This is a genomic window from Pleomorphomonas sp. PLEO, assembly GCF_041320595.1.
Taxonomy (GTDB): Bacteria; Pseudomonadota; Alphaproteobacteria; order Rhizobiales; family Pleomorphomonadaceae; genus Pleomorphomonas.
This window is the reverse complement of sequence record NZ_CP166625.1, coordinates 2,880,501-2,936,780: the sequence shown is the minus strand read 5'-3', so window position 1 is coordinate 2,936,780 and position 56,280 is coordinate 2,880,501. Positions and strand designations below refer to the sequence as shown.

Annotated in this window: 52 protein-coding genes, 1 tRNA gene and 1 pseudogene (2 of these 54 running past the window's edge); 10 read left to right on the top strand and 44 right to left on the bottom strand. The window is 62.6% G+C overall.

The window, feature by feature from the left end:
- The 6 genes from AB6N07_RS13640 to AB6N07_RS13615 all read right to left on the bottom strand — a co-directional run.
- Positions 1-498 carry the 5' end (the start) of an NAD(P)/FAD-dependent oxidoreductase gene (locus tag AB6N07_RS13640; protein ID WP_370673635.1) on the bottom strand. The gene continues 807 nt to the left of window position 1, outside the view, so only the first 498 of its 1,305 coding nucleotides appear in the window; the start codon lies at positions 496-498; the stop codon falls past the left edge of the window.
- The gene (locus AB6N07_RS13635) at positions 491-1,984 is read right to left on the bottom strand and encodes an NAD(P)/FAD-dependent oxidoreductase (protein ID WP_370673634.1); all 1,494 of its coding nucleotides are present in this window, start codon (positions 1,982-1,984) and stop codon (positions 491-493) included. Before AB6N07_RS13635 ends, AB6N07_RS13640 begins: the two co-directional genes overlap by 8 nt.
- A 275-nt stretch (positions 1,985-2,259) precedes the next feature.
- Positions 2,260-4,032 carry a PTS glucose transporter subunit IIBC gene (gene ptsG, locus AB6N07_RS13630; protein WP_370673633.1) on the bottom strand — a complete coding sequence of 591 codons (1,773 nt, stop codon included), beginning with the start codon at positions 4,030-4,032 and terminating at the stop codon, positions 2,260-2,262.
- A gap of 19 nt (positions 4,033-4,051) precedes the next feature.
- Positions 4,052-6,658 carry a phosphoenolpyruvate--protein phosphotransferase gene (gene ptsP, locus AB6N07_RS13625; RefSeq protein WP_370673632.1) on the bottom strand — a complete coding sequence of 869 codons (2,607 nt, stop codon included), beginning with the start codon at positions 6,656-6,658 and terminating at the stop codon, positions 4,052-4,054.
- Positions 6,659-6,767: 109 nt separating this feature from the next.
- Positions 6,768-7,787, bottom strand: coding sequence for a LacI family DNA-binding transcriptional regulator (locus tag AB6N07_RS13620; RefSeq protein ID WP_370673631.1), 1,020 nt, complete (start codon positions 7,785-7,787; stop codon positions 6,768-6,770).
- 447 nt (positions 7,788-8,234) lie between these two features.
- Complete coding sequence (locus AB6N07_RS13615) at positions 8,235-8,906, bottom strand: L,D-transpeptidase (RefSeq protein ID WP_370673630.1); 672 nt, start codon at positions 8,904-8,906, stop codon at positions 8,235-8,237.
- A 107-nt stretch (positions 8,907-9,013) separates the two neighbouring features.
- On the opposite strand from AB6N07_RS13615, the gene AB6N07_RS13610 reads away from it, so the two are divergent.
- The gene (locus AB6N07_RS13610; RefSeq protein ID WP_370673629.1) at positions 9,014-9,922 is read left to right on the top strand and encodes a LysR substrate-binding domain-containing protein; all 909 of its coding nucleotides are present in this window, start codon (positions 9,014-9,016) and stop codon (positions 9,920-9,922) included.
- Positions 9,923-10,124: 202 nt separating this feature from the next.
- Here AB6N07_RS13610 and AB6N07_RS13605 read toward each other — a convergent pair.
- The 7 genes from AB6N07_RS13605 to AB6N07_RS13575 form a co-directional block, all read right to left on the bottom strand.
- Positions 10,125-10,202 (bottom strand) — tRNA-Pro (locus AB6N07_RS13605).
- 102 nt (positions 10,203-10,304) lie between these two features.
- Positions 10,305-10,958 carry a MerR family transcriptional regulator gene (locus tag AB6N07_RS13600; RefSeq protein WP_370673628.1) on the bottom strand — a complete coding sequence of 218 codons (654 nt, stop codon included), beginning with the start codon at positions 10,956-10,958 and terminating at the stop codon, positions 10,305-10,307.
- Between the two features lie 181 nt (positions 10,959-11,139).
- Positions 11,140-11,460, bottom strand: a complete 321-nt coding sequence (locus AB6N07_RS13595; RefSeq protein WP_370678237.1) for an integration host factor subunit alpha — start codon at positions 11,458-11,460, stop codon at positions 11,140-11,142.
- Between the two features lie 150 nt (positions 11,461-11,610).
- Complete coding sequence (locus AB6N07_RS13590; protein ID WP_370673627.1) at positions 11,611-12,582, bottom strand: beta-ketoacyl-ACP synthase III; 972 nt, start codon at positions 12,580-12,582, stop codon at positions 11,611-11,613.
- A gap of 2 nt (positions 12,583-12,584) precedes the next feature.
- A complete protein-coding gene (gene plsX / locus AB6N07_RS13585) occupies positions 12,585-13,649 on the bottom strand; it encodes a phosphate acyltransferase PlsX (protein WP_370673626.1) in 1,065 nt (354 codons plus the stop codon).
- 118 nt (positions 13,650-13,767) lie between these two features.
- The gene (locus AB6N07_RS13580) at positions 13,768-14,310 is read right to left on the bottom strand and encodes a DUF177 domain-containing protein (protein WP_370673625.1); all 543 of its coding nucleotides are present in this window, start codon (positions 14,308-14,310) and stop codon (positions 13,768-13,770) included.
- On the bottom strand, positions 14,307-14,873 hold the full coding sequence (locus tag AB6N07_RS13575) for a ubiquinol-cytochrome C chaperone family protein (RefSeq protein WP_370673624.1): 567 nt from the start codon (positions 14,871-14,873) through the stop codon (positions 14,307-14,309). Before AB6N07_RS13575 ends, AB6N07_RS13580 begins: the two co-directional genes overlap by 4 nt.
- Before the next feature lie 275 nt (positions 14,874-15,148).
- Here AB6N07_RS13575 and AB6N07_RS13570 point away from each other — a divergent pair, with 275 nt between their 5' ends.
- The gene (locus AB6N07_RS13570; RefSeq protein WP_370673623.1) at positions 15,149-15,634 is read left to right on the top strand and encodes an outer membrane protein assembly factor BamE; all 486 of its coding nucleotides are present in this window, start codon (positions 15,149-15,151) and stop codon (positions 15,632-15,634) included.
- A gap of 56 nt (positions 15,635-15,690) precedes the next feature.
- Here the strand turns inward: AB6N07_RS13570 and rarD are convergent, their stop codons facing one another.
- The 6 genes from rarD to AB6N07_RS13540 all read right to left on the bottom strand — a co-directional run bounded on the left by rarD (position 15,691) and on the right by AB6N07_RS13540 (position 22,162).
- On the bottom strand, positions 15,691-16,608 hold the full coding sequence (gene rarD, locus AB6N07_RS13565; protein ID WP_370673622.1) for an EamA family transporter RarD: 918 nt from the start codon (positions 16,606-16,608) through the stop codon (positions 15,691-15,693).
- Positions 16,609-16,722: 114 nt separating this feature from the next.
- Positions 16,723-18,861 carry a sodium-translocating pyrophosphatase gene (locus AB6N07_RS13560; RefSeq protein WP_370673621.1) on the bottom strand — a complete coding sequence of 713 codons (2,139 nt, stop codon included), beginning with the start codon at positions 18,859-18,861 and terminating at the stop codon, positions 16,723-16,725.
- Positions 18,862-19,187: 326 nt separating this feature from the next.
- Positions 19,188-19,769, bottom strand: coding sequence for a YqaA family protein (locus tag AB6N07_RS13555; protein ID WP_370673620.1), 582 nt, complete (start codon positions 19,767-19,769; stop codon positions 19,188-19,190).
- Positions 19,770-19,938: 169 nt separating this feature from the next.
- Positions 19,939-20,934 carry a thiamine-phosphate kinase gene (gene thiL / locus AB6N07_RS13550; RefSeq protein ID WP_370673619.1) on the bottom strand — a complete coding sequence of 332 codons (996 nt, stop codon included), beginning with the start codon at positions 20,932-20,934 and terminating at the stop codon, positions 19,939-19,941.
- A gap of 1 nt (position 20,935) precedes the next feature.
- Positions 20,936-21,436: a transcription antitermination factor NusB gene (gene nusB, locus AB6N07_RS13545; RefSeq protein ID WP_370673618.1), complete on the bottom strand. Its 501-nt coding sequence runs from the start codon at positions 21,434-21,436 to the stop codon at positions 20,936-20,938.
- A gap of 216 nt (positions 21,437-21,652) precedes the next feature.
- The gene (locus tag AB6N07_RS13540; protein ID WP_370673617.1) at positions 21,653-22,162 is read right to left on the bottom strand and encodes a ClbS/DfsB family four-helix bundle protein; all 510 of its coding nucleotides are present in this window, start codon (positions 22,160-22,162) and stop codon (positions 21,653-21,655) included.
- 103 nt (positions 22,163-22,265) lie between these two features.
- On the opposite strand from AB6N07_RS13540, the gene AB6N07_RS13535 reads away from it, so the two are divergent.
- Positions 22,266-22,913: a MarC family protein gene (locus AB6N07_RS13535; RefSeq protein WP_370673616.1), complete on the top strand. Its 648-nt coding sequence runs from the start codon at positions 22,266-22,268 to the stop codon at positions 22,911-22,913.
- Positions 22,914-22,970: 57 nt separating this feature from the next.
- On the opposite strand, the gene AB6N07_RS13530 is transcribed toward AB6N07_RS13535, so the two are convergent.
- Both AB6N07_RS13530 and AB6N07_RS13525 read right to left on the bottom strand, forming a co-directional pair.
- On the bottom strand, positions 22,971-23,285 hold the full coding sequence (locus tag AB6N07_RS13530; RefSeq protein WP_370673615.1) for a hypothetical protein: 315 nt from the start codon (positions 23,283-23,285) through the stop codon (positions 22,971-22,973).
- Positions 23,286-23,418: 133 nt separating this feature from the next.
- Entirely contained in the window at positions 23,419-25,506 is a 2,088-nt protein-coding gene (locus AB6N07_RS13525) for a molybdopterin oxidoreductase family protein (protein ID WP_370673614.1), read from the bottom strand.
- On the opposite strand from AB6N07_RS13525, the gene AB6N07_RS13520 reads away from it, so the two are divergent.
- Positions 25,496-25,675, top strand: a complete 180-nt coding sequence (locus tag AB6N07_RS13520; RefSeq protein ID WP_370673613.1) for a hypothetical protein — start codon at positions 25,496-25,498, stop codon at positions 25,673-25,675. The genes AB6N07_RS13525 and AB6N07_RS13520 overlap by 11 nt on opposite strands.
- A 306-nt stretch (positions 25,676-25,981) precedes the next feature.
- Complete coding sequence (locus AB6N07_RS13515; protein WP_370673612.1) at positions 25,982-27,991, top strand: methyl-accepting chemotaxis protein; 2,010 nt, start codon at positions 25,982-25,984, stop codon at positions 27,989-27,991.
- A gap of 97 nt (positions 27,992-28,088) precedes the next feature.
- Here AB6N07_RS13515 and thrS read toward each other — a convergent pair whose 3' ends face one another.
- From thrS to AB6N07_RS13485, 6 genes are all read right to left on the bottom strand, one after another.
- Complete coding sequence (gene thrS, locus AB6N07_RS13510; protein ID WP_370673611.1) at positions 28,089-30,059, bottom strand: threonine--tRNA ligase; 1,971 nt, start codon at positions 30,057-30,059, stop codon at positions 28,089-28,091.
- A 389-nt stretch (positions 30,060-30,448) separates the two neighbouring features.
- Positions 30,449-31,123, bottom strand: a complete 675-nt coding sequence (locus tag AB6N07_RS13505; RefSeq protein WP_370678236.1) for an NADPH-dependent F420 reductase — start codon at positions 31,121-31,123, stop codon at positions 30,449-30,451.
- A complete protein-coding gene (locus AB6N07_RS13500; protein ID WP_370673610.1) occupies positions 31,120-32,061 on the bottom strand; it encodes an SDR family oxidoreductase in 942 nt (313 codons plus the stop codon). The genes AB6N07_RS13505 and AB6N07_RS13500 overlap by 4 nt, the downstream gene beginning before the upstream one ends.
- Positions 32,062-32,099: 38 nt before the next feature.
- Positions 32,100-32,735, bottom strand: a complete 636-nt coding sequence (locus tag AB6N07_RS13495) for an NADPH-dependent F420 reductase (RefSeq protein ID WP_370673609.1) — start codon at positions 32,733-32,735, stop codon at positions 32,100-32,102.
- A gap of 7 nt (positions 32,736-32,742) precedes the next feature.
- Complete coding sequence (locus AB6N07_RS13490) at positions 32,743-33,345, bottom strand: NADPH-dependent F420 reductase (protein ID WP_370673608.1); 603 nt, start codon at positions 33,343-33,345, stop codon at positions 32,743-32,745.
- A gap of 73 nt (positions 33,346-33,418) precedes the next feature.
- On the bottom strand, positions 33,419-34,153 hold the full coding sequence (locus tag AB6N07_RS13485) for an SDR family NAD(P)-dependent oxidoreductase (protein ID WP_370673607.1): 735 nt from the start codon (positions 34,151-34,153) through the stop codon (positions 33,419-33,421).
- A gap of 141 nt (positions 34,154-34,294) precedes the next feature.
- On the opposite strand from AB6N07_RS13485, the gene AB6N07_RS13480 reads away from it, so the two are divergent.
- On the top strand, positions 34,295-34,873 hold the full coding sequence (locus AB6N07_RS13480; protein WP_370673606.1) for a TetR/AcrR family transcriptional regulator: 579 nt from the start codon (positions 34,295-34,297) through the stop codon (positions 34,871-34,873).
- A gap of 88 nt (positions 34,874-34,961) precedes the next feature.
- Here AB6N07_RS13480 and AB6N07_RS13475 read toward each other — a convergent pair whose 3' ends face one another.
- Both AB6N07_RS13475 and AB6N07_RS13470 read right to left on the bottom strand, forming a co-directional pair.
- Positions 34,962-35,429, bottom strand: coding sequence for a threonine/serine exporter family protein (locus tag AB6N07_RS13475; protein ID WP_370673605.1), 468 nt, complete (start codon positions 35,427-35,429; stop codon positions 34,962-34,964).
- Positions 35,429-36,138: pseudogene (locus tag AB6N07_RS13470) on the bottom strand (threonine/serine exporter family protein). Before AB6N07_RS13470 ends, AB6N07_RS13475 begins: the two are co-directional and overlap by 1 nt.
- Positions 36,139-37,091: 953 nt before the next feature.
- Here AB6N07_RS13470 and AB6N07_RS13465 point away from each other — a divergent pair.
- Positions 37,092-38,033 carry a 1-phosphofructokinase family hexose kinase gene (locus tag AB6N07_RS13465; protein ID WP_370673604.1) on the top strand — a complete coding sequence of 314 codons (942 nt, stop codon included), beginning with the start codon at positions 37,092-37,094 and terminating at the stop codon, positions 38,031-38,033.
- A gap of 95 nt (positions 38,034-38,128) precedes the next feature.
- Here AB6N07_RS13465 and sufA read toward each other — a convergent pair whose 3' ends face one another.
- From sufA to AB6N07_RS13420, 9 genes are all read right to left on the bottom strand, one after another.
- The gene (gene sufA / locus AB6N07_RS13460; protein WP_370673603.1) at positions 38,129-38,494 is read right to left on the bottom strand and encodes a Fe-S cluster assembly scaffold SufA; all 366 of its coding nucleotides are present in this window, start codon (positions 38,492-38,494) and stop codon (positions 38,129-38,131) included.
- Between the two features lie 115 nt (positions 38,495-38,609).
- Complete coding sequence (locus AB6N07_RS13455) at positions 38,610-39,068, bottom strand: SRPBCC domain-containing protein (protein WP_370673602.1); 459 nt, start codon at positions 39,066-39,068, stop codon at positions 38,610-38,612.
- On the bottom strand, positions 39,058-39,411 hold the full coding sequence (locus tag AB6N07_RS13450) for an ArsR/SmtB family transcription factor (RefSeq protein ID WP_370673601.1): 354 nt from the start codon (positions 39,409-39,411) through the stop codon (positions 39,058-39,060). Before AB6N07_RS13450 ends, AB6N07_RS13455 begins: the two co-directional genes overlap by 11 nt.
- 138 nt (positions 39,412-39,549) lie before the next feature.
- The gene (locus AB6N07_RS13445) at positions 39,550-39,936 is read right to left on the bottom strand and encodes an SUF system Fe-S cluster assembly protein (protein WP_370673600.1); all 387 of its coding nucleotides are present in this window, start codon (positions 39,934-39,936) and stop codon (positions 39,550-39,552) included.
- Positions 39,933-41,168 carry a cysteine desulfurase gene (locus AB6N07_RS13440; RefSeq protein ID WP_370673599.1) on the bottom strand — a complete coding sequence of 412 codons (1,236 nt, stop codon included), beginning with the start codon at positions 41,166-41,168 and terminating at the stop codon, positions 39,933-39,935. Before AB6N07_RS13440 ends, AB6N07_RS13445 begins: the two co-directional genes overlap by 4 nt.
- A 45-nt stretch (positions 41,169-41,213) precedes the next feature.
- Positions 41,214-42,536: a Fe-S cluster assembly protein SufD gene (sufD, locus tag AB6N07_RS13435; RefSeq protein WP_370673598.1), complete on the bottom strand. Its 1,323-nt coding sequence runs from the start codon at positions 42,534-42,536 to the stop codon at positions 41,214-41,216.
- 11 nt (positions 42,537-42,547) lie between these two features.
- Positions 42,548-43,300 (bottom strand): Fe-S cluster assembly ATPase SufC, encoded by a 753-nt coding sequence (gene sufC, locus AB6N07_RS13430; protein WP_370673597.1) that lies wholly within the window; start codon positions 43,298-43,300, stop codon positions 42,548-42,550.
- 99 nt (positions 43,301-43,399) lie between these two features.
- The gene (gene sufB / locus AB6N07_RS13425) at positions 43,400-44,875 is read right to left on the bottom strand and encodes a Fe-S cluster assembly protein SufB (RefSeq protein ID WP_370673596.1); all 1,476 of its coding nucleotides are present in this window, start codon (positions 44,873-44,875) and stop codon (positions 43,400-43,402) included.
- Between the two features lie 82 nt (positions 44,876-44,957).
- Positions 44,958-46,133 (bottom strand): cysteine desulfurase family protein, encoded by a 1,176-nt coding sequence (locus AB6N07_RS13420; RefSeq protein WP_370673595.1) that lies wholly within the window; start codon positions 46,131-46,133, stop codon positions 44,958-44,960.
- Positions 46,134-46,433: 300 nt separating this feature from the next.
- On the opposite strand from AB6N07_RS13420, the gene AB6N07_RS13415 reads away from it, so the two are divergent.
- Positions 46,434-47,090: an alpha/beta hydrolase gene (locus AB6N07_RS13415; RefSeq protein ID WP_370673594.1), complete on the top strand. Its 657-nt coding sequence runs from the start codon at positions 46,434-46,436 to the stop codon at positions 47,088-47,090.
- 94 nt (positions 47,091-47,184) lie between these two features.
- On the opposite strand, the gene AB6N07_RS13410 is transcribed toward AB6N07_RS13415, so the two are convergent.
- From AB6N07_RS13410 to crcB, 4 genes are all read right to left on the bottom strand, one after another.
- Positions 47,185-47,631, bottom strand: coding sequence for a hypothetical protein (locus AB6N07_RS13410; protein WP_370673593.1), 447 nt, complete (start codon positions 47,629-47,631; stop codon positions 47,185-47,187).
- A 447-nt stretch (positions 47,632-48,078) separates the two neighbouring features.
- The gene (locus AB6N07_RS13405; protein ID WP_370673592.1) at positions 48,079-49,518 is read right to left on the bottom strand and encodes a diguanylate cyclase domain-containing protein; all 1,440 of its coding nucleotides are present in this window, start codon (positions 49,516-49,518) and stop codon (positions 48,079-48,081) included.
- 108 nt (positions 49,519-49,626) lie between these two features.
- On the bottom strand, positions 49,627-50,688 hold the full coding sequence (locus AB6N07_RS13400; RefSeq protein WP_370673591.1) for an RluA family pseudouridine synthase: 1,062 nt from the start codon (positions 50,686-50,688) through the stop codon (positions 49,627-49,629).
- Positions 50,685-51,068 (bottom strand): fluoride efflux transporter CrcB, encoded by a 384-nt coding sequence (crcB, locus tag AB6N07_RS13395; RefSeq protein ID WP_370673590.1) that lies wholly within the window; start codon positions 51,066-51,068, stop codon positions 50,685-50,687. Before crcB ends, AB6N07_RS13400 begins: the two co-directional genes overlap by 4 nt.
- Before the next feature lie 312 nt (positions 51,069-51,380).
- Between crcB and AB6N07_RS13390 the strand changes: the two genes are divergently transcribed.
- Together AB6N07_RS13390 and AB6N07_RS13385 are read left to right on the top strand one after the other, a co-directional pair.
- Positions 51,381-53,327 (top strand): potassium transporter Kup, encoded by a 1,947-nt coding sequence (locus tag AB6N07_RS13390; protein ID WP_370673589.1) that lies wholly within the window; start codon positions 51,381-51,383, stop codon positions 53,325-53,327.
- A gap of 240 nt (positions 53,328-53,567) precedes the next feature.
- Positions 53,568-54,167: a L,D-transpeptidase gene (locus AB6N07_RS13385; protein ID WP_370678235.1), complete on the top strand. Its 600-nt coding sequence runs from the start codon at positions 53,568-53,570 to the stop codon at positions 54,165-54,167.
- A gap of 73 nt (positions 54,168-54,240) precedes the next feature.
- Here AB6N07_RS13385 and AB6N07_RS13380 read toward each other — a convergent pair whose 3' ends face one another.
- On the bottom strand, positions 54,241-54,591 hold the full coding sequence (locus AB6N07_RS13380) for a gamma-butyrobetaine hydroxylase-like domain-containing protein (protein ID WP_370673588.1): 351 nt from the start codon (positions 54,589-54,591) through the stop codon (positions 54,241-54,243).
- Between the two features lie 86 nt (positions 54,592-54,677).
- Positions 54,678-56,280, bottom strand: partial view of a putative bifunctional diguanylate cyclase/phosphodiesterase gene (locus AB6N07_RS13375; RefSeq protein ID WP_370673587.1) — the 3' portion only. The gene runs 446 nt beyond the window's last position; the window shows 1,603 of its 2,049 coding nt (coding positions 447-2,049); its start codon lies beyond the right edge, outside the window; it ends in the stop codon at positions 54,678-54,680.

The following is a 56,280-nucleotide window of genomic DNA, read 5'->3' as shown; positions in this document are numbered from 1 at the left end:
GTCGCCAGAACCGACGATCACCACCTCTTTGCCCGGCAGGTAACCTTCCATGTTGACCATGCGCTGGGCGGCACCGGCGGTGAACACGCCGGCCGGCCGACTGCCTGGGGTGCGGATGGCGCCACGCGTCCGTTCGCGACAGCCCATGGCGTAGACCACCGACTTCGCCTTGACGACTGTCAGCCCGGCATGCGGGCTGACCGAGGTGATGACGCCGCCCGGCTCGGCAGCCAGCACCGTCGTGTCGAGCCAGACGTCGATGTCGGTCGCCTTGACCATGTCGATGTAGCGGTGGGCGTAGCCAGGTCCGGTCAGCTCCTCCTCGAAGCGACGTAGGCCAAAACCGTTGTGAATGCATTGCTGCAGGATACCGCCGAGTTCACGATCCCGCTCTAGGATCAGCACGCGCTCCGCGCCGGCTTCCCGCGCGGCGAGCGCCGCCGCCATACCGGCGGGACCGCCGCCGATGGTCACCACGTCGTAGGAAAACTCACGCATGAATGCCCTCCCCGGCTTCGAGCTGGGCGCGCGACAGGAATAGCCACGACCCCGCCGAGTCCTTTCGGACGGCGGTAACGGGGATGCCGAGCTCACGCGCGAGAATCGCCGTGACGCGCGGTCCGCAGAAGCCGCCCTGACAGCGCCCGGCGCCTGCCCTTACCCGTCGCTTGACGCCGTCGACGGTGCGGGCACCGCAGGGCGACTGGATGGCAGCGACGATCTCCGCCTCAGTGATGGTCTCGCAGCGGCATATGACACGGCCGAATAGCGGATCGCTGGCAATCAGCCGCGCCTGAGTTTCGCGATCAAGATCATGGAAGCGCGGCTTTTCCGGATTGATCGGAACGAAGCTCGCCTTCGGCCGGAGCTTCAAACCGACCTCGCCCAATATCTCGACGATGACCTCGCCAATGGCCGGCGCCGAGGTCAGCCCGGGCGACTGGATGCCGGCGGCATGGACGAGACCGCGCGTCACCGGCGACGGGCCGATCACGAAATCCTTGCCGGCAGCGGCGCGCAAGCCGGCGAATTCGGTAATCGCCGTACCGAGTGGCAGCGCCGGCACGATGCGACGGGCGCCAGCGATGATGCCGGCAAGCCCGCCCGCCGTGGTTTCCTTGTCGTCGGGATCATCGATGTCGACGGCATCGGGGCCGATGAACACGTTGCCATGCACGGTGGGTGACACCAGGATGCCTTTCGACACCTTGTCGGGCGTCGGGAACAACACCGTGTTGACCAATTGACCGACACTGCGGTCGAACAGGATATATTCGCCCCGGCGTGGCTTGATCGTGAAGCTGCCGTCGCCGGCCATGCGCGCCACGTCGCCGGCATGGAGGCCGGCGGCGTTGACGACGAAGCGAGTTGCAATGCGGCCGCGCGTGGTTTGCACCGCCACGACCCGCCCGCCCGCCACATCGAGGCCGGTCACCACGCATTCGGTGATGATGCGCACGCCGTTGCGAATGGCATTCTCGGCAAAGCCGACCGTCGCCAGGAACGGACAGACGATGGCGCCACTGGGCGCCCAGAGCGCACCGGCCACCTCGGGCGAGATGTTCGGCTCATGCGCAACCACTTGATCGGTGTTCCAGATCTCGAGGCCGGGTACACCGTTCTCGATCCCGCGCCGACGAAGATCCGCGACGGTCTCCATCTGCGCGGCGTCTTTTGCCACGACCAGCGCTCCCGTCGCCTTGCGCGGGATGCCGAGGCCTTCGGCAAGCTCGGCATAAAGCGCGGCGCCGCGCACGTTGAGGCGCGCTTTCCAGGTGCCCGGCTCGGCATCGAAGCCAGCGTGCAGGATGCCGCTGTTGGCCTTGGACGTACCGGTCGCGACATCGGGGGAGCGCTCGATCAGCACGACCGACAATTCAAATCGCGAAAGCTCTCGCGCGATCGCGCTTCCCACGACGCCGCCGCCAATAACGACGACGTCGGCGCTATCGGGAAGAGGCCCCACTCCGAAACTGCCCGCCATGCTCCGCTCCTTGCGCGCAAGACGGCAGTGGTTCGACATGCCGTCCCGTCTCGCTCGCCGCAACAAAGTTCGATTGATCTTCGTTTCGGTTCGATTTTCCTTTCGTATCATTTCAAGCGAAAGTTTCGGATCGGTACGAACGCCTATGATTTGAACCTTCGTCACCGCCCAATCAGCGGTGGCTCACCAAGAACACGCCTTCCACCAAACAAAACAACGCCGCCTTCCCCTGGGGAAAGCGGCGCTGTTTCATCAGCTTTTGAGCAGCAGAGCCGTCAGGCGGACAGGGCCTGTGCCACCTCGCCGGCGTCCTCGCCGACGATCAGATGATAGTTGGCAGAACCAAGCGTAGCGACAGCCCGCACGCCGGCCTTCTTGACCAGCGACTGGTCGAACCGCTTGGGGTCGGCCACCTCGACGCGGACGCGGGTGCCGGACACCGCCTCGACCGAGACGATGTTGGCGCGTCCACCGAGGGCATCGATCATCTGATCGGCCTTGAGGCGGGCGGCGGCCGACGGCGCACCGGCGGCTGCCTTGATGGCAATCGGAGCCGCGGCGGCAACGGGAGCGGCGCCACCGGCGGGCTGCGACTGGAGATACTCTTCCATGTCGGTCTTCATGTTTTCGGACTGGGTGCCGAAGATCACCTGCAGGCCCTGGCCAACCACCATGACACCGGCGGCCCCCATTTCCTTGAACTTCGGCTGATCCACCTTGGCGATATCGGCGACGCCGACGCGCAGACGGGTGATGCAGGCATCGAGGTTGGTGATGTTCTGAGCGCCACCGAAGGCGGTGACGAGCTTGCGGGCGGTGGCAAAGCGATCACTGCCGTCGAGCGCCTCATCTGCCGTTTCAACGGTGGCCACGCCATCGTCTTCACGGCCGGGCGTCTTGAAGTTGAACTTCAGGATGGCGAACCGGAACACGCCGTAATAGATCGCGGCATAGATAGGCCCGAGGATCAGCGTCATCCACCAGTTATGGGCGTTGGGGCCGAACACGTTGAAAAGCAGGAAGTCGATGCCACCTTGGGAGAAGGTAAAGCCCATGTGGATGTCGAGCGTGTTGGCAACGAACTGGGTGGTGGCGGCCAGCACCGCATGCACGGCATAGAGCGCCGGGGCGACGAACAGGAAGGAGAACTCGATCGGCTCGGTGATGCCGGTCAGGAACGAGGTCAGGGCGGCCGAGACCATCATGCCCATGACCTTGACGCGGTTTTCCGGCTTGGCGGTGTGGGCGATGGCAATCGCGGCGGCCGGCAGGCCCCACATCTTGAACAGGAAGGCGCCCGACAGGATACCGGCGGTGTGATCGCCTGCGAAGAAGCGGTTGATGTCGCCGTGAACGACCTTGCCGGCGGCGTCGGTGTAGGAACCGATCTCGAAGAAGAACGGCACGTTCCAGATGTGATGCAGGCCGAAGGGGATCAGCAGGCGCTCGACGAAGCCGTAGACGGTCGCGGCGAGGCGCGGGTCGTTTTCAGCCGCCCAGTGCGAGAAGATGTCGATGCCGGACTGCACGGGCTGCCAGACGAAGGACAGCACCACGCCGGCGGCAATCGCCGCAAGGCCGGTGACGATCGGCACGAAACGCTTGCCCGCGAAGAAGCCGAGATAGGACGGCAACTGAATGCGGAAGTAGCGGTTGAACAGCGACGCCGCGATGGCACCGATGATGATGCCGCCGAACACGCCGGTGTCGATGGTCGGTACCGTCTTGCCGGCCAAGACAGGCACCTGCAGGAACACGGCCATGGCGCCGAGCGTCGCGGTCATGACGAAATAGCCGACAACGGCGGCGATGGCGGCAACGCCGTCATTCTTGGCAAGGCCAAGGGCGACGCCGACGGCGAAGATGATCGGCAGATTGCCGAAGATGGCATCGCCACCCTTGGCCATCACCTGCGACACGATCTCCGGCAGGAAGGAGAAGTTGGACGCGCCGATGCCGAGCAGAAGGCCGGCGACGGGCAGCACGGCGACAGGCAGCATCAACGCCTTGCCGATCTGCTGCAGCACTCCGAATGCGGATTTGAACATGATTGGGAACCTCTGAGACTTAAGCTTCGGGCCAGGACTGGGCGAGCATTCGGCGCACCGCCTCGCCGGATTCGAGGGCGAGCGCCGCTTCGGCGACCGCCTTGCACTTGTTCATGTCGAGCGTTCGCACCATCGCCTTGATCTCGGCGATCGAGCCGGAGGTGGCCGACAATTCAGTGACGCCGAGGCCGATGAGCACCGGCGCGGCCAGCGGGAAGGAAGAGAGCGAACCGCAGACGCCAACCCAGCGGCCGTGCGCTTTCGCTCCCTCGACCGCCAGCTGGATCAGCCGCAGCACCGCCGGATGGAAGGGATCAAGCTGCTTGGCCAGGCGCGGGTTCACCCTGTCAATGGCCAACGTGTACTGCGCCAGATCATTGGTACCGACCGACAGGAAGTCGGCTTCGGCGGCCAGCGTCTTGGAGATCAGCGCCGCCGAGGGCACCTCGACCATGATGCCGACCTCAATCGGCGTCGTGCGTCCCAGCGCCTTCGTCTCCTCGTCGATCACCTTGCGCACGTCCCGAAGGTCGGCGATCGTGGCGATCATCGGCAGCAGAATCTTGCACTGGCCGTAAGGCTTCACCCTCAGGAGCGCGCGGATCTGCGTCCTGAGCAGCTCGGGCTGCCACAGGCTCATGCGCACGCCGCGCAAACCGAGGGCGGGGTTTTCCTCCTTCGGCAGGTTGGCGTAGGGCACGTCCTTATCGGCACCGGCGTCGAGGGTGCGGATAATCAGCGGCCGTCCCTTCAAGCCATCGGCGATCGCCTGATACTGGGCGTATTGCTCGTCCTCGCTCGGCGCGGTGGTGCGGTTGAGGAACAGGAATTCCGACCGCATCAGGCCGCAGCCTTCGGCGCCACCTTCCAGCGCCACGGCAACGTCGGCCGGGCCGCCGAGATTGGCGACTACCTCGATCCGTTTGCCATCGGCCGTGTAGCAGTCGTCCTGAGTGGCGGCGCGGTTGGCGGCCAGACGCTCGCGGCGGCGGATCACGGTGGCGCGGATGTCGGCGAGATCGCCCTCCGGCGGGTTGATCCGCACGCTTGCCTGGTCGGCATCGAGGATGACCGGTTGCCCGTCAGGCACGCACACCACGCCGACGCCGGCGGCGACAACGGCTGGAATTCCCTTCGACGCGGCAAGGATCGACACGTGCGCCGTCGGCCCGGCATAGGCCAGCACGATGCCCGCCACCTTAGTAAGGTCGAGATCGGCAAACTGCGACGGCAAGAGATCGGCGGCAAAGATGATGGCGTTATCAGGGAGCACCGTCGCCGAACCGGACACACCCAGCAGGATGGCCAGAACGCGGCGGCGAACGTCCTCGAGGTCGGAGGCTCGCTCGGCCAGCACCGGATTGCCAAGCTTGCGCAGCGCGGCAACCTGACGATCGATCGCCGTCTTCCAGGCATAACCGGCGCTCTTGCCGTCGCGGATCAGCGTCCAGGCGGCGTCGCGCAGATCCGGGTCCTCGACGAAGGACAGATGAGCCTTCAGGATTTCGGCCTGCTGTCCCTTGCTGGCCGCGATCTTGGCGCTGATGTCGGCAGCGGCCGTCTTGAGAGCGGCGCGCAGCTCCTTGATTTCCAGCTCGACATCGGCACCGGTCTCGGAAACCTCAAAGTCTTCGGAGGTGATCCGCACCGAAACGCCGACGGCAAGCCCCGGCGAGGCGGTGTTGCCCTCGATGGTCTTGGCCACACCTGGTCCCCAGAGCTCGGGCGCATCGGCCGTGGGCAACGCGTTGGCCACCGGCGAGGCAACGACTTCAGGCGCGGCTGCCAACGCCGGAGCGGAAGCAGCGGCCATCGTGGCCTCCGGCCCGCCCAGCAGCGCGGCGATGCGATTGGCCACCTCGGCGCCATCGGCACCCTTAGCCTCGATGGTCAGTTCATCGTTATGCACAGCGCCGAGCAGCATCAGCCCGACCGGGCTGGCAGCGCTGGCCTTGCGGTCGCCCAGGCGGATGATCACCTCGGCGGCGCCGGTCTTGGCCGCCTCGGCAATCAGCCCGGCCGGGCGGGCATGGATGCCGTTGGGATCGGCAACGCGCACCTTGACGACGGTCGCATCTCCCCCGGCCTCACCGGCCGAGGATGCTGTCGCCTCGCCCTTGGCGGCAATGCTGGCCACCGCGTCGCCGGCCGCGATCTCATGATCGACGGCGGGAACGGTGAGCGTGAAGCGTTCGCCGTTGGTCAGCACCACCGGAACCACCATGCTGCGAACCAGCTGCGAAATGATGTCCATGTCGAAGCTGATCAGCGGATCGCCGGTATTGACCCGGTCGCCTTCCGCCACGTGCGGGGTGAAGCCGTCGCCCTTGAGCGCCACGGTGTCGAGGCCGATATGCATCAGAACCTCGGCACCATCTTCAGCTCGCAACGTCACCGCATGATGAGCGCGGTGGATCGAGGTGACGACGCCGGCAAAAGGCGCTCGCAGGATCGAGTCCGTCGGATCGATAGCGAAACCGTCGCCGAGAATGCGGCCGCTGAATACCGGGTCGGGAACGTCGGCGATAGAAACAAGCCAACCGCCGATCGGAGCTTTCAGGGAAAGCCCATCTTTCGCGTCGAGCGGCTTTCCGCCGCCGGACGCGTCTTTCAAATGATCAACCACAACAAGACTCCGTCAGATCCCGGATTTTTCAATCAGGCGGCGTTAGCGCCCCGTTTCGTTTAACTCTCACGCATGCTCTCCGGCTCCAGCCGGCGAAGGATTTGGTTCGTCATCGTCGCGGCGGCGCCTGGGCGCTGTCGCGAAAGATAAGGTCAACCGCCCAGACCTCGGAGAGGTCGGCCGGATCGGCGCCGCCAACCAAAGAGGCGGCAAGCTCTGCGACGCGGAGGCCGGCGGAGCGAATCGATGAGAAGGTGGTGGTGAGCGCCGGCTCGAAGGCCTCCGGTCTCACGGTCGCAAGGCCATCGTCATGGGCGATGACCGAAACATCCCTGCCGATCGTAAGGCCAAAATCGCCGATCGCCCGGCAACAACCGGAGGCCAGGAACATCGAGGCACAGACGAAAGCGGTCGGCGGCGTCGATGAGACCAGAAGCGCGCGCGTGGCGCGATATCCATGGCCCTCGGTGGCGGGCCCGGCGGCGAATAGACCAGCTTCCGCGACCAGCCCATGGCGACCGAGCGCGGCGTGCCAGCCGACCATGCGCTGCTCGGAGGCAGAGAGGTCGGCCGGGCCGGTCACCAGCGCAATGGTCTTGTGGCCAAGGCCGGCGAGCAGATCGACGGCCCGGCGCACGCCGTCCTCATGATCAATGTCGAGGTGCGGATAAATCAGAGAGCCGGCGGTGCGGCCGCAGGTCACCGTCTGCAAACCAAGGTGCGACAGCAAGCGGATGCGGAGGTCCTCGACCTTGAGGTTGGCGAGGATCATCACGTCGACCGCCTTGGCGCGGGCCAACCGACGATAGCCGGCCTCCTCGCCGTCGAAAGTGGCGTTGACGTAGAGATCGCGGCCGCAGCGCCCCGCCCCATCGGCCAACCCAGCCAGGAATTCGCCGAATACCGGATCGGCCATTTCCGCCGAGGCGCCGGGTAGCACCACGCCGAACGCTCCGGATTCGCCGGTGGCCAACCGCTTGGCGCTGACATTGGGCGTGTAGTTGAAGCGCCGCGCCGCCTCAAGCACACGCAGGCGCGTCTCCTCGTTGACCTCGGAGAAGCCATTGAGAGCCCGGCTGACGGTCGTCTTGGACAGTCCCAGGTGCTGGGCAAGCTCTCTCAGATTCACCGATGGCCCTCCAGAACCACGGCCGGACAAAGTGTCCTGGCTGATATAGCCTTCGAACCGGTTTGAAAACGCAATCCGAACCTAATCCACCGTTTCCTGCCGCGAAAACGACCGGCCCTCGACACTTGAGTGGATTATTTCAATCGTAGAAATAAAGAAATCCGAACCGGTTTGGAAGATATGTAATAACCCGCCTGCCACAATCCACAAATCGGGAGGCGGCGCGTGACGGCATGCGCAGCGGCGCTTTGAGCGCGGGCCTGCCGTGGGTCCCCGGCTTTTCAAGCCGACGGACGGTCTAGGTGTCTAATCCCAGGCTTTGATGGCGCAGTCTTTTTTTGGGGGGTGGAAGGAGGCACTATGGGCCAAGTTCTTCTCGGGAATGCTTCATTTTTGCCCAACTTTTGCAGCGCTGCAAAATTAGGATTATAGCGTCGGCCCAACGCTCTAGGCGGTCGCGGCGCTGGTAGTCAGCACGACGACCTTCGTTCCGACTGGCACCCGCCGATATAAATCCATGATGTCCTGATTGAGCAGTCGAACGCAGCCGGAAGACACCATTGTCCCTATAGTCCAGGGCTCCACAGTTCCGTGGAGCCGATAGTAGGTATCCTGATTGTTCCGATAGAGATAAAGAGCGCGAGGTCCGAGAGGATTTCCGGCTCCACCGGGCAACCCATCTTTCAGCGGGCCGTACCGCGCCGGGTCGCGCGCAATCATATCGGGGGTGGGACGCCAGCCCGGCCACTCGGCCTTACGGGCGATGGTCGCTTCACCTTGAAAATTGAAAGCTTCCTGTTTGCCAACGCCAACCCCGTAACGTAGCGCGCGACCATTCTCCATCACGAGATATGCATATCGCGCAACCGGATCGACAACGATTGTTCCTGGCTCTTCATTGGTCTGATAGGCGACCTCTCTGCGCAGGAATTGCGGTTTGACCTGTTTCAGATCGACAGTGGGAACCGGGAAAGGCTCCGTGTCGATAGACGAATACATGGCGAGATAGGAGGGATCAGCCTGCGGCGTGAGCGCTGCAACTTTGGTCTGTTGTTGTGTGGCGCATCCGGCCAGCACCAAAGGCGATCCGATAAGAAAGTTTCGTCTGCTCAATACCATTCAACTGCAATCCTCGTGGAAGTTTGACCCCGCAAGGAAAAGCATCCTGACAGCATTAATGTCTATATGTTATGAGGTTATCCTTATCATAACCGATGGGAATGATGATGGATATCGGCCTTGCATTGCGGGCATTCGTGAGGACGGTGGAACGTGGCTCAGTGACGGCGGCCGCCAAGGACCTGGCTGTCACCCAGCCAGCGGTCACCAAACATTTGCGGAATCTGGAAAGGCATGTCGGAGCTCGGCTGATCGAGCGTTCGACCAAAGCCGTGAGCCCGACAGCTCAAGGCCAGGCTCTCTATGAGGCAAGCCGGGCGGCACTGGCGACGATAGATGCGGCGCTGGAAGGTGTGCGTCATGACATGGGCGAGGTCGAGGGATTGCTTCGGCTTCATGCTCCATCCTGCATCGGATCGAGGCATCTGCATCCCATCGTGATGGCGTTCCAGCAGCAGCATCCGGCCGTTACCGTCGATCTGATTCTGGAAAATCGCGAGGTCGATCTGATCTACGAGAATTTTGACCTTGCCATAAAATATGGACGGCCTTCGGTTCAGGATCTGATCATTCGCCGTCTCGGAGCCATCCGGCGTATTCTAGTGGCATCTCCGGATTTGCTGCAAAAAACAGGACCAATAGATACTCCGGGACGACTGTCGGAGATCGGGGTCATAACCAGTGCCGCCTTGTTGTCGCCACGCGATATATTGACGCTTCAGGGAGCGGACGGATCGGTGGAGATTCTTGTCCGGCCAGTCATCCGCACCAACTCCGCCGACGTGATTTCGGCCACCCTATTGCGGGGGCACGCAGCTGGCCCTGTGCAGCAGCTCCTGGTGAATGAAGAACTTGCTTCAGGGGCGTTGATTCGCATCCTGCCCGAATATGAAGTCAAATCAACCGAAGCGTATTTCGCATACCCCTCAGTGCGCTTCATGAGGCCCGTGGTGAGAGCCTTTACAGATTTTGCTATTCCGAAGCTCCGGGCAATTGAGGGAATTGACGCGGCATAGCCCTCCGGATCGGAAATTTCAGAATTTTTACAAAGATAGCTCGCGATTGGTGAGGTGTGCCGCAGCCTTGCAGATTCTCTTCGCTTGCTCGCTTGCATTCGGAGCACAATACACGGAAAAGGAATGTGATAGGTCGACTTCTGGAATGCATATATCCAGCGGACAGCATCTCAATAGGACCGTCCAACATTGGGGGAATGGATGGTCGGGCAGAGAGGATTTGAACCTCCGACCCCGTGTCCCCCAGACACGTGCGCTAACCAGGCTGCGCTACTGCCCGTCCAATCATCGTCCAAACGTCTCCGCCGGACGGGAGGGATTTAGCCGGTTAGTTCCGGCGCGACAAGTGCTAATTTCGCCTCTCCCCTCGCAAGACGAATTCTCAGCGCGTCTGGTCGAGGAGACGCTTGCATTCTAGGAGCTCGAACAAGGTCGACTGCAGGCGCCGAATATCCTCGCGCGACAGTCCACCCGAGCCGGACTGCGCTGGCGCATGCTCGGATGGGCCGCGGAAGCGCTCCATGAAGCGGAAACCACTCCGGCTGACACTCTCCGGCAGGATGCCGGCCGGTAACGGCTCTTCCTCAACTTCCGGCGCGCGCACTGGCGACGGCTCCACGCGCGGTTCGGTGCGCGGCGAGGAACGAATGGGCTCAGGGGCGATTTCCGCCTCGAACTCATCGGCTTCGGAGCCTGAATCAACGGTGTCGGAATCATCTTCTTCGTTGAGACCGGCATTTGGCACCACCGGAATCGGCTCACCGGGATGGCGCCAGACCTCCATCACGAAACGGGCGCCCTGCTCCTTCAAGATGCGTTGAACGCCCTTGATTGTGTAGCCTTCGCCGTAGAGGAGATACTGGATGCCCCGCAGCAACTCGACATCGTCAGGGCGATAGTAACGGCGACCGCCGCCCCGTTTCATCGGTCGGATCTGGCTGAACTTGGTCTCCCAGAAACGCAAAACGTGCTGCGGAAGATCAAGCTCCTCCGCAACCTCACTGATCGTCCTGAAAGCGTCCGTTGCCTTTTCCACGCCGCCGCTCGACCCGATGCCCTACTCGGTCCTCAAAGACCGGAATCGCAATGCCTGTCACTATAAAAGCGACAAGCGCGAGAAGCCAAGCCCGATCTCGCAGCAGCGCGAAGATCGCCGGCTAATAAACTGTATTTCAATGGGATTCGTGGGCGGACCAACGGCCCGCCGAACCGATCGGTCAGTCGTCGCTTTCAACAGATGAAGCGTCGCCACCGTTGATTTCCGTCTTCAGCACGTTGCTTGGTTTGAACACCAAAACGCGCCGGGGAAGAATCGGAACTTCCTCGCCCGTCTTCGGATTTCGCCCAATTCGCTCCGTCTTTGAACGAACCGAGAACGTACCGAACGATGAAAGCTTCACCGTCTCGCCCGTTACCAGACAATCGGCGATCTCGCGCAGCACCGATTCGACAAGCTCAGCCGACTCGCTCCTCGAAAGACCGACCTTCTGGTACACGGCCTCGCAAAGATCGGCGCGGGTTACAGTTTTGCCCCCCATGGATCGCAAGCTCCCGTTGTTCCAGTCGACCGCGGATATGGCCGGCAGTCGATATCCCAAGACACAGGCGATGAACGTAGTGCCAGATACGGATGCGGTCAATCCATTTTTCGCGCAAGTCGTTCCAAACAAACAAAAAACCGTGGCGCACTACCAACGGAGAATGACAGCTCCCCAGGTAAGGCCACCACCGACCGCTTCGAACAGCACTACGTTGCCGGGCTGGACCTTGCCCGAGCGCACGGCAAAATCAAGCGCAAGCGGAATCGTCGCCGCCGAGGTATTGGCGTGCCCTTCAACAGTGATGATCGTCTTTTCCAAGGGTATGCCGAGCTTTTTCGCAGATCCCTCGATGATGCGCCGGTTGGCCTGGTGAGGAATGAACCAATCGATGCTGGTACCGTCAAAACCGGTCGCACCAAACACCGCTTTGATAACATCTCCAACACCGCCAATGGCGAACTTGAATACTTCCTGGCCATGCATGCGGACATGACCGGGAGCACCCGTCATTGATGGACCGCCATCGGTACACAGCTTGTCGACGTGGCGGCCGTCGGCCCTGAGGCTGGCGGCAAGCAGTCCGCGATCGGCAGACGTCCCCTCGCCTTCTTCCGTCCCAAGCACAACCGCGCCGGCACCATCGCCAAACAGTACGCACGTGGTGCGGTCGTTCCAGTCCAGAATGCGTGAGAAGGTATCGGCGCCGATCACCAGTGCCTTGCGGGCAAGGCCGGTGCGCAGCAGGCTGTCGGCAACGGTGAGCGCGTAGACAAAGCCCGAGCACACGGCCTGAAGGTCGAAGGCAAAGCCATGGGTAATGCCGAGCTTGCGCTGCACTTCCACGGCCGACGAGGGGAAAGTACGGTCAGGCGTTGCAGTGGCGAGCAACACCAAGTCGATTTCATCCACGTTGACGCCAGCGGCGGCCAGCGCGTTGGCGGCAGCGGCGGCGGCGAGGTCGGAGGTCATCTCGCCATCGGCGGCGATATGGCGCTCGCGAATGCCCGTGCGCTGAACGATCCAATCATCCGAAGTGTCGACCAACTCGGTGAGATCTTGGTTGGTCAGAACCTTAGCGGGCAGATAGCTTCCCGTGCCTAGAATGACGCTTCGGATCACGCTCAGCTTCCTTTCTCGCCGGCGGCGAGGCTTATCGCCGCCTGCTCCCGGTAATAATGTGCGAGGTCGGTCTCGATCTTGCTCATCAGGCCGTTGCGCGCCATGTCATAGCCAAGGTCGAGAGCGGCCGCGAAACCGAAGGCGTCGGTGCCACCGTGGCTCTTGATGACGATGCCGTTGAGCCCGAGGAAGACGCCGCCGTTATACTTGCGCGGATCCATCTTCTCTCTGAGCCCTTGGAAAGCGCCGCGCGCCAGGAAATAACCGACTCGCGTCAGCCAGGTGCGCGCCAGCGCCGTGCGCAGATAGCTTGTCATCTGCTTGGCCGTACCCTCGGCCGTCTTGAGGGCGATGTTGCCGGCGAAGCCTTCCGTCACGATGACGTCGACCCGGCCACGACCGATGTCGTCACCCTCGACAAAGCCGTCGTACTGAAGATTGGCGAGGGCCGTTTCCTTGAGGATCTGACCGGCCGCCCTCACTTCCTCGTTGCCTTTGACGTCCTCGACACCAACGTTGAGCAGCCCGACAGAAGCGATCTCTGTGTGAAACAGCGCGCGAGCCATGGCAGCGCCCATCACGGCAAAGCCGATCAATTGCTGCGCATCGGCGCCGATCGACGCGCCAACATCGAGCACGATCGATTCCGATTTGAGGTTGGGCCAGAGCGCCGCCAGAGCCGGCCGTTCGATGTTGGCCATGGTCCGAAGACAGAACTTCGACATGGCCATCAGCGCGCCGGTATTGCCGGCGGAGACGGCGAAATGCGCTTCGCCCTTCTTCACCGCTTCGATCGCCCGCCACATCGACGATTTCCACCGGCCATGGCGCAATGCGCTCGATGGCTTTTCGTCCATCGCAACGGTGATTTCGCAATGATGAAACCGGGAGGCTGCCTTGACCCTTGGATATTGCTCCAGCACGGGCAGCACCACCGCCTCGTCGCCGAACAGTTCATAGCGAAGATCCGGGCGCCGCGTCAGCAAGAGGTCAGCGCCGGCGAGCGTCACAGACGGCCCGAAGTCGCCGCCCATGACGTCGATGGATATGATAAGAGGGTCGGCCATGAATCCTCAAAAGCGCGGCAACCGCCGTAATTGATCGGGCGGGAAGATAACCATTCCCCCCCAGGAAACAATACCAAAATGCGCGCCCTCCGCGGTGGGAGCGGCGCGACCGCGGTTGTCACGGACGCTTGTCCTTCAGAGAGGCGAGGCCGGCGAACGGCGATTCCCCTTCGTCCTCACTGCCGTCGTCCTCAATAAAGGGCGTGAACTCAACGCCCTGCTTTCGCGGATAGGGATCGAGACCAACCGCGATAAACTCTGTGGTCAGCACACCGAGATCGACGGTAGAGCCAAGGATTGGCTCCGGCGGATCCTCGGCATCGACATCGACCTCGATCTCGTCATTGACCGGTTCGATCTCGTTTTCGGGCAAAAAGCGCAGGTCAACTATCTCGCTAACGCACTCGGGTACCGGGTCAAGGGTGACAACGCAGGCCTGTTCCACCTCCGCCCGCACCTCGCCAGTTATCTTGAAGCCGTTCTTGCGGAACGGCGCTACCGTAAACTCGGCCGAAGCGCTGACAACTTTGAGAATGCCGAGCGCTTCGGCAATGGCCTCGCATTCGGACGGGCTGGCGGCGAAGGCCACCGGCGTACCGCGCGGTTGCACGCGATCCCAGGCGAAGGGACGGGAAAAGGGGATATCGGCTTTTGCGGTCATGTCTCAAGATCCGAAATTGTAGGTTCGCCGACTGAAATGGAAGGCGACATCAACAAAGGCAAGGCTCCAGCAACCACGGCATCGACAGGAGCCTCAGCAAGGCGTCGGGCAAAGTCGCGGACATGGTCGGCGAGGCAGGCGACGTGTCGCGGATCGGCCGCGCCACCATACACATTGCGGGCAAGCGTGTCGGCCAGCTCAATGGGCCGATCGGAGACGAGCGCCGCCGCCGTCGCTTCCGCGCGGCCATAGAAGGCGCCAACCACCTTCTTGAGACGGCGCTTGAGACCGCTATCGTCATAACCGATCTCGCGCATCGTCCGCTCCATGTCATCGATGAACAGCTCGCTGAGGCCGCGCGCCGTTTCTCGCCCGGCGGCCTCCTGCGACAAGCGGTGGACGGCGAGACCGACGAACAGCATCAGCATCTCAAGCCGCCCCTCGACGCTGTCGGCAACCCCAAGTTCGACGTAGAACACCGGCTGCCGCGAAACTTGCATCAACTGCTCGTAGAGCGGTGTGACACGGGCAGATGCCTTTCGCCGGATGAGGCCGAACACCATAGTTTTGCCGTTTCCTTACCCGAAGACCAGTTCCGGCACGGTGATCGACAGGAAACCGTGCCGGGTGCACGAATTGACGTTGCCTCGTGACCTAGCGCAAGGTAACCAAGTTGCCAAGCGTGGAGTCAGACCAAAGCTTGGGGTCGCATCAGCGGCTTCCGGCGCGAAGCGAAAGCCGAGGGCCTGCTGTCCATAGGCGGCCAAGGCAAAAAAATACGGGACGATCGCTTTATGGTGATTGTTCTGGGTGTGGTTGGGAGTGCCGGGAGGCTCATGTGAAGTTTAGCCGGAGTGAACGCCCGTCGGGCATGATGTTTGGTCTGAAGGGCGTGGCAATTGCGCTGCTGACCGCCGTGTCCGTATCGGCCTGTGGTCTGCCGCCGGTCCAGCACGGTTACGTGCTTTCCGAAGAAGCGCTGGCGCAGGTACCGGTCGGTTCGTCGCGTGAGCAGGCGCTTCTGGTGCTCGGTTCGCCGTCTACGACCTCTGTCATGGCCGGCGATACCGCTTTCTACTACATCTCCCAGACCATCGACGAAAACCCGATCATGGGTCGCTCGATTACTGACCAGCGCGTACTTGCCATCTATTTCGACGACAAGGGCTTGGTCAAACAGATCGCCAACTACGGCCTGAAGGACGGTAAAGTGTTCGATTTCATCGAGCGCAAGACCCGGACCGGCGGTGCCGATCTCAATCTCATTGGCCAGATCTTCAAGGGTGTCGGCAACGTCAACCCGCTGGGCGACCTTCAGAAATAAGCCATCACGAGCCATCGACCAAGGGGCGCGGCACCAACCGCGCCCCTTTTTGCATTTCAGGGCTTGCGGCCGGAGAACATGGTGGCGGTATACACCACAAGCGCCGCCCAGATGAACATGAAGGCGACGAGCTTTCCGGTCGAGAACGGCTCGTGAAACACGAAGACGGCGGTGAGAAAGATCATCGACGGCGCGATGTACTGCATGAGTCCGATGGTCGAATAGCGCAGAAGCCGCGCGCCGAAGACGAACAGGATGAGCGGTACCGCCGTAACGAGGCCCGATGCGGCCAACAGGAGCGTATCGGAGCCGGTTGTTGTTGCCCCCGTGCCGGCAAAATGTCCGCTGCCCGTGGCCGCCAGCCAGCCGATATAGACCAGAGCCAGCGGCGAAATCAGCACCACTTCCAGAAGGAATCCCTGCGTCGGTCCGATTGGCAGTGTCTTCTTGAGATAACCGTAAATGCCAAAGGAAAGTGCCAGCGCCAGCGACACCCAAGGCAAGCCGCTGTTCTCCACCGTCATCAGGCCGACCCCGAAGATGGCCAGCGCCACGGCGAACATTTGCACCCGACTGAGTCGTTCACCGAGAAAGATCGTACCGAGCGCGACGTTAACCAGCGGGTTGATGAAATAACCCAGAGCCGATTCAAGCGCCCTGCCCGAGCCGATCGCCCAGACGTAGATCGCCCAGTTCACCGAGATCAGGCTGGCCGTGAGAAAACCCATAGCGATCATGCGCGGTTGCTTGAACACCGCCAGGAAGCTGCCAAAGCCCCCCTGCGCCGCAAGGATTGCCGCCGTGATCGGCACCGACCACAGCACGCGGTGCGCCACCACTTCGTAGGGTGAGATATGGGCGACAGCCTTCATATAGAAAGGCAGGAATCCCCAGAGAAGATAGGCCGTGAAGGCAAAGGCGAAGCCCCGGTAGCGGCCGGGACCGGCCGGCACGGCGGCTTGGGCGGTCGTCATGTTCATGATTCCAGACATTGGCCGGTGACACGCAACCGCGCCACCCGAAATGCCAAAGCGGCGGCCGGTTGCCCGACCGCCGCTTCGTTCAGTCGAAGTACTGACTTGGGTCTATCAGCTGTGAGCGAGAACCGCCAGCAGCAGCAGCGCCACGATGTTGGTGATCTTGATGGCCGGGTTGACGGCCGGACCAGCGGTGTCCTTGTATGGATCGCCGACGGTATCGCCCGTCACCGAAGCCTTGTGGGCGTCGGAACCCTTGAAGTGCTTGACGCCGTCCTTGTCGACAAAGCCGTCCTCAAAGCTCTTCTTGGCGTTGTCCCAGGCGCCGCCACCCGACGTCATCGAGATGGCGACGAACAGGCCGTTGACGATCACGCCGAGCAGCGAGGCACCGAGGGCGGCAAAGGCGTTGGCCTTCGAACCCGAGGCGAGCAGTACGCCGAAGTAGACGATCAGCGGCGACAGCACCGGCAAGAGCGACGGGATGATCATTTCCTTGATCGCCGCCTTGGTCAGCATGTCGACGGCACGGCCGTAGTCCGGGCGCTCGGTGCCGGCCATGATGCCCGGCTTTTCTTTGAACTGACGACGCACTTCCTCAACCACCGAGCCGGCAGCGCGGCCGACGGCGGTCATGGCAATGCCACCGAACAGATAGGGGATGAGGCCACCGAAGATCAGGCCAGCGACGACATAGGGGTTGGACAGCGACAGGTCGATATTGCCGATGCCCTGGAAATACGGCACGCCGCTTTCGGCGAAGTGCTTGATGTCGTTCGTATAGGCGGCAAACAGCACCAGCGCGCCGAGGCCGGCCGAACCGATGGCGTAGCCCTTGGTGACGGCCTTGGTGGTGTTGCCGACGGCGTCGAGCGCATCAGTGGTGTGACGCACGTCCTTGGGCAGACCGGCCATCTCGGCGATACCGCCGGCGTTGTCGGTGACCGGGCCGAAAGCGTCGAGCGCCACGATCATGCCGGCAAGGCCGAGCATGGTGGTGACGGCGATCGCCGTGCCGAACAGGCCGCCGAGCTGGTAGGTTGAGATGATGCCAGCGACGATGACCAGCGCCGGCAGAGCCGTCGATTCGAGCGAAACGGCGAGACCCTGGATGACGTTGGTGCCATGGCCAGTGACCGACGCCTGGGCGATCGACACCACCGGGCGCTTGCCGGTGCCGGTGTAGTATTCGGTGATCCAGACGATCAGGCCGGTGACGACCAGACCGAGGATGCCGCAGACGAACAGCTTGCTGCCGGTGAGCATCATGCCGTCGACGACGCCGATCTCACCCCAGCCGATAGTCGCCCACGTGGCGATGCCGAGACCGACGACCGACAGTAGCGACGAGGCCCAAAGCCCCTTGTAGAGGGCGCCCATGATCGAATTGTTGGCGCCGAGCTTCACGAAGAAGGTGCCGATGATCGAGGTGATGATGCAGGTGCCGCAGATCAGCAGCGGATAGAGCATCGCTTTAAGCAGAAGGGCCTGATCGGCAGCAAAGAAGATCGAGGCGAGCACCATGGTGGCAACCACGGTCACCGCGTAGGTCTCGAACAGGTCGGCGGCCATGCCGGCGCAGTCGCCGACGTTGTCACCGACATTGTCGGCGATGGTGGCCGGGTTGCGCGGATCATCCTCGGGGATACCAGCCTCGACCTTGCCGACGAGGTCAGCACCGACGTCGGCGCCCTTGGTGAAGATGCCGCCGCCGAGACGGGCGAAGATGGAGATCAGCGAGGCGCCGAAGCCGAGGGCGACCAGAGAGTCGATGACGACGCGATCATTGGGCGCATGGCCCATCGGGCCGGTCAGTACCCAGAAATAGACGGAGACGCCAAGAAGCGCCAGACCGGCCACCAGCATACCGGTGACGGCACCAGCCTTGAAGGCGATGTTGAGACCGCCAGCCAGCGACTGCATAGCAGCGGCGGCGGTGCGGACGTTGGCGCGAACCGAAACGTTCATGCCGATGAATCCGGCGAGGCCCGAAAGGACGGCACCGACCACGAAGCCGATGGCGACCGGCAGGCCGAGCAGCCACGCGATCACCACCAGGATGACCACGCCGACGATGCCGATCGTGGTGTACTGGCGCTTGAGATAGGCCTTAGCACCCTCAGCGACAGCCCCTGAGATTTCTTGCATGCGGGCGCTGCCCGCGTCCGATGCCATGACGGACTTTACCGCCCACACGCCATAGGCGAGGGACAAAAGTCCGCAGATGATCGTGATGTATAGAACGTCCATGATCCCTCCGCAGTGCCGGACACTCGAGGGCCCGGCCTTGGCGCCACGAACCGAAGGCGAACGCCCCATGGGAGCCATATGGATCCCGTGCCTGTTCGCCTTGGGAGCGACCCTCTTTTCTTCCGCCGCGCAGAAGGCGCCGACAAGCGACGACGATCCCGTTCTGCGGACAGATGCGAGGGCGGGATTACCGATAAAGGCTCGATTGGTGGCGTCAAGGCCGTGAAAGCCCGCAGCGGCCGATTTTGGCGGGGTTGTCCCCCGCTCGGGCCAAAACCACTGCTAGTTAAGCCGAGCAAATGCCCGAGCAGGAGCTAAACACGCCGTCACACGACGTAGCGGGCTGCAACGAATCCGCTGATGATGACGATCAGCAGGCCCCACATCACCACGTCGAGCCGCCGCTCGATGAAGTCGCGCACCGGCTCGCCAAACAGGCGCAGCAAGAAGGCGACGAGGAAAAAGCGAATACCCCGCGTGATGACGCAGAGCCCGACGAACAGCGGGAAGTTATAAGCGGCAAAGCCCGAGGCAATGGTGACCAGCTTGAAGGGGATGGGTGTCAGCCCCTTGATCAGAATAATCCACGCGCCGTAGTGGGCGTAGGCGGCTCGGAAATCGTCGAAACTCTGGCCGTAGCCATAGACCCGGATCAGCCAGGCACCGACGCTGTCGAACAGGAACAGGCCGATGGAATAACCAAGGACGGCGCCGCATACCGATGCGATGGTGCAGATCAGCGCATAGGTGAAAGCCTTGTCGCGGCGAGCCAGTACCATCGGCACCAGCATGACGTCGGGTGGAATGGGAAAGAACGAGCTTTCCGCGAAAGACACGGCGGCAAGCCATATGCCGGCCTTGGGACTGCCGGCCAGCGACATGGTCCAGTCGTAGAGTTTGCGGAACATCGGCCCTCCGGAAAATACAAAAGTTAGAGAAACAGCGCGGCAAAAATAATCGACGATCACCCATAAACGGGGCCCGTCGAGGTCTACCGGCTCACCTCCGACGACGCAAGCCGAACTCCTGCCTCGGCGTCAGCTTTATCTGAACGCTGCAACTTTCAGGCCGAGGCCTTCAGAAATGCCGGTAAGAGCCCGAGCCGAGATCGGCGAGCGCCGGATGGTCGCCGCGAACCGAAATCCCCTCGCCGACTCGCGTTTGGCCGATCGGCGTGGCGCCAACACCGGCCGCCTCCGCGGCGGCAAGAAAGGCGCCGACCTTCGTCTCGGGAATGGATAGCGCCAGTTCATAGTCGTCGCCACCGGTCAGCGCCACGGCGAGCAGACGCGGATCGGATGCCACCGCCGCCCGCGCAGCATCGGACATCGGCACGCGGTCGGCGTCGATATCGATGGCAACCCCAGAAGCCGCCGCCATCTTGGCGAGATCGCCGACGAGACCGTCGGAAATATCCATGCCGCCGGAAGCGCAGTCGGCGACCGCCGCCGCCAGCACCCCGCGCGGGCGAGGCAGCAAATAGCGATCGAGAAGGTGATCGCGATCGGCATCAGAGAGACCGAGTCGGGCTGAAAGCGCAGGATCGAGGCGCAACGCCAGACCGAGGGCCGCGTCACCGATCGTGCCGGTGACGACAATGATCTCGCCGGCCCGTGCGCCACCGCGCCGCACCATGCCACCCTCTTCCACCTCACCCATCGCCGTCACCGACAGCGTCAGGCCGGCCGGCGAACGCACCGTATCACCGCCATAGAGCGAGATGCCGTAGGTTGCCTGATCGGCCGCAAGGCCGGCACCCAAGGCATCGATCTGATCGATAGTGAAATCCTTCGGCAAGCCGAGCGCCAGAAGGTAACCGACCGGGACCGCCCCTTTGGCGGCGAGGTCGGAGAGATTGACGCGCAACGCCTTTCGCGCCACGGCGTCCCAGGGATCGTCGGCGAAGAAATGAACGCCGCTCACCACCTCGTCCTTGGTCAGCACGAGATCGCGGCCGGGACGCGGACGATAGAAGGCGGCGTCGTCGGTCAGCCCAAGCGCACCGTCGGCCGCCAGCGGCGCGAACACGCGGGCGATCAGCTCGAATTCACCGATGCTGCTCGCCGCAGTCATCTCACGCTCCCTCTTTGGGAAACTCGTCGGGCCGGATTTCGTGGGCGATACGATCGAGCACACCGTTGACGAGGCGCGGCTCGTCTTCTTCGAAGAAGGCCCTGGCGACGTCGATATATTCGGAGATGATCACTCGGCCGGGAACGTCGCCGCGCTTTAATAGTTCGTAGGCGCCGCAGCGCAGGATGGCACGCAGCGTCGCGTCGACACGCTTCAGCGGCCAATCCTCGACCAGCGCCGTATGCACCATGGGGTCGACCGTCCGCTGATCGGCGACGACTCCGCCGACGATGTCACGGAACCAGCCGGCATCGGCCTGCCGATACTCGAAGCCATCGAGTTCCTTGCCAAGCCGGAAAGCCTCGAACTCCTGAACCACCTCCAGGAGATCCCCGCCGCCAATCTCGAGCTGGTAAAGCGCCTGCACGGCGGCAAGGCGGGCAGCGCCACGCTGGTTGGCCGGGCGCGGCTCTGATCTGGCTCCGGATCGGTCGTCGGTCATGGTCCAAATGTCTCCCAGGCGCCGGGATCGACCGGAGCAGCCTCCGGGACCTCGTCCGCGCTGAATCGTCGTTTCAAAACGCCGCCTCGCCCCCACCGGAGCGATGCGAAAGGCACCGCCAAATGGCGGCTTGTCCTGATATTGCTGTGGCGGGGCAAAGACCACGGAACGACTGGTTTGTCCAGCGGAAAACGGCGCTTCCAGCGGGGGCGCGGATCAGGGAAGTCCCTTTTCCTTCTTCCAGCGGCGAAGACGCTTACGGGCGTTGTCGAACGGCGACGAGGTGTTCAATTGGATCATGCGACCGAAGGTGTAGGCCTCGTACCAGGGCTTGCCATAGAGGTCGTCATTTTCCGTCTCGGCGATGACATCGAGGATGCGGTCCTTGTCCGCGGCGAAGCGATCGAGCAGCGCCTGATAAGACAGATCGGCGTAGTCGGCGTAGAACTTTTGCGCCAGGCGGCCGAGCTCACTCCACTTGTAGCCGGTATCGGGGAAGTCCACCGGCTCGCCGGCGATCTTGCCCGCATGCCACTTCAACACCAGCTCGCACCAGCCAACGAGATAGGCAACGAGATCGTGCACGCTCATACGCGTGCCTTTGACATGCCCCTCGAGCGTCGGATCTCCGCTGAGCGCCTCCGGCACGCTATCAAGATCGGCACGGAGCTTCAGGTAATTGACGCGGATGGCGTCTGTAAGCTCGGTCTTGTTGGCGGGTATCACAACGTCTTTCCCTCACGATTCTGCCTGCGGGCCATCCGCCCCCTTCCTGCGCAGCCGCTTTTCTGTCAGAGCAACGGGCAACTTCGGAAACGGCGGACAAACCATGCCGATCGACTATATCCTCAATGCCTTCGCGACACTTTTTGTCACCATCGATCCGGTGGGGCTGGCACCGCTCGTGCTGGCATTGACGGCGGGTGCCCGCCCCGAAATGCGCCGCGCCATGGCCGTCCGCGCCTCGGTCATCGCCTTTTTAGTGCTGATCGCCTTCGCCTTCATCGGCGCCGGCGTTCTGACCTTCCTCGGGATTTCCATGCCGGCCTTCCGCATCGCCGGTGGCCTGCTGCTGTTCTGGATCGCTTTCGAGATGGTGTTCGAGAAGCCCAAATCGGGCGGTAGCGAAAAGGGCGGGCATGCTGATGTCGCCGTCGGGCACCCGCAACCGATCGGCGAGGACATCCGCCATCTCGCGGTATTCCCCATCGCCATTCCGTTCCTCGCCGGCCCCGGTGCCATCTCGGCAACCATTCTGTTGGCGGCCGACGCGCACGGTCCGCTGCTCATGGCAACGCTGGTGCTGATCATCGCGGCGATCATCGCGCTGTCGTTTGCCATCTTCCTGGCAGCCGACCGCATCGACCGCTACCTTGGCGACACCGGCCGCAACGTATTGACGCGTCTGCTAGGCGTGCTGTTGGCTTCGCTTGCCGTGCAGTTTGTTGCCGACGGCATCAAGGCGATCGTGGCGTAAGCACACAGGCCCGCCGGACGGCGTCCGGCGAGGCAGATCCGGTCTTGCGATCTGTGCTTATTTCTTTGCGAACGCGGCGGCGATGGCGGCGCGGATTGCCGTGTCTTGCTCGGCGGTAAACTTGGAACGGGACGGCGCGTCGAAGCTATTGCCCTCGAACTGCGTCATCGCCTGATCAGAGGCTTTGCGGCAGCGCTCGATCATGGAATTCCGATCGACACCCTCGACCCGATACTGCGTGTTGACGCAATAATCGACGAATTTGCGCGCTAGCGTTTCGCGGGAGATCGTGTCGGCGCTCGCCGGCAGAGCGCCCATCACACCCACCGTCAGAGCAACGGTGGCAACTACACCGGAAATGACCCGCATCATGACCTCGTTCCGAGAGAATCGCCGGGGCGCGCCGCGTGGCCCCCAACCGGCGGTGTATTAGGGCAACGTCGCTGGCTCCCGCAACCGGCTTCCACACGACACACCGCTTTCAGCCCAGTGTCTTGCACATTGGTCACAACTTTCTGAGCCAGACCTTCGTGTCATGGAAGGCGGCGCCACCGAACGGCGCAATTTCATCCGAGCCGGTCAGCGTATTGATGCCGGCGCCACCGCTGTGCGCTCGGTTGGCCCAGATGCCCTCGGCGATCACCACACCGACCTGCAACCCTTCGAACAACTCCGCGTTGAGCTTGACGTTGCCGCGATGATTGCCGATCACCACCGCCTCGCCGTCGGCAATCCCCAGCCGTGCTGCGTCGTCGGGCCGCACCTTCAGCGTCGGCCGCCCCTCGCGCCCCGCCGATGACGGCGTCTCGCCGAAGGACGTGTTGAGGAAATTGCGTGCCGGCGCCGTAACAAGGCGGAAAGGATGCGTCTCGTCGGCCTCTTCCACCACCGGCCAGTAGTCGGGCAGCGACGGCATATCCCGCCATGGCCCCATTGGCCCGATGTTGGACGACTTGACATTGGCCCAATCCGGCTTGAAGCGGAACTTGCCGTCCGGATAGGCAAAGCCGTTCACATAATGCGCCGTATCGAAATCGGGCTGCAGATCCAGGAAGCGCTTTTCCTCAAGTTCGGCAAGCGTACCGAGCCCCGAGTGCCGCAGCATCCAGTCGACATGCTCGCGCGCCGTCATGTGAAAGCCGGGATGCTCGGCGCCGAGGCGTTTGGCCAACTCGTTGACCACATAGATGTTCTCGCGCGGCCCTTCCTGCGGCTCAACGAGCTTCGGCCCGAACAGAATGCTCTGCTGCCCTCCGGCCTTGTAGATATCGTCGTGCTCCAGGAACATGGTGGCCGGCAGCACGATATCGGCGACCTTAGCCGTATCGGTCATGAACTGCTCGTGCACGCAGACGAACAGGTCGTCGCGCAAGAAACCGCGCCGTACCTTCTCCTGCTCCGGCGTTACCGTCATCGGGTTGCAGTTCTGGATGATCATCGCCTTTACCGGCGGTCCACCCTTTAGCGCTTCCGCCTCGCCAACCAGAACCGGACCGACACGAGAATGATCAAGGTGACGGACGCTTTGGTCCTCCACATCCTCGCCCTCGATCATCGTCTTGTCGAGGCGGTAGATGGCGCCGTTGTTGTGAAAGGCCCCTGCCCCTTCGCGCGGCCAGAGACCTAGCACGGTAGCGATCGATTGCGCCGCATGCATGGAAACGACGCCGTTGCGCGACCGTGTGAAGCCATAGCCAAGGCGGAAATACGTGCGCGGCGTCGTGCCAACCAGCTTGCCGAAGGCCTCGATCTCGGTGACCGACAGGCCGGTAATCGCCGCCGCCCATTCCGGTGTCCTGGATTGCAGGTGCGCTTCGAGGTCGGCTGGCACGTCGGCGTATTTTTCCATGTAGGCACGGTCGGCATAGCCGTCGCGGAAAGCGATATGCATGACGGCGCAGGCGAGCGCCGCGTCGGAGCCCGGCCTCAGCACCAGCCCCAAGTCGGCCTGCCGCACCGTCTCGGTCTCGTAGACATCGACGGCGACAATCTTGGCCCCTCGACTCTTTCTCGCACGAATGGCGTGGGTCATCACATTGACCTGCGTCGTCACCGCGTTGGTGCCCCAGATGACAACGCAATCGGACACGGCCATCTCGCGCGGATCCGGGCCGGCAAGAAGGCCGGTGCCGGCGATCCAGCCCGTCCAGGCCGGCGTCACGCAAATGGTGTCGTGGCTGCGCGAATATTTCTTGACGTGCCGGAGGCGCTCCAGGCTGTCGCGCTGCACCAAGCCCATGGTGCCGGCATATTTATAAGGCCAGACGCTTTCGGCGCCGAATTGGTGTTCGGCCGCGACAAAGGCATCGGCGACACGATCCAGCGCTTCCTCCCAGGAAATCTCCTGGAACCGTCCCTCCCCCTTGGCGCCGACATTGAGGAGCGGCTTCATCAGGCGATCGGGATGATAGAGCCGCTCGGCATAACGGCCGACCTTGGCGCAAATGACACCGGCCGTATAGCTGTTGTCCTGCGAGCCGCGCAGCCGGCCGACACGGCCGTCCGGCTTCAGCTCGACGTCGAGCGCGCATGTCGATGGGCAGTCGTGCGGACAGGCGGAATGGGCAAGGCCGGGGCGAAGCGTGACGTTCATGGCGAAGCGATCCGGTGGAAAACGGATCGACACGTTACAAGCTCAGCCCCCTGAGGTCGCGCTTTTTCTGAACCGTTTCCTCAAGTTCGATCCCGACTACCATCAGCCAAGCAAACAGATATTTCCCCAAGCAGACGCAACATACCTGCTGGTGGCGGAGCTGGAATGAAACCGCAAGAATACTTAGTCCACAGCAGGGAATAAGCTATCGCAGATTGCCAATGTTAAATTTGCTTTTATTTTTCGCGACTCGCGCGCAAAACGACGAGAAAAGAAGCATCAGGAGCGGCATTTTGCAACGCTATTTGCAGCGACGCTACAATAATAAGCCGAGAATGGCCCAATTAATGTGCAGAAATTCTATTTTAACCTGACTTAAACCCCACTCGAATCTCAACTCAACTTGAGTGTTTGGATTAGCCCACCGTTAAGCAACCAAAAGTCTAATAGGGCCAAAACAAACAGGGGATTTGGCATGTTGTTTCGTTCCAAGCCGGTTGGCTCGCGCCGCTCACGTGGCGGGCTTTCCATCCGCCTCAAAGTCGCCTCTCTCTCGCTCGTATGGCTGGCCGGGCTGACCGTCGTCTCCGGCACCGGCGGCTACGCCGTCATGTCCATGCGCTCACTGGAGACAACTTCGGCCGCCGCCGCCGATCTGTCATTGCTGTCCGAACGGACCCAGAGCTTAGCCAACAAGCTCGCCGCCAAGGAGCGACTGTTCATGGTCGCCCCGACACCTGACCGGGTGACCGAGATCGACGGGCTGATCGGCGAGACGCGAGCAACAATTCAACGCCTAGGCGAAGCAGCTGGCGTCGTCGGCACCGCAACGGCGGAAGCCGACCAGCTTGCAAAACTGCTCGACAAGATCGCCGGTCAGTTCGTCGAGGTAAAGAGCGGACAGGTGAAGCTCGGCTTCGGCAGCGACAGCGGTTTCAGCGGTGAAATGGAAACCGCCTTTCAGGCACTCCGCTCGGACGTCAACAAGGCCACGAAGAGCGGCCAGAACCCGGATACGGTACGGGTCGTTCAGGCCTTCGCCCAGCTCAACCAGGCACGCGCCGAATTCATGCTGAAGCATGACGAACTGAGCTCGGGCGCCTTCGATGCCGCCGTCGGCCGCTTCACTCGCGAACTCGACAAGACCCCACTCGCTCCGGAGCTCAAGGATGCGCTCAAGGCGCGGCTCACCGCTTATTCCTCGGCGTTCTCCTCCTATGTTGGGCTCTACGCCTCTTGGATTAAAGTCGCCGACCAGACCTCGCTGTCTTTTGACCTTGCCGAGCCGCTGACCACTGCCATCCAGCGCGCCGCCACCGATCTCAGCTCCTCAACGACACAAGCCTTCACCAGGGGCACCGAATTCGCGCTGGGGCTTATCTATATCATCGTGCCGATGACGCTTCTGGCCGGCGGCCTGATCAGCTGGCAAATCAGTCGATCGATCACCGGCCCGCTCGGGCGCATTCGCGCCACCATGGAAGTGCTGTCCCGTGGCGAGCAGGCCAGCGTCGCCGACACCGACCGTGCCGATGAAATCGGCGCGATGGCCCGAACGCTCGCAGTCTTCCAGACCAATCAGGAGGAAAAGGCCCGCCTCGAGGCCGGGCAGCGGGCCGATGCCCAAGAGCGACTTCACCGCCAGCAGGCTTTCGAAGCGGCGGTCCGTGACTTCCGGTCCGTCGCCGGCGAGCTCACCCATGCCGTCACCGACACCATGGCGGGCATGCAAAGCGCCGCCGGTGAACTGCTCGACGAGGCCGGCCGCACCCGGACCCAAGCCGAAAATGCCTCGACCGCATCACAGGGCGCATCGGAAAAGGTAACCGTCGTCGCCGGGGCTACCGAAGAACTTGCATCGTCCATCAGCGAGGTGGTGAGCCACGTCAGCCGCACGACCAGCGTCATCGGCGGCGCAACCGAAGGTGCCCGCCGGACCAACGAACAGGTCGCGGGCCTCGCCGATGCCGCAAGCCGCGTCGGACAAGTGGTGACGTTGATCCGTTCCATTGCCGAACAGACCAATCTTCTGGCCCTCAACGCCACGATCGAGGCGGCCCGCGCCGGCGACGCTGGCAGGGGGTTCGCCGTCGTTGCCGCCGAGGTGAAAGGTCTCTCGGACCAGACGTCTCGAGCCACCGAGCAAATCGCCTCCCAGATATCGGAGATGCAGGCATCGACCGCCGAGGCGGTGCAATCGATCCGGTCCATCGCCGCCACCATGGAAGAAGTGAACCGCGCAACGCTCGGCATCGCCTCGGCGGTGGAGCAGCAGGAGGCCTCCACCAACGAGATCAGCCGTAACGTCAACGATGCCTCCGGCAACACCGTCACCGTGTCCGAAAGCGTCGGCCATGTGGTCGAGGCGATCGGCAAGACCTCCGACACGGCCCGTCACGTCGAAAAGGCAGCGGAACTGGTGCTAAGCCAGACTCGCGATCTCGAGGAGGCGATCGACGAATTCCTGCAGCGCGTCGCGGTGTAAATCTAGCCGGCGGAGCTTGTGTCAAGCTTGGCTGCCTCTGACGAAAAGGCCCGGATCTCTCCGGGCCTTTTGCAGTCGTAGACAGGTGGAAAACCGCTCAATCCTCGAGAAGCGCCCGCTTGACATCGGGCGGCACGATCTCCGCCTTGACCATGGCAAGCGCTTCGCCGAGCGGCATCGACTTCGGATATTGCGAGCCGAGGGTGCGGACGTTGACCGACAGCTCCTCGGCCTCCTTGCGGCCGCAGACGAAGATCAGCGGAATCTTGGCCAGCGAATGCTCGCGGACCTTGTAGTTGATCTTCTCGTTGCGCAGGTCGATGTCGACGCGCACGCCAGCCTTCAGGAGCTTCTGGTAGACCTCCTGCGCATAGGCATCGGCCTCGGAGGTGATAGTGGTGACCATCACCTGCGCCGGCGCGAACCACAGCGGGAAATGACCGGCGAAGTTCTCGATCAGGATGCCGAGGAAGCGCTCCATCGAGCCGCAGATGGCGCGATGGATCATTACCGGCGTCTTCTTAGAGCCGTCGGCATCGACGTAGAACGCGCCGAAGCGTTCCGGCAGGTTGAAGTCCACCTGCGTGGTGCCGCACTGCCATTCGCGGCCGATGGCATCGCGCAAAGTATATTCGAACTTCGGGCCGTAGAAGGCGCCCTCGCCCGGGTTGATGCCGGTCTTGATGCGGCCGCCCGACTTCTCGGCGATCTCGCCGAGCACGCGGGTCATCACCTCTTCGGCATGATCCCACAGGTCGTCCGAGCCGACGCGCTTTTCCGGCCGGGTCGACAGCTTCACCGTGATCTCTTTGAAGCCGAAGTCCTCGTAGACCGACAGGATCAGGTCGTTGATCTTCAGGCACTCGGCGGCCATGTCGGCCTCGGTGCAGAAGATGTGCGCATCGTCCTGCGTGAAGCCGCGCACCCGCATCAGCCCGTGCATGGCGCCCGACGGCTCATAGCGGTGCACGGCGCCGAACTCGGCGAGGCGCATCGGCAGGTCGCGATAGCTCTTGAGACCGTGCTTGAAGATCTGAATGTGGCCTGGGCAGTTCATCGGCTTCAGCGCGAAGATTCGCTTGTCCTCGGCCTCGTCGCCGGCCGACTGCACGGCGAACATGTTCTCCTTGTACCAGCCCCAATGGCCGGAGGTCTCCCACAGCACCTTGTCGAGGATCTGCGGCGCATTGACCTCCTGGTACTCGCCCTTGAGCCGCCGCCGCATGTAGGCGGTCAGCTCCTGGAACATCGCCCAGCCCTTCTGATGCCAGAAGACGACGCCGGGCCCCTCCTCCTGGAAGTGGAAGAGATCCATCTCGCGGCCGAGACGGCGATGGTCGCGCTTTTCGGCTTCCTCAAGCATGGTGAGGTAGGCCTTGAGGTCCTCCTCGGTGTGCCAGGCGGTCGCGTAGATGCGGGTCAGCATGTCGCGATCGGAATCGCCGCGCCAATAGGCGCCGGCCACCTTCATCAGCTTGAAGGCAGTGCCGATCTTGCCGGTCGAGGTCATGTGCGGACCGCGGCAGAGGTCCATCCAGTCGCCCTGCGCGTACATCTTGATCTTCTGGTCGGCCGGAATGGCGTCAACCAGCTCGACCTTGAACGCCTCGCCCTTCTTCTCAAACCAGTCCTTGGCCTCGTCGCGGCTCCAGACCTGTTTGGTGAACGGCTTGTCGCGGGCGATGATCTCCCGCATCTTCGTTTCGATCTTGGGCAGATCGTCGGTGGTGAACGGCCCTTCCGGACGGAAGAAATCGTAATAGAAGCCGTTGTCGATCACCGGCCCGATGGTCACCTGCGTGCCGGGAAACAGCTCCTGCACAGCTTCGGCCATCACATGCGCCGCGTCATGGCGGATCAGCTCAAGGGCGCGCGGGTCGTCGCGCGTCACGATCTCGAGCCGAGCATCAGTAACGATGGGATCATTGAGGTCGGAAAGCACGCCGTCGAGCGCCATGGCGACGGCTTTTTTCGACAACGACTTGGAAATTTGGGCGGCGATCTCGGCGCCGGTAGTCCCTGGAGCGTATTCGCGCTGCGAACCGTCGGGGAAAGTCACGTGGATCATGGTCGGTCCTCTTCTCGCTCACTCCCGCAGACAACGCAGGTAAGCGGCTTGCTTGAATGCGAAAGGCTTTACCGGCTCCGATGCCTGTTTGTCCAGTGTGTGCCTCCGGCTATCCTACGGACGGAGGCTGTTTCGAAACGAGCGAGGCAATGGCAGGTCGAAGGGTGGATGGAACTGAACACCTAGAGGAGCTGACTGGAAAAGGCCCGACAGCTTTGGTCATAGCAACGGTGTGGATGAAGCCCTGGATACTGCGCTGCCGCAGCGATCAATAGACAAGGCAAGTCGCTGCCCGGGGTAAAAGCAGTCTCGAATCCGGCCCATAACGCAATGTAATTGCCCCAGAATCCTACCCCGAGGGCGTGCGCGGCGACCGGTTCGATCAGGCCCTACACCCCGATATCGACGTTCATGGCCAAATCCCAGGTGCCGGCGCCGTTTTTGGCGAGGCCGATCATCATCAGGCCAAGGGCCTCCAGCGTCGCCGCCATACGCAGGCCGCCGATATCCAGCGGACGCAGGTCGAGGCTTTCGAGGAGGGCCGAGACGCGCGCCTTAGCCGCCGCGTCGTCGCCCGCGATGAACGCGTCGAGGCGTCCGCCCTTGGCAAGCACGTGGCCGAAGATGGTGTTGAACGCCTTCACCACATGCGCGCCGGCGGGCAGGCCCTTGGCGGTCTCCTGCGCCCCGGAACTGCCATGCGGGGTGACGAGGCCCGTGAGGTCGGGGGCAACCGGGTTGGCGACGTCGATGATCACCTTGCCGTCCAGCGCTTTGCCAAAGTCGACCACCACCGCCGTCGCGCTGCCGTAGGGCACGGCGAGAATGACGATGTCGCCCGTCGGCGCGGCGCCGTAGGTCCCCGTGGTTGCTCCGGCGGCGAGCTGCTCGGCCAGCGCCCGCGCCTTGGCGGGGTCGCGGTTGACGACCTCGACGGTGTGTCCAGCCTTGGCGACACGGCCGGCGATCGCCGTGGCCATGGTTCCCGCGCCGATGATGCTGATGGTGCTCATGTCAGTCTCCTGAAGTTTGCCGTGTTGTTGGTGACATCCTGGCGGGGTCAGGCCGACGGGAAGTAATGGCCGTTGTCGAGGTCCTCCAGCAGGCCGGGCTGGGTGGGTTCCCAGCCGAGGATCTGGCGGGTGATCAGGTTGGAGGCCGGAAGGTCCAGTTTGACGAGGTTCGCCAGGAACCCGAAAAAGCCCGGCAGCATCAGCTCGTCGGCGGGAATGCTCACGGCGGGCAGCTTGAGGCGGCTGCCGATGGCCTCGGCGATCTCACGGAACGGAATGGCCTCGTCGGCAACCGCATGCCAATTCCTGCCGGCGGAGCTCTTCTCCAGTGCCAGACGGAACACGGCGGCGAGGTCGCGGGCGTGCACGGCCGGCCAGTTGTTCTTGCCGTCACCGGGATAGCCGACGACGCCCTTCTCCTTGGCAAGTCCGATCAGCAGCGGCAGAAAGCCGGCGTTGTCGGTCGTGCTGTGCATGATGGTCGGAATCCGCACGACGGAGGACCGCACGCCTTGCTTGGCGAGACCGAGCACGGTCGTTTCGACGATGTTGCGAACGCGCAAGGTGCCCTTGAACGCCTCGCCGCCGGAAAGGGTGGGATCCTCCTCGGTGGCGGGACGACCGAGATGCTCCCAACCCGGCGAGCCGATGCTCCCCGAGGTGACCAGCGGCTTTCCGGTCCCCTTCAGTGCCTCGCCGTAGGCGAGCATGATCGCCTGCTCTGCGGCAGCCACCGCGTCGAGGCCACCGGCAGGGAGCAGGTCCTGCCTGTGCGCCACGTGAATGACGCCATCGGACTCCACCGCCGCCGCTTTCAGCCCGTCGAGATCATCGAGGTCGCCGCGACGCACTTTGGCGCCAAGCGCCGACACCGCCTCCGCGGACTTGTCCGACCGGACAAGCGCGGTGACCTCGTGATCGGCGGCAATGAGGTCGGAAATGATATACGGACCGGAATGGCCGGTCCCGCCTGTGACGAAAACGCGCATGTGAGTGTTCCCTAAGTGAGGCAATGTTGCGGGTGCGCTCAGCCGAGAAGGCTGACGCCGATGGCGAAGCTGGTGTGCTTGATGGAGTGGGTCATAAGGCCCAGCGACAGCAGGCAGAGGTGCTCCAGCGTCCGCGCCATCAGCAGCGGACCGGTGTCCATCGGGCGCAGCCCGAGGCTGTCGATGAACGCAGAGACGCGGGCTTTGGCCTGCGCGTCATCCCCGGCGAGGAATACGTCCAGAGGGTGCCCGTCGCGTGAACCGGCAGCCAGAACATGGGAAAATTGGGCGTTGAACGCCTTGATGATCTGCGCACTGGCAGGGGCGGCCTTGGCGATCTCCTGCGCGCCGAAACTGTCCTGAGGCGTCACAAAGCTGGTGTAGTCAGGAGCGACGGGGTTGGTGATGTCGACCAGAAGCTTGCCTGCCAGAGCGTCCCCATATTGCTTCACCACGCCGAGAACGGCGGAATATGGAACCGCAAGGATGACGATGTCCCCAGCCGGCGTGGAGCCGAACGTTCCTATCGTCGCGCCGGCTCCGACCTGCTCGGCCAGCGCTCTCGCTTTCGCAGGAGTGCGACTCGTCACCTCGACGGCGTGTCCGGCCTTGGCGGCAAGGCCGGCGATCGCCGCGGCCATGCCGCCGGATCCGATGATGCTGATCGTGCTCATGGGCGATTCATCCGTTGAAGTTGACCAGATCCTTGAAGATCAACCGGCCCCAGCTATTGCCGCGCGCCTGCACAAGCAGCCCACCGTCGGAAAGGCCACCCAGTTTGATCGGCGAGAAACCGAGCTTCTCCGCCAGCGCGCCAATCTCATCCGCGGCGCCGTCATCGTCGCTCGCCAGGAACACGACTCTCCTGCCACCATGCACCGCCGGATCCTGATCAAGGGTGGCGGCGACCAGATGGTTGAAACCCTTGACCAGCCTAGCTCCGGTGAACGCCTGCGCGACGAACTTGGACGACGGCTGGCCTCCCAGTTTCTCAGGCGGCACGCCGTAGGCATTGGTCACATCAATGATGGTCTTCCCCTGCCAGGTGGGCAGCACCGTCGCAACATCCGGATGCGATTCGAAACGGACGGCCAGGAAGATGATGTCCGCCGTGACGGCGTCCGCCAGTGTTTTGGCAATGACCTTGGGCCCGATCGCCGCCGCATCGGCCGCAAAGCTGCCCGGGTCGCGCGTGGTGGCCACGGACACTTCGATGCCCTTGCGGGCAAACGCCTTGGCTAGGGCCTTGCCGATATTGCCGAAACCGATGATTGCGTAGCTCATATGGATTCTCCTTGAGTTGACCGCGCTCGGCCGGGCCCCGCATGTCGGATGGAGCCCCGCCTCGCACCGTGCGTCAGAGCTGCGCCAGGCCGCCGTCGACGGCGACCTCGCTGGCGGTCATGAAGCTGCTGTCCGAGGACGCGAGAAAGGCGGCCACAGCCGCGATCTCCGCTGGATCGGCCATGCGCTGGAGCGGGGTCATCGCGCCGTAGGCCTTCTGGCCCTCCTCGCCCAGCGCTTCCTTGGCAAGTTCGGTGGCTGTCGCCCCGGGCGACAGCACGTTGATCCGGACGCCGGTGCCCTTCAGATCCTCCGCCCAGGTCCGGGCGAGATTGCGCACCGCCGCCTTGCTGGCGCTATAGGCCGTGAATCCCGGGGCGCCCGTGGTGCCGGCGCTCGATCCGGTCAGGATGATCGAGCCGCCCGGCCCCATCAGCGGCAACGCCTTCTGGACCGTGAAGATCGTGCCCTTCACATTGGTGTCGAAGGTTTCGTCGATGTGCGCGGCGGTGATCTCGCCGAGCTTGAGCGGCCCTCCGGCCCCGGCATTGGCGAAAACGATATCGAGGCTGCCGCGCTCGGCCTTCACCGCCGCGTAAAGCCGGTCGAGGTCGGCCTCATCGGAGACCGAGCCCTTCACCGCGCGGGCATTGGGCCCGAGCTCGGCCACGGCGGCGTCGAGCGCATCCCGCCGGCGGCCGAAGATGAAGACGAAGGCGCCCTCTTCTATGAAGCGCCTTGCCGCCGCGCGGCCGATGCCGGTGGCGCCGCCGGTGATGACGGCGACCTTGCCCTCGAGTTTTCCCATGATTTTTCCTCTCGTCGTGTCTGGCAGTGCCTGTTGCTATTTGCCGACATGCACCATATTGAACGGATCAGTGATCCACTTCCATAAAATGGATCAGTGATCCACATATACGGATCAGTGATCCGTTTATCAAGGTAGTCCATGCGAGCCGACGCGGAAAAAAATCGCAGCCAAATTCTCACGGTTGCGCGTGAAGCCGTCACCCAGCATGGGGCCGACGCGTCGATGCGCGACATCGCCCGCCGGGCCGGCGTCGGGCTGGCCACGTTGCTTCGTCACTTCCCGACGCGGGAAGCTCTGTTCGAAGCGTTGCTGTGTACCAATCTCGACGCTCTGACGCGGAAGGCAGGCGAAACCGAAACGGCGGCTTCGGCTGGCGAAGCCCTTCTCTCCTGGTTTCGGGAATTGGTGGCCTTCACCCAAAGCTATAGGGGCGTTGTCGCCATGATGGCGGCGGCGCACACGAACCCGGACTCTGCTCTTTATGCTTCGTGCGAGGCGGTGCATACGACAGGCGCGCGACTGCTGCTCAAGGCTCAGAGCGAGGGAGCGGCGCGCGCCGATATGAATGGTGACGACCTGTTTGCCCTGGTCACGGCTCTCGGCTGGGCGGTCGACCAACCCTCATTCGCGCCACGGGCCGATCATCTCGCTTACCTCATCACGGGCGCCATCCTGACAAATCAGCCGGGCACCGACGTCAAGAAGACAACGGGATGACGGGCTCAATGCCGCCGGGCCGCTCAGTCCCCAGGTCCTGTCTTTCAGGCCAGTAACTCACCACAATCCAGAATTTCAAAACCGTCTCTCAGAAATCCTGGTTTCTGAGGAGGTGGGCCGGTATCAACAGGCCGGCGCCGATGGCACCCAGGGTGAAGATCACCCGAAGCAGTGCCTGCACGGCGAGGATCAGCGTTGCTTCGGCGTCGATGAGGTTGGGCGCGGTGACCGAGAGAAAGCCAAGAAGCGCCTGCCCGAAGAAGGCCCCCGGCACCATCGGAATGCATCCCGCGAGCGCCACGGCGTTGCAGGCCGGGCCGAGTTGCTTGCGCAGCATCGACACCGCGCAACTCGTAACGATGGCGGCGGCGAACGAGGCGCCTTCCAGGCTCCAGGCAAAATCCTGGCCGACGGTGCGCACGGCAAGCGCCAGCGCACCGGCCGCCGCGCACCAGGGCAAGGCCCGGAAGCCGAAGTTGAACAGCACGCCGAAGCCGGCGGCGGCGAGCGCTCCGAACAGCGCCTGATGCAGGAGATGCGGCAGGAGTTCAACCATCACAGCGACCTCAAACCGAGCAAGGTTTCCGCAAACCAGACACCGACGGAGGCGAACACCATGATCATAAGCACCCAGACGGCTCTGGCGCTGCCCATGGTGGGAAAGCCGTCCATGATGTCGGTCTGGGCATTGGTGGAGGGAACGCCGGGCACCAGCAGCAGGATCGACGCCATCATGGCGAGATTGACCGTGCCGCTTTTGAGAAAGATCGAGCCGACGCCGCCCAGCGTTGCCGAAAGGAAGGCGATCAGGCCGGCGACGATGAACACGTTGACGCCATTGTGCAACAATTGGTGGCGGACATACTGCCCCACCGTTCCTGACAACAAAATGGCGCCAAAGGCCGGCCAGTCGACGCCAAGAAGGCGACCGAACGAGGCGCAGGCGATGCCGACGGCCACCGCCACCACCCAGGCCGAATGGCGGGGCGTTTCCCGAACCAGACGGCCAATTTCGGCCTCCACCTCGTCGACACTCATTCCCCCCGCGACACGCGTACGGCCAAGCGGCGAATCGCCTGATCGAGGCGATGATTCACGCCGAGTCGGCCGACCTGCATCATGCGTGTAATCGTGTTGCCACCGGCGGTGACGGTGACTTCCAGCGAAGCGTAACCCGAACGCATGCCGACGTCCTCGACGCCAAAGCCGCGCGCGATCATGCCAACGCCCCCATGGACCACGGACACCGACGCGCCGCTCTCCATCATGATCCGGCCGGCTCTAAGAGCCATGTTGGCGATCCGCTCAAGCTCGCGATGGCGAACGATGACCGGGTCTTGCTGCTGTTCCATGGCACCCCGTCAGCTGTTGGATTCGCGTTTCGTATTCGTCGGCGGAGCCGGACGCTGCGCTGTCCCGACAGTTGGCCGATTCCGGGCGGTTCGAACAGAGTATAAGTGAAATATCAGGGCCTCGTCGGCCCGGGCAAGCGACCCAACGAGGCTTACCTGCTTTTCTTGAATCTTCGGCGCCGAAAAGCGCGCCACCCTCCCCTCAATGGGCGGAGTCGGCCAGAAGCCCGCGACGGCTTTGGAAAAGCTTGATTTCCAGGTTTTAGCGCCAACCGCGGCGCGCCCACTGACCGGCTCCGACAGCTGAACGCCATCGCCGCTAACGTTCGATTGACCTTTCGTAGTGCTCTGGCGCTTGCACAAAAGGCTTAGCTGTGCCAAGACCTATGATGAAAGGTCTTGCTTGAAACGGAACGTTTTCAGCAAGCCTTTTCCAAGGCGACCGTGGCGCGCGGGGGGAAGACAGTGCGCCGTTGGGAGCTGGAAGCTGGGAGTTTGAGGCTGGACTTGGTGGTGCTTCTGGAGCGATGCTTTAGAGGAGCAAAACCAAGACGAGACAGGCGGGGACCATATCCAGGCTGAGGTGTAACCAGGATTTCCGTAACCACTGGTTGCGCATTTTTTCGCGCCGAAAGATTGATCGTAGGGATAAATACACTACGCCCCAGTGTAGTTGATCTACGACATGGCTTTTGTAGCGAAACCGAGCTAAACCGACAACCAGTCCAAAAGGCGTAGTGGGTCAGCCCGCCGTGCCCATAGGACCGGTAGAAGACGCCGATCACGGCGCAAAGACCGGTGGAAAGCAGGAAGCGTCTGGAACTGGGCCGTTACGAAACAACGAACGGGCGATGAAATAGCGACCAATGAAACCGATCGTCACGCTCACACTCAACCCATCCATCGACGACACGGCCGAAGCCGAGGTCGTCCGACACACCCATAAGATTCGCATCACCAACGAGCAGCATGATCCGGGCGGCGGTGGCATCAACGTCACGCGCGTGGTTCAGGAACTCGGTGGCAGCTCGATCGCCCTTTACATGTCGGGCGGCACGACCGGCCAGATGTTTGATGAGCTATTGGCTGCTCACAATATTCCACGCCGTCGCATTCCGATTGCCCAGAGCACACGCGTCGCCCATCTCGTCTACGAGCGATCGACCGGCCTCGAATACCGGTTCATTCCGGAAGGGCCCGAGGTTAGCGAGATCGAATGGAAGCGATGCCTCTATGCACTCAAGGACCTTGATTGGGATTGGTGCGTCGGTTCGGGCTCGTTGCCGCGCGGCATTCCCGAAAGTTTCTACGTCCAGCTCACCGAGCTCGTAATCGAGCGTGGCGGCAATCTGGTGCTCGACACCTCCGGTAAGCCGCTGGAGCTGGCGCTTGAGCGCGGTGGTATCACGCTGTTCAAGCCGTCCGAGGGCGAATTTGCCAAGTTGGTCGGCCGACCACTGCCGACCGTCGATGACATGGTTCCCGCCGCCAAGGAGCTCATCGCTTCAGGCCGGGTGAAGATGATAGCCATCACCATGGGCGGCGATGGCGCATTGCTGGTCACCTCCGACAATCACTTGTTCCTGAAGTCGCCTTCCGTGGAAGTGAAGAGCGCTTCCGGTGCCGGTGACAGCTTCGTCGGTGGCATGGTCTACGGCTTGGCCTCCGGCCTCATTCCGGAAGACGCCTTCCGTCTCGGCGTTGCCTCAGGCACCGCCTCAGTGATGATGCCGGGCACGCAACTTTGCCAGAAGGCTGATGTCGACCGTATCCTTGAGGAAATCGGCGCCCATCAACACAACTGGTAAAAGCGCGAGGTAGCGAAAATTCGAAGGGGAGCAGGATGACCGTCCTGCTCCCCTTCTTGTATTCGAGACTTGCAAAAACGATTGGTCGGCCCCGATCAGGCGTCGACCTGCTCGGCCGGCTTCAAGCTTACGCTCTCGCCGCAACCGCAGGAACCGACCTGGTTGGGATTGCGGAACACGAAGCCGGTGCGGAGCGGCGTCTGCTCGAAATCCAGCTCGGTGCCGAGCAGGAACAGCACCGCCTTGGCCTCGACGAACACCGTGGCGCCATGTGCCTCGACGCGCTCGTCGCCCGGCTGGGCGTCGCGGGCCAGATCGATCGTGTAGGACATGCCGGCGCAACCGCCGTTCTTGATGCCGAGCCGGATGCCCGCGGCATCGTCGGCATTGTCGACGATTTCGCGCACGCGCCCGGCGGCGGCTTCGGTCAGCGTCATAACGGCGAACTTGGCGAGAGCCATGTCATCAATCTCCACAACCGCCCCGGTTCAAGGCCAACGCGGCTTACCTGAAAATAAGGAGCAAACGCATCAGAGACAAGCGCCTTGCCGCATGGCGGCAATGCGAGCCCTGAAGTTACTTCGTAAAGTGTTGCCCGATATAGGCCTCGAGCTTGGCAAGATGCTGCTTGCCGCCCTCGACGGCGCCGGATTTCTCGACCACCTCGTCGCGCAACGCCGCCGTCTCGTAAAGCTGGCGCAGCGTCACCAGCGTACCGCCGATCTTCTCGGACAGGGTAACGGTCATCTCGAACCAGACCTTCTTGCCGTCGCCAACGTCGAACACCAGCTTGGATGGCGGCACGATCTTCTTGAACATCGAGTGGTTGGGATAGCGCGTGCCATCCGGCCCCAGCATGTCGAAGGACCAGGCGCCGCCGATGCGGAAGTCCATGCGAACGGCCTCCGAGGTGAAGCCGTTCGGTCCCCACCACATGTTGACGTGCACGGGATCGGTCATCGCCTTCCACACCAGCTCGCGTCGAAAGGGAATTTCCCGCTGCAATACCAATTCGCGGTCCGCTTTATCGGTCATCGCGTCGCCCTTCTTCGCTCTCAAGTGTACCGAGATAGGTCTCGAGGCGGTCGAGCCGACCCTCCCATACCCGCCGTTGTTCGTCGATCCAGCCGGACGCCGCCGTCAGCGGCCCAGCTTCCAGCCGGCAAGGCCGCCACTGCGCGTTGCGGCTGCGGCTGATCAGCTTCGCCCGCTCCATCACCTTGAGATGCTTGGTCACCGCCGGCAGGGATATGCCGAGCGGCTCGGCGAGTTCGCCGACCGTCGCCTCGCCCTGGCCGAGCCGCGCCAACATGGCCCGTCGCGCCGGGTGCGCCAGCGCCAGAAACACCATATCGAGGTCGGACGCGTATTTACCCATACGGTTAAATGCGCATAGAGAGCCCCAGCCGTCAAGGCAAGGCGGCTAACGGACGGGCGAGACAGTTAACAGACAAGCGGCCACCGGATCGCTCCGGCGGCCACGGGGCTGCGTCATTGAGAAATGGCTAAACGAGGATCAGTACCAGTCGGTGGCGACCTGGGCTTCTTCGCTCATCCGGTCGGGTGTCCAGGGCGGATCGAACACCATGTTGACCTTGACGTCGTAGACGCCTGCCACCACGCCGACGGCGTTCGACACCCAGCCAGGCATCTCTCCGGCCACCGGGCAGCCCGGCGCGGTCAGAGTCATGTCGATGGTGACGAGGCGGTCGTCGTCGATGTCGATCCGATAGATGAGGCCGAGTTCGTAGATGTCGGCCGGAATCTCCGGATCGTACACGGTCTTGAGCGCCGCGATGATGTCGTCGGTGAGGCGTTCGAGATCCACCGGTGCGATGGCTGAACCGGCGACGGTCTCGGGCTGATTGGGCGATGATTCGGCTTGGTCGGTCATCTCGGTCATCCGAACAGGGTCTCGGCCTTCCTGAGGGCCGTGACCAGCGCGTCCACTTCGGAGCGCGTGTTGTAAAGGGCGAAGGAGGCGCGGCAGGTCGATGTCACGCCAAAGCGGGCGAGCAGCGGCATGGCGCAGTGGGTGCCGGCGCGAACGGCGACACCCGAGCGGTCGATGACGGTGGCGACGTCGTGTGCGTGCGCCCCGTCCATGGAGAAGGCGACGATGGCGCCCTTGTCCTTGGTGGTGCCATAGATACGGATGGAGTTCATCTCGCCGAGCCGCTGCATGGCATAGTCGCGCAGATCGGTCTCATGGGCAAGGATGGCCTCGCGGCCGAGGCTTTCCATGTAGCGCAGCGCCGCGCCAAGGCCGATCGCCTGCACGATCGGTGGCGTACCGGCCTCGAAGCGATGCGGCGGCTCATTGTAGGTAACGCCCTCGGTGGTCACCGTCTCGATCATCTCGCCGCCACCCTGCCAGGGCGGCATGGCCTCGAGCAGGTGCTGCTTGCCATAGAGAACGCCGATGCCGGTGGGGCCGTAGACCTTATGGCCGGTCAGCACATAGAAGTCGGCATCCAGCGCCTGAACGTCGACCGGCAGATGGACAGCGCCCTGACTGCCGTCGACCAGCACCACCGCGCCATGGGCGTGGGCGATACGCGTCACGTCGCTGATCGGCACGATGGTGCCGGTGACGTTGGACATCTGCGTGATGGCGACGATCTTCGTACGAGGGGTGAACAGCTTTTCAAAAGCGTCTAGGTCGAAGCTGCCATCGTCGCGAACCGGCGCCCACTTGATGACGACGCCTTTCTTCTCGCGGTGGAAGTTCCACGGCACGATATTGGAATGATGCTCCAGGATGGAGAGGATGACCTCGTCGCCCTCCCCCAGCACCATGCCGCCATAGCTCGCCGCCACTAGGTTGATCGCCTCGGTCGACGAACGGGTGAAGATCACCTGCTCGATGGACGGCGCATTCAGGAAGGCACGCACCGCCTCGCGAGCGTCCTCATAGGCTTCGGTGGCGGCATTCGACAGGTAGTGCAAGCCACGGTGAACGTTGGCATATTCGTGGGTATAGGCGTGGCGCATGCGATCGAGCACGGCCAGCGGCTTCTGCGCTGAAGCACCGTTGTCGAGGTAGACCAGCGGCTTGCCATAGACCTTTTCGGCGAGGATCGGGAAATCCTTGCGAATGGTCTCAACGTCATAGGACGAAACGGACATCGTCATTGTCTCTTGTCTTGGCCGCCCGGCTCTCCAGGCGGCGGTGCCGGCTCACGCTGTTCTGGCTTTCAGCCAGCCCTCGACCCGATGGATGAGGGCGTCATGGACCGCCTGGTTCTGAATCTCGTCGATCGCCTCGCCAAGGAAAGCGAGGATCAACATGCTCTCGGCCTCGGTCTTGGGGATACCGCGCGACAGAAGATAGAACAGGAGATCGTCATCAAGGGCGCCGCAGGTGGCACCATGGCCGCACTGGACGTCATCGGCGAAGATCTCCAGCTCCGGCTTGGCATCGGCCTCGGCCTCCTCGGACAGCAGCAGCGACGCGGTCATCATGCGCGCATCGGTCTTCTGGGCATGCGCCGGCACGGCGATACGGCCGGCGAAGGCAGAGCGCGCTTCGTCGTCGATGACCGCCTTGTAGAGCTCGCGGCTCCGGCAATTCTCGGCACCGTGGACCAGGAACAGCGTCGTATCGGCGTGGCGTCGCCCGCTGAGCATGGTGATGCCACGGAAGCCGGCACGGGCGTCGCGGCCGGTGAATTCGGCGAAGATCTGAGCCCGGGCAAGGCCGGCGCCCAGCGCGGCGTTGAACGTGTCGAAGCTCGCCTCGCGGCCGATCTTCGCCACCAGGGAGGTCAGGCTGACCGCTTCATCCGGCTCGAGCTGAAGACGGATATGGTCGACCTTGGCGCCATCGCCGACGTCGATCACCGTCATCATGTTGGACTGGTGCGCCACGGTATCCAGCGACTCGATCGTCTCGATCAGCGTCAGCTTGGCGCCCTTGCCGACTGTAACGAGGTGGCGCACGGCGGTCGACGCGGCGGGCTCGCCCTCGGCGATATGCACCAGTTCCACCGGACGGACGATCTCCGCCCCGTCGGCGACCGTAATGACGAGGCCGTCGGTCATGAAGGCTGTGTTGAGCGCCACCGCGGTGTTGGTGGCGATGGCGTCCTCGAGCTTCAGCGCCGCGAGCACGACGGCATCCCCCGCTTCAAGAGCGGTGGCCAGCGAGAAGATGGCAAGGCCGGGTTCGAGGTCCTTGAGGTCGGACAGCTCAGGCCGATAGCGGCCGTTGGCGATGACAAGGCGACGAGCCTGATCATCCTCCACCGCCGGCGCGGCGATCAGCACACGTGCGATGTCGGCGGCGCCGGCAGCGGGTGGGAAGGTTTTCAGCCGAGCGCGAAGATCTGTATATTTCCAGTCTTCGACGCGGCGATGCGGCAGACCGCTCTTTTCGACGCCGCCAAAGGCGGCATCACGGATGGCTATGACGTCGGCCGTTCCGGGCAGCAACGTCCTTTCAGCCGGATAACGGGCGGCAAGCGCCTGTTCGGCTGGCGTGCGAGCGGGGGTGGCAACCATGGTCATCCCTCTCAAGCAGCCGCGTCCGCCACATAGGCGGCGTAACCATTCTTCTCAAGATCGAGCGCCAGTTCCGGCCCACCGGTACGGACAATGCGACCGTCGGACAGCACATGGACGATGTCCGGCACAATGTGGTCGAGCAGGCGCTGATAGTGGGTGATCACCACGAAGGCGCGATCGGGCGAGCGCAGCGCGTTGACGCCCTCGGACACCACCTTCAGCGCATCGATGTCGAGACCGGAATCGGTCTCGTCGAGAATACAGATCGACGGCTGGAGCAGCGCCATCTGCATGATCTCGGCGCGCTTCTTCTCGCCGCCGGAGAAGCCGACGTTGACCGGCCGCTTCAGCATGTCCGAGGTGATGTTGAGCTTCTCGGCAACGCCCTTCACCAGCTTCATGAATTCCGGCGTCGTCAGCTCGCCCTGGCCCTTGGCCTTGCGATGCGAATTGAGCGCCGCCTTCAGGAAGGTCATGGTGGCAACGCCGGGGATCTCGATCGGATATTGGAAGGCGAGGAACAGGCCCGCCACCGAGCGCTCGTTGGGCGAGAGATCGAGGATCGACTGTCCGTTCAGCAGCACCTCGCCCTCGGTGATATCGTAGTCGTCCTTGCCGGCCAGGATATAGGACAGCGTCGATTTGCCGGCGCCGTTCGGCCCCATGATGGCGTGCACTTCGCCGGGGTTCACCGTGAGGGAGAGACCCTTCAGGATCTCGCGGTCACCGATCCGGGCGTGGAGGTTCTTGATCTCAAGCATGGTTCTGTCCTGTTGTCCGTTGGCCTCGACGCGCGTGGCGGAGGCTCATTGTCGTTGGTTTGGAAGCAAGGGCGCGTGTCGCGGCGCGCCCGACAGCCATCAGCCGACGCTGCCTTCAAGGCTGATGCCGATCAGCTTCTGCGTCTCCACCATGAATTCCATCGGCAGCTGTTGCAGCACGTCCTTGACGAAGCCGTTGACGATCAGGGCGATGGCTTCTTCCTGCGGCAGGCCGCGCTGCAAACAGTAGAAAAGCTGATCGTCCGAGATCTTCGACGTGGTGGCTTCGTGCTCGACGATGGCCGAGGCATTCTTGCTCTCGATATAGGGCACGGTGTGAGCACCGCACTTGTTGCCGATGAGCAAGCTGTCGCAATTGGTGAAGTTGCGGGCGCCCGACGCCTTGCGGCCGATGGACACCAGGCCGCGATAGGTATTGCTGGACCGACCGGCGGAAATGCCCTTGGAGATGATCTTCGACGACGTGTTCTTGCCGATGTGGATCATCTTGGTGCCGCTGTCGACCTGCTGGCGGCCGTTGGAGATGGCGATCGAATAGAACTCGCCGCGCGAATTGTCGCCGCGCAGGATGCAGGACGGATATTTCCAGGTGATGGCCGAGCCGGTCTCCACCTGCGTCCAGGAGATCTTGGAGTTCTTGCCGCGGCAGTCGCCGCGCTTAGTCACGAAGTTGAAGACGCCGCCCTTGCCCTCCGAATCGCCCGGATACCAGTTCTGGACGGTGGAGTACTTGATCTCGGCATCGTCGAGGGCGATCAGCTCGACCACGGCGGCATGCAGCTGGTTTTCATCGCGGCTCGGGGCGGTGCAGCCCTCGAGATAGGACACATAGGCGCCCTCGTCGGCGATGATCAGCGTCCGCTCGAACTGGCCGGTGTTCTTCTCGTTGATGCGGAAGTAGGTGGAGAGCTCCATCGGGCAGCGCACGCCCTTCGGCACGTAGACGAACGAACCATCCGAGAACACCGCCGAATTCAGCGTGGCATAGAAGTTGTCGCTGACCGGCACGACCGAGCCGAGATACTTCTTCACCAGCTCCGGATGGGTTTTCACCGCCTCGGAGATCGGGCAGAAGATGACGCCATGCTTGGCCAGCTCGGCCTTGAAGGTGGTGACCACCGAGACGCTGTCGAACACCGCGTCGACGGCAACCATCCGGTCGCCCCGTTCGACGCCGGCCAGGATTTCCTGTTCCTTCAGCGGAATGCCGAGCTTTTTATACGTCTCGAGCAGCGCCGGGTCGACCTCGTCGAGGCTCTTCGGACCGGCGGTCTTTTTCGGCGCCGAGTAATAATGAAGGTCCTGGAAGTCGATCGGCGGATAGTCGACGCGCGCCCAGGTCGGCTCGTCCATGGTCCGCCAGCGGCGCAAGGCCTCAAGCCGCCATTCGGTCAGCCATTCCGGCTCGTCTTTCTTGGCAGAGATGAAATGGACGGTACTTTCGTCCAATCCCTTCGGCGCCAAATCCGACTCGATGTCGCTGACGAAGCCATACTTATACTTGTCGACGTCGATCGACAGAACGTGATCGACCGTCTCCTTAACTGCTGCCATCTCTCGCTCCTTCCACGCGGTTTCAAGGACCGTGGGAAATGTAAATTCAATGTAGTCGCTTTTTATCGCAGCCGGTAGTCACTCAGGCTGCGGCGGTCCCATGTTGTTTCTTCATAGCGGCAAGGACGTTGCGCGCCCGCAAACCGAAAGCGGCGATCTCCTCGTCCGTAGTCTCAGGGCCGATGGACACGCGCAGCCCACCCTTGACCAGCGACGGGTCAACCCCCATCGCCGTCAGTACCGGGCTCGCCGTTACCTTGCCTGAAGAACAGGCCGAACCGGAAGATACCGCCACACCGGCCAGATCGAAGGCGATCACCGCCGTCTCGGCGGAAACGCCCGGTACGGCGAAGGAAAGCGTATTTGCCAACCGGGATGCCTTTTCACCGAATATTGCTACATCCGGCACCACCTCGCGGATCATCGTCGCGATGCGATCGCGCCGCGACGCAATCTCAGCCATTCCAGAAAGATCGGCCACTGCCACGTCGGCGGCTGCGCCGAACGCACCGATGGTTGCCACATTTTCCGTGCCGGCCCGTGCCCAGGTTTCCTGCCCGCCGCCGGTCATGAGCGGCGAAAAGGCAAACCCGTTGCGGCCGCGCACAACCGCGCCTGTTCCCTGCCCGCCACCGATCTTGTGGGCGGAGAGCGTCAACACGTCGAGCCCCAGCGCTTCGATATCGATCGGCAACTTACCCGCCGCCTGTACCGCGTCGGAGTGAACGACAGCGCCGTGCGCTCGGGCGATCCGCGCCAACTCGGCCACCGGCTCGATAACGCCGGTCTCGTTGTTGGCCATCATCACCGACACGAGCGCCCGCTCGCCCACCGCCGAGAGTTCGGCGAGACGGCGGTCGACGAACGCCAGGTCGACAATGCCATCGCCGTCGACCGGAATGACCTCGAGCCTCTCAGCGGGAAAGCGGCCGCCGCGCGCCACGGCAGGATGTTCGACCGCCGACACCAGCAATCGGTCGAGACGATAGGGCTTGCCAAACAGCGTCCAGTCCGGCGTCAGCACGGTGTTGGCCGCTTCCGTTCCGCCCGAGCAGAAGGTGACGCCCTTCGCCTCAGCACCGCAGAGACGCGCCACCGACCGGCGCGCGCCCTCGACGGCAGCCCGCGCCGCCCGCCCCTCGGCATGCACCGACGAACTGTTACCGGGGCGATCGAGCAACTCGACCAGACGCGCCCGAGCGCCCGCCTTCATCGGCGCTCCAGCGTTCCAGTCGAAATAGAGGCGCGCGTCCGCCATATTCTTCCTCAGTGGCAACAGCCGTCCGGAACGATCAGCCCGTTGCTGCGTTCACTATACCATCCGCTTTTGGCCTGCCAGACCGGCTTGCGACGGTTCAACAATCCTCGGAGGAGCGATTTTTCTTGACGCCGGACCGGCCGGCGGTCCAGTGCAAGCGCACAAACCGAAACAATGCACCGCTCGCATCAGTTTTGAGTCATTCTAAATCTAGGACCAGACCATTCCCGCGTCAATACGACGAGCCCCGCCGGCGACGGTAAAGGCCCAGGTGGAAGAAGGTCGAGATCGAGGACAAACATGCCCGAAGTGATCTTTAACGGCCCTGCCGGGCGCATCGAGGGCCGCTACCAGCCGGCCGCCATCCGGAATGCACCGATCGCCATGATCCTGCATCCGCATCCGGAATTCGGCGGCACGATGAACAATCAGATCGCCTACCGGCTGTTTTATATGTTCAAGGAGCGCGGCTTCGCCGTGCTTCGCTTCAACTTCCGCGGCGTCGGCCGCAGCCAAGGCCAGTTCGACCATGGCTCGGGCGAACTGTCGGATGCCGCTTCGGCCCTCGACTGGGTGCAATCGATCCATCCGGAGGCGCGCTTCTGCTGGGTCGCCGGCTTCGACTTTGGGGCCTGGATCGGCATGCAGTTGCTGATGCGCCGCCCGGAGATCGAGGGCTTCATCTCGATCGCGCCGCCGGCCAACCTCAACGACTTCTCGTTCCTGGCCCCCTGCCCTTCCTCGGGTCTGATCATCCACGGTGACATCGATAAGGTGGTGCCGCAAAAGGATGTGCAGACTTTGGTGGACAAGCTGAAGTCCCAGAAGGGCATCGTCATCGATCAAAGGATCATCGAAGGCGCCAACCACTTCTTCGACCAGAAGATCGACGAGCTGATCGACCACTGCGGCCGCTATCTCGACATGCGCCTTGCCGCCCAGCCGAACGAGGGCTGATCCGGCCATCATAGCATACCAACACTATTGGCCCCGAACCGTCTCCGGTTCGGGGCCTTTTGTTATCGGTCCATATCCGAGAAATCTATGCCGGTCAGAAGCGAGCGATCAGTTCGACCGGATCACGCACCCAATCGTCATGGTCGGATGAGCGTTCGGACGCGCGCTTTTCCGCCTCGACGGCCGTATTGAAATGCGGCTGATATTCCTCGACCAAATCCTCGACAAGATGCTTTCGGTCGAGAGCAAAGGGCGACACTTTCCAGAACACACCGGCGGTGAGCCGCTTCAGCACTGGATTGGCAGCCAAAACGGCCGAAACCGCCACGATTATCGAGTCACTGTCACCGACGTAGATCGGATGGGCACGCCCGGACAGCTCGGTGGTCAAGACGAAAACGCCAGGACGATCGGGTGCGTCGGCACCGGTCTCAAAGGCATGTCCGGCGTAGCGCGCCGGCGTCTGGCCAATGGCCGGCAAAGCCTTTCCGCTGACGGCAGCAGCCGCTGCTGCGACGAATGATACTTCGGTGACGTTCATGACACATCCTCCCAAAAGACGTTCGACGCGACAATGATTTAGAAAGATACCATTTACTCGAAGATCTTCAAGGAAGATCACGCTTAATTTCGATGCTCATTTAGTACGAAATTTTAAATCATACTTTAATGATAAGCATTTTCACGCATCAATTGTCATTGATTGCGATCGCAGAACATGAAGAAGCACGCGGATATTTACCCGCCTTCTTTCGCACCGATTGAATTTGTTAAAACCCATGAGAGCGAAGATTGTTCCCAAGCCGTTGGAAAGATTCGTCGATCGTGGGGTAAACGGCCATGGCCCAGCCGCCCATCTGCTTGAGACCACCGGTTAGGCGCTCACGGGACGCCGCCGGCGCAACGGCCGGAGCACGAACACATCAGACTTTAGGATCAGTCGGGGTGTGAGACGAAGCCGCCAGCGGAAACCGTCTGCCCGCAAGACTTATGCGAGGCAGACCCGATCGCCTCCAGCCGCCTTGGCCTTGCGCAGCGCCCGATCGACCCGCTCCATCGTCACGCTATGGTCCTCACCTTCGCCGACAGCGGTAACACCGATACTGGCCGTCAGCCGGGCGAGAGCGCTGTCGCCGAAGGTTTCGGCACCGATAACCTTGACGAGGCTATCGGCAAAGCGAGTGGCTGCGTCGGAGCTGCCTTTCCTGAGGATGGCAAAGTTGTCGCCGTCGAAGCGCGCGATGACGCCGACGCCACTGGCGACCTCGGATAGAATTCGTCCGACCTTATCTAGAGCGGCGTTACCCGCCGCGCGGCCGAAGCGGTCGTTGAAAGCAGCGAAAGCGTCAAGGTCGACAAGAATGAGGCTAGAGGCCTCCGTCGGAACTCGACGAGCCGATAGCCGAGCATCGAACTCCGCCTCAAATCCCGCCCGATTGGCGAGGCCGGTCAACGGATCGCGAAAGGCCAGTTCGCCGACCCGCTTCTTGTAAACGCCAAATGCCGCGGAAACGAGAACGAGCGATACGGCGATGACAAGGAAGCCAATGGCCAGATTGAACAGAAATCCCAGCCAAAGCGGCCGCATCGCCGCTGCCTCATCCTGCTCGACCATCACACGCCAGCCGAGATCGGGAATAAGCCGATGCGACAGAAGGATGGTCCTGCCGCCCCTCTTGAACGAATATTCGCCCTTCTCCTCCGCGAGGATCCGGTCTGAGACGCCGGCAAGCCCCGCCAATTTTCGGATAGAAGCGCCCACTGGCGTATCGGCGTCGGTCGCCACCACGATATCGCCCTGCGCATTGACGAAATAGATGTTGCGGTTGAACTGGTCACGATAGCGGGAGACGATGTTGCGGACCGTTCGGAAATCGAGGCCGATGCCCGTAAGGCCGATCATCTTGCCGTTGTGGTCGAGGACCCGGTAGTTGATGAAAACCGTCAGCGCGTCGTTCTGCTGCTTGTTGATGTCGACGTTCACCTCGTAAGGGGCAGTTGCGTCGATCGAACGGAAGAACCAGCTGTCGGCGGGATCATCGCGCTTGAGATGCCGTGGCGGCGCCTGGAAATGGTAATAGGCCTGAGTGTCGCGCGACACCAAAAAGGCAGTGAAAGCGTTGTACTGGCCCTGAATCCGCTGGAGATAGCGCGTGATCGCCGCCAGATCGACCTCACCCGAATGCAGCCAGTCCTGCACGAAGGTGTCGTTGGCCATCAGCGAGGAAACCTGGATCGGCCGCACGAGATCGGTTTGGATCTCCGAGTAAATGTTGGAGCCGGTCAGCGGCAGCTCCGTCTCGACAATCGACTGCCGCATGGTATCGACGGCAATATAATAGCTGACCATGTTGGTGATCAAAAAGCCGAGGGCGAGAATGGCCCCGATCAGCGGGATCATGCGCATCCGGTCCAGCTTGGCGGTCATTCTCCCTCTTGTCCTCCCGACAGCGCAAACAGCCTCCGCCGCCCTGCCCCCAGCGGCGTTCGAATTGTCTCATCCCTTTTCCATTGCAGACAAAAGGGGCATCCGTCGTCAATCTTCAGGGAAAGACGGGTTCTCCTCTTCCTTGTCGGCCACTTCGAAGCCCAGAAGATTCCAGGACTGCAACATGTGTGGCGGCAAGGGCGCCGTGACGTCGATCACCGTGCCGTCGCCGGCCGGATGCGGGATGGTGAGGCGGCGGGCCAGAAGGTGCAGCCGGTTCTGCATGCCACCCGGCAACTGCCAGTTCTCGATGTCGAAATAGCGGGGATCGCCGAGGATCGGATGCCCCATGGCCTGGCAATGGACGCGCAATTGATGGGTGCGGCCGGTGGTCGGCTTCATGGTCAGCCACGACAGACGGCCGGCGGAATGCTCGACGATCGAATAAAAGGTGACGGCATGTTGGGCCCCCGCCTCGCCATGCTTGGCCACCGTCATCATGTCGCCATCCGGCCCCGTGACGCGTTTCAGATAGCTCGAAATCTTGCCCTGAGCCGGCTTTGGCTGACCGTACACCAGCGCCCAATAGATCTTGCGCGCCGAACGGGTCTGGAAGGTGCGGGCCAGCGTCGCCGCCGCGAGGCGCGACCGGGCAACCAGCAGACAGCCCGACGTTTCGCGGTCGAGCCGGTGGACGAGGCGCGGCTTGACGCCCTTGCGATCGCGCAGCGCCTCGAGCATGCCGTCGATATGGCGCGTCATGCCCGATCCGCCCTGCACCGCGAGGCCGGCCGGCTTGTTGAAGACGAAGACGTCTTCATCCTCGTAGAGGAGCAGCGAGCGCAGATAATCGGCTTCGTTGGCCGAGGCCACCTGCTTCGGCCGCGCCATCGGCGCGCCTTCGCCATCGTAGAAGGAGGGGCCGCTCGGCGCTGCATCGCCATACTGCACAGGTGGTACCCGCACCGTCTGCCCCACACCGAGGCGCTGCTCGGTCTTGCAACGACCGCCGTCGACACGCACCTGCCCGGAGCGGATCAGCTTTTGAAGATGGCCGAAGCCGAGGCCCGGAAAATGTTCCTTGAACCAGCGGTCGAGGCGCATGCCGGCCTCGTCCTTGGCGACGACGATCATCTCGACGCGCGGTCCGGCTGGCGTTTCCTGGGTCATGCAAAGGCCCTTACGAGTTGGAGACCGGCCACCAGCGCGGCCAGAGACAGCACGATCGATCCGCCGACATAGACCGCGGCGGTGGTCACCAGACCGCGTTCGAACAGCACGATGGTGTCGAGCGAGAAGGACGACAACGTGGTGAAGCCGCCGAGGATGCCCACCGCCACGAACAGACGGAGAGACTCCGAACCGTTGAATTTCAAGGCCAGAAGCTCGATGAACAGCCCCATGATGAAGGAACCCGCGACATTGACGATCATGGTTCCAAATGGGAAATCCGCTCCGAGGAGCCGGCCGGCGCCGACACCCACCAGATAACGGCAGACCGAGCCGAAGGCGCCGCCAATGGCGACGAGGAGCAGTGAAACAAGCGACATGGCGACACTCGACCGTAGGGACGCCGGGCTGATGCCGAAAGTACGGCCGGCGGCGGTTTCGCGCTTTCTAGAGCATAGCCCGATAAATTGGAACCTCATTCGCCGCGCCGCGTTCCGCTGCAAAGGCTATAAGGTCGAAGTTCCATCCTGAGGGGATCAGCGGATAAACCACATGGCAAGCCCTGAAAACCTGCCCAATTCGCTGGCAATACCGCCCGGCGGCCGTGCTTGCGGATTTGCGTATATTCCGCTATTCCCACGCCGCCAGATCGAGCCGACGTCACCGACGTCCGATCCCCGCGACGGTTCTACATGAACGACGCCAAAGCAACAGATCGCCAGACGACCGCCTCGGGCGCCCCCTCTCCTACCGCAGATGTATCCGGCCAGGGCGAGCAGAACCACACCGGCGGGTCTCTGTTGGGCCTTGCCGTCGGCTCAGTTGGCGTCGTCTACGGCGACATCGGCACCAGCCCTCTTTACGCGTTTCGCGAGGCCCTGCATCACACGGCCGCCAACGGTGTCACCCGCGCCGAGGTGACCGGCGTAGTGTCACTGCTCATCTGGGCGCTGACTCTGGTGGTGACTCTGAAATATGTCCTGTTCGTGATGTATGCGGACAATAAGGGCGAAGGCGGCACATTGTCGCTGGTAGCGCTGGTGCGTGGCGCGCTCGGCAAGCGCGGCGGGTTCGCGCTGGTCATCGGTATTTTAGGCGCCTCGATGTTTTTCGGCGACGCCGTCATCACGCCTGCTATTTCCGTTCTGTCGGCGGTAGAAGGCTTGAAAGTGGTGGCCCCGGGATTCTCGAACTACGTTGTGCCGCTGACCATCGTCATCCTCATCCTGCTGTTTGCCATACAAAGCTTGGGCACCGGGCGGGTCGCGGCCTGGTTTGGCCCGATAACCGCCGTCTGGTTCATCTGTCTCGGCGTCTTGGGCCTGATGCACGTCAGCGACGATCCGGCGATCCTTTATGCGCTGCTGCCGACTTCGGCGATCAGCTTCGTCATCGACCACGGTTTCCTGGCCCTAGTCGTCATCGGTTCGGTGTTCCTGGCGGTGACCGGCGCCGAAGCGCTCTACGCCGACATGGGCCATTTCGGTCGTCGACCGATCCAACTCGCCTGGCTGGTTCTGGTCTTCCCGGCGCTGACTCTCAACTATCTCGGCCAGGGCGCGCTGGTACTCTCTCATCCCGGAGCGGTGGAAAATCCATTCTTCCTGATGGTGCCGCAACCGGTGCTCATCCCGTTCATCCTGCTGGCGACCATTGCCACCATCATCGCCAGTCAGGCGGTGATCACCGGCGCCTTCTCGCTCACCCAGCAGGCGGTACAGCTCGGCCTCATCCCACGCATCGAGAGCCGTCATACGTCCGAGACCCAGGCCGGCCAGATCTACCTGCCGCGCATCAACTGGATGCTGCTGATTGGCATCCTGGCGCTGGTCGTCTTCTTCCGTTCGTCGAGCGCGCTGGCCTCCGCTTACGGCATCTCCGTCACCGGCGAGATGGTGATGTCGTCGATGCTGGCCTTCATTGTCGTCTGGAAAGTCTGGAAGTGGCCGATCTGGGTGGCGGTCGCCATCGTCGCCCCCTTCCTGTCCATGGAACTCATCTTCCTGTCGGCCAACCTCCTGAAGGTGTTCGACGGCGGTTATCTGCCGCTGACGCTGGCCGCCTGCGTTGCCACCTGCATGTGGACCTGGGTGCGCGGCAGCGAACTCGTCTACGAGAAGGCCCACCGGGAGAACATCCAGCTCACCGATCTGGTCAAGATGCTCGCCAAGTCGCATCCGGTGCGGGTCGGTGGCACAGCCGTGTTCCTGACGTCCGATCCCGAGATCGCCCCCAGCGCGCTCCTGCACAATCTCAAGCACAACAACGTCCTGCACGCCAAGAACATCATCATGACCGTGCATGTGGTAACGTCGCCGCGCTATCCGGACGATCAGCGCGTGAAGATCGAGCCGCTTTCGGAGGACTTCATTCTCGTCGAGCTGACGTTCGGCTACATGGAATCCCCGAATGTGCCGCGTGCGCTGGCGCAGTGCCGCAAGCAGGGCATCAAGTTCGACATCATGGCGACGTCCTTCTTCCTCAACCGTCGCTCCTTCAAGCCGAGCCCGCAGTCGCCAATGCCGGTGTGGCAAAACCGCCTGTTCATCTCGCTGACGCGAACGGCGGCCAATGCCACCGATTTCTACCGCTTGCCCTCCAATCGCGTGGTCGAACTGGGCCAGCAGCTCACGGTGTGACGGCCGTTACCGCAAGATGTAGCGTATTGACTCGAAAACCGGAACGCGACCGTTGCATTGTGGCAACAAAGCGGCAGGAAGGCGGAACCGGCGCACGTGTTCAGCTTATAAGCGCTTGAAGGTGGGCGATGCACTCTGCATCGTTGTTCGTCAGTTTGGAGTTCGATACGGGCTTCCGATTCGGACTTCGTGTGTGTTGCGCCCTCCTCAAACCTATCGGATTCCGGTTCTTTCACGATGATGAGAAAGATGCTTCTCCTTGCGGCGGTTGCCACGATGGCCGCGTCGCTCCATACGGGCGTCGCCCGTGCCGAAGAGGAAACCGTCCGCTTCTGGGATCCTGCTTCCAGCAGCTTCCAGACGATTGTGCGCCGGCCTTCGACGCGTTCGATGGAAAGCCCGATCAAGAAGGAAATGATCGACTACGCCGGTCCCTTTGGCGGTGGCACGATCATCGTCAACACGACCGAGCGCCGCCTCTACTACGTGTTCGGCGACGGCAAGGCGATGAAGTATGGCATCGGCGTAGGCCGCCCCGGCTTCACGTGGCAAGGTATCCATCACATCACCCGCAAGGCCGAGTGGCCCGGCTGGACGCCACCGTCGGCGATGCGCAAGCGCCAGCCTAAGCTGCCCTACTTCATGCCCGGTGGTCCGGACAATCCGCTCGGCGCCCGCGCCATGTACATCGGTTCGACCATCTACCGCATCCACGGCACGGCTGAGCCCTGGACCATTGGTCAGGCTGTATCATCGGGCTGCATCCGGATGACCAACGACGACGTCGCCGACCTCTACGAACGCGTCGGCGTCGGTACCAAGGTCGTCGTCGTCCGCTGATCCTCTGCCATCACGAGAAGTAGAGCGCCGTCGCGGCTTGCCACGACGGCGTTTTCATATCCTGCCACAGGGTTCAGCGCGAAAGACCCTTGGCATCGAGTTCGGCGAGGTAAGCGGAGAACAGCGCCTCCTTGTCGCGACCAGTCTCGTAGAGGATGGTCCATGTATAAAGGCCACTGTCGTGGCCATCGTCGAACACCAGGCGGACAGCGTAGGAACCGACCGGCTCCACCGCGGTGATCGTGACGGCCTTCTTGCCGGGCACTGTGATGCGCTGGCTGGGGGCATGGCCCTGAACCTCAGCCGACGGGGAGTTGACCCTGAGAAGCTCGGCGGGAATGGAAAAGGATTTGCCATCCTCAAACGACACGGCCAACGAACGCTTGTCGGAGGAAAGACGAATTTCGGTGGGCCAGACGGCCATGGCGCGCTCCGCTCTGAAGGGGGCTGATGATCGGTGCATACATAGCGCTCGCGCCCTTCACCACCAAGCCCCAACCAAGGCAGGCCCTACGGCACGTCGTGATCGCGGCTTCGAACAATATCGCCGCCAATGACGCTCGCCAGACGATCACCGACCCGGCGGAGATGCCTTACCGCTGCGACGGCATCCGGGTAGTTGGCATCGCGCCAGACCTGGAATTCCTCGTCGGGCATAGGCTTGGCGAAATGATAGCCCTGCACCAGACAGCAACCCAGGCGCTGTACCAACTCGAGCTGCTCGGCCGTCTCGACCCCCTCGGCAACCACCTCGCAGTTGATCGCCTTGCCGATGCCAATGATGGCTGACACCAGCGACGACATCTGGCAGCTACCCGACAGCGAGGCGATGAAGGTCTGGTCGATCTTCAGCCGGTCTGGTTTCAGCTGTGACAGATACGCGATGTTGGAATAGCCGGTTCCGAAGTCGTCGAGGGCGATATGCACGCCGAGCGCCTCGAGCCCCTTGAGATTGCGCGTGACCTCGGTGTTGTTGCCGAGAATGACACCTTCGGTAATTTCAAGTTCCAGCCGATCGGGACTGAGATTGTAACGGCGAAGAAGGTCTCGCACCTGGCCAACGAATTCGCGCCTCTGGAAATGCATGGCCGACACGTTGACCGCGGCAATCGGCGGATATTGCCAGATGGTCGACCATTTCGCCGCGGTGCGGACCGCCTCCTCAATGACGAAATTGTCGATTTCGATGATCAGGTCAGATGTCTCGGCAGCCGGAATGAACTCGCTCGGAGGCACGAGCCGGCCCGTTTCACGGTCCGTCCAGCGGATCAAGGCCTCCGCCGAGGGAACATAACCGTGCTCCACATCGACCTGCGGCTGCCAATAGAGGCTGAGCTCCCCATCGCGGAGCGCCGCCCTCAGACGCTCGCGCAGAGCAATAACCTTATGGCGCTCGTTGAGAATGTCGGTGTCGTAGAACTGCAAACGCGACTTGCCGCGTGACTTCGCCTTATAGAGCGCGAGATCGGCGAGCTGCAGAACTTCATGGAAATCCCGACTGTCTGACGGCCAGACGGCGGCGCCGCCGGAGCAGCGAACGTCGATGTCGGTATCGCCGAAGCGCACGATCGATTGCAGGCGGGCAAACGACGCGCGTAGCAGCGTCACCGCGCCAGCCTCGACGAACCCCTCGGTGGAAACGACCACCACGAACTCATCACCGCCCCAGCGCACCACCAAGGCATCCTGACCGAAGGAGGTAACCAGACTGCCGACAAAAGCCTTGAGGACGTGATCGCCGGCCATATGGCCCAGTTCGTCGTTGACCTCTTTGAAATTGTCGAGGTCGAACACCATCACCGCCTTGGAAGCCTGCGGGTCGAAGTGGATACCCTCGATCCAACGCTCGAAGGCCCGGCGGTTCAGCACGCCAGTGGTGACGTCGTGATCCGCACGATAATTGGCCTGCCAAGTGGCGCGACGGTTGAGGACCAGAAGCGCCAGCATCGACACGATGGCGCCAACCAAGGCGATGGAGAGCTTCAGCATCGCTGAGTAACTCGCCGCCAGCGTTTCGCCTTGCAGGGCGATATAGCGCACCCCTTGCTCCGACATGTTTTCCTGAAGCAGGCGGAACTTTTCCGACAATCGTCTGAGATCGCCATCAAGAGCG

What these genes read in the sequence shown, in the direction of transcription:
- sufD (WP_370673598.1), bottom strand. Translation starts at nt 42,536, where the DNA reads ATGGTTGCCACCCCCGCTCGCACGCCAGCCGAACAGGCGCTTGCCGCC.
- AB6N07_RS13380 (WP_370673588.1), bottom strand. Translation starts at nt 54,591, where the DNA reads ATGGCCGTCTGGCCCACCGAAATTCGTCTTTCCTCCGACAAGCGTTCG.
- AB6N07_RS13560 (WP_370673621.1), bottom strand. Translation starts at nt 18,861, where the DNA reads ATGGACGTTCTATACATCACGATCATCTGCGGACTTTTGTCCCTCGCC.
- AB6N07_RS13455 (WP_370673602.1), bottom strand. Translation starts at nt 39,068, where the DNA reads ATGACCGATAAAGCGGACCGCGAATTGGTATTGCAGCGGGAAATTCCC.
- sufB (WP_370673596.1), bottom strand. Translation starts at nt 44,875, where the DNA reads ATGGCAGCAGTTAAGGAGACGGTCGATCACGTTCTGTCGATCGACGTC.
- AB6N07_RS13535 (WP_370673616.1), top strand. Translation starts at nt 22,266, where the DNA reads ATGCCGATCGACTATATCCTCAATGCCTTCGCGACACTTTTTGTCACC.
- AB6N07_RS13480 (WP_370673606.1), top strand. Translation starts at nt 34,295, where the DNA reads ATGCGAGCCGACGCGGAAAAAAATCGCAGCCAAATTCTCACGGTTGCG.
- ptsG (WP_370673633.1), bottom strand. Translation starts at nt 4,032, where the DNA reads ATGTTCAAATCCGCATTCGGAGTGCTGCAGCAGATCGGCAAGGCGTTG.
- AB6N07_RS13410 (WP_370673593.1), bottom strand. Translation starts at nt 47,631, where the DNA reads ATGAACGTCACCGAAGTATCATTCGTCGCAGCAGCGGCTGCTGCCGTC.
- AB6N07_RS13490 (WP_370673608.1), bottom strand. Translation starts at nt 33,345, where the DNA reads ATGAGCTACGCAATCATCGGTTTCGGCAATATCGGCAAGGCCCTAGCC.
- AB6N07_RS13615 (WP_370673630.1), bottom strand. Translation starts at nt 8,906, where the DNA reads ATGGTATTGAGCAGACGAAACTTTCTTATCGGATCGCCTTTGGTGCTG.
- AB6N07_RS13440 (WP_370673599.1), bottom strand. Translation starts at nt 41,168, where the DNA reads ATGACGATGTCCGTTTCGTCCTATGACGTTGAGACCATTCGCAAGGAT.
- AB6N07_RS13595 (WP_370678237.1), bottom strand. Translation starts at nt 11,460, where the DNA reads ATGGGGGGCAAAACTGTAACCCGCGCCGATCTTTGCGAGGCCGTGTAC.
- AB6N07_RS13525 (WP_370673614.1), bottom strand. Translation starts at nt 25,506, where the DNA reads ATGAACGTCACGCTTCGCCCCGGCCTTGCCCATTCCGCCTGTCCGCAC.
- AB6N07_RS13420 (WP_370673595.1), bottom strand. Translation starts at nt 46,133, where the DNA reads ATGGCGGACGCGCGCCTCTATTTCGACTGGAACGCTGGAGCGCCGATG.
- AB6N07_RS13400 (WP_370673591.1), bottom strand. Translation starts at nt 50,688, where the DNA reads ATGACCCAGGAAACGCCAGCCGGACCGCGCGTCGAGATGATCGTCGTC.
- AB6N07_RS13515 (WP_370673612.1), top strand. Translation starts at nt 25,982, where the DNA reads ATGTTGTTTCGTTCCAAGCCGGTTGGCTCGCGCCGCTCACGTGGCGGG.
- AB6N07_RS13445 (WP_370673600.1), bottom strand. Translation starts at nt 39,936, where the DNA reads ATGACCGAGATGACCGACCAAGCCGAATCATCGCCCAATCAGCCCGAG.
- AB6N07_RS13450 (WP_370673601.1), bottom strand. Translation starts at nt 39,411, where the DNA reads ATGGGTAAATACGCGTCCGACCTCGATATGGTGTTTCTGGCGCTGGCG.
- AB6N07_RS13575 (WP_370673624.1), bottom strand. Translation starts at nt 14,873, where the DNA reads ATGGTGTTCGGCCTCATCCGGCGAAAGGCATCTGCCCGTGTCACACCG.
- AB6N07_RS13405 (WP_370673592.1), bottom strand. Translation starts at nt 49,518, where the DNA reads ATGACCGCCAAGCTGGACCGGATGCGCATGATCCCGCTGATCGGGGCC.
- AB6N07_RS13475 (WP_370673605.1), bottom strand. Translation starts at nt 35,429, where the DNA reads ATGGTTGAACTCCTGCCGCATCTCCTGCATCAGGCGCTGTTCGGAGCG.
- plsX (WP_370673626.1), bottom strand. Translation starts at nt 13,649, where the DNA reads ATGGCCGACCCTCTTATCATATCCATCGACGTCATGGGCGGCGACTTC.
- AB6N07_RS13495 (WP_370673609.1), bottom strand. Translation starts at nt 32,735, where the DNA reads ATGAGCACGATCAGCATCATCGGATCCGGCGGCATGGCCGCGGCGATC.
- crcB (WP_370673590.1), bottom strand. Translation starts at nt 51,068, where the DNA reads ATGTCGCTTGTTTCACTGCTCCTCGTCGCCATTGGCGGCGCCTTCGGC.
- thiL (WP_370673619.1), bottom strand. Translation starts at nt 20,934, where the DNA reads ATGACTGCGGCGAGCAGCATCGGTGAATTCGAGCTGATCGCCCGCGTG.
- thrS (WP_370673611.1), bottom strand. Translation starts at nt 30,059, where the DNA reads ATGATCCACGTGACTTTCCCCGACGGTTCGCAGCGCGAATACGCTCCA.
- AB6N07_RS13465 (WP_370673604.1), top strand. Translation starts at nt 37,092, where the DNA reads ATGAAACCGATCGTCACGCTCACACTCAACCCATCCATCGACGACACG.
- sufC (WP_370673597.1), bottom strand. Translation starts at nt 43,300, where the DNA reads ATGCTTGAGATCAAGAACCTCCACGCCCGGATCGGTGACCGCGAGATC.
- AB6N07_RS13485 (WP_370673607.1), bottom strand. Translation starts at nt 34,153, where the DNA reads ATGGGAAAACTCGAGGGCAAGGTCGCCGTCATCACCGGCGGCGCCACC.
- AB6N07_RS13390 (WP_370673589.1), top strand. Translation starts at nt 51,381, where the DNA reads ATGAACGACGCCAAAGCAACAGATCGCCAGACGACCGCCTCGGGCGCC.
- AB6N07_RS13500 (WP_370673610.1), bottom strand. Translation starts at nt 32,061, where the DNA reads ATGCGCGTTTTCGTCACAGGCGGGACCGGCCATTCCGGTCCGTATATC.
- AB6N07_RS13610 (WP_370673629.1), top strand. Translation starts at nt 9,014, where the DNA reads ATGGATATCGGCCTTGCATTGCGGGCATTCGTGAGGACGGTGGAACGT.
- AB6N07_RS13555 (WP_370673620.1), bottom strand. Translation starts at nt 19,769, where the DNA reads ATGTTCCGCAAACTCTACGACTGGACCATGTCGCTGGCCGGCAGTCCC.
- AB6N07_RS13385 (WP_370678235.1), top strand. Translation starts at nt 53,568, where the DNA reads ATGAGAAAGATGCTTCTCCTTGCGGCGGTTGCCACGATGGCCGCGTCG.
- sufA (WP_370673603.1), bottom strand. Translation starts at nt 38,494, where the DNA reads ATGGCTCTCGCCAAGTTCGCCGTTATGACGCTGACCGAAGCCGCCGCC.
- rarD (WP_370673622.1), bottom strand. Translation starts at nt 16,608, where the DNA reads ATGACGACCGCCCAAGCCGCCGTGCCGGCCGGTCCCGGCCGCTACCGG.
- AB6N07_RS13635 (WP_370673634.1), bottom strand. Translation starts at nt 1,984, where the DNA reads ATGGCGGGCAGTTTCGGAGTGGGGCCTCTTCCCGATAGCGCCGACGTC.
- AB6N07_RS13530 (WP_370673615.1), bottom strand. Translation starts at nt 23,285, where the DNA reads ATGATGCGGGTCATTTCCGGTGTAGTTGCCACCGTTGCTCTGACGGTG.
- AB6N07_RS13415 (WP_370673594.1), top strand. Translation starts at nt 46,434, where the DNA reads ATGCCCGAAGTGATCTTTAACGGCCCTGCCGGGCGCATCGAGGGCCGC.
- nusB (WP_370673618.1), bottom strand. Translation starts at nt 21,436, where the DNA reads ATGACCGACGACCGATCCGGAGCCAGATCAGAGCCGCGCCCGGCCAAC.
- AB6N07_RS13580 (WP_370673625.1), bottom strand. Translation starts at nt 14,310, where the DNA reads ATGACCGCAAAAGCCGATATCCCCTTTTCCCGTCCCTTCGCCTGGGAT.